This is a genomic window from Ruegeria sp. CL6, assembly GCF_056536465.1.
Genome location: NZ_JBQFPR010000007.1, coordinates 1 through 57,671, shown reverse-complemented (window position 1 = coordinate 57,671; position 57,671 = coordinate 1). Strand labels below are relative to the sequence as shown.

Below are 57,671 nucleotides of genomic sequence, written 5' to 3'. Positions count from 1 at the left end.
TCGGTAGCTTGCAGATCGATGCGTCGGGTCGTTGGACTTACAGGCTCGAAAACGCCTCTCCCTCGGTTCAGGCGCTGGTTTCCGGGCAGACCGAGCGCGAAACATTCACAATACACAGCGTTGATGGAACGAGCCACCAACTGGTCGTAAACGTAATGGGCACCGACGATCGAGCAATCATCGCCGGAGCCTCTCAGGGCGCGGTGACCGAGGACAAGCTGACCTCGACCGGCGGCAAGCTGGATGTGACCGACCCGGATGCGGGCCAGGCGAGCTTCGTGCCGCAGACCGGCGCGGCCGGCGCCCATGGCAGTTTCACCGTCCAGCCCGATGGCACCTGGAGCTACACGCTCGACAATGGCCAGCCGGCGGTACAGGCGCTGAAGACCGGCGAGCAGCTGACCGACACGCTGACCGTCTCCACCGTCGACGGCACCACCAAGCAGATCACCGTCACCATCAACGGCACCGACGACAAGGCCGCGATCTCCGGCACCGCGGTGGGCGCGGTGACCGAGGACAAGCTGACCTCGACCGGCGGCAAGCTGGATGTGACCGACCCCGATGCAGGCCAGGCGAGCTTCGTGCCGCAGACCGGCGCGGCCGGCGCCCAAGGCAGTTTCACCGTGCAGCCCGATGGCACCTGGAGCTACACGCTCGACAATGGCCAGCCGGCGGTGCAGGCGCTGAAGACCGGCGAGCAGCTGACCGACACGCTGACCGTCTCCACCGTCGACGGCACCACCAAGCAGATCACCGTCACCATCAACGGCACCGACGACAAGGCCATCATTGGCGGTGTGGATACGGGGAGTGTCGCAGAGAACACTGCAGGCGTGGACAAGTCCCCTGATCAGCACCAGCCGGGCATCGGAGTGCTGGGAACGGAAACACTGAATGCAAGCGGCCAGCTTACGATTCTTGATCCGGACGCGGGTGAAGCTGTCTTCGACACGCATGGGCTCGGGTTCACCTATCATGGCACCTACGGCGACCTAAATCTTCGAGCGGATGGCACATGGTTCTATTCTGCCGATGCCGGGAACGCGCGCTTCTTTGACGGTCGCCCGACCACGCGCGGTAGTGCGATTGACCAGCTGGGCGAAGGGCAAACGCTTACTGACACGATCACCGTCTATTCCAAGGACGGCACAGCGCATGACATCACGATCACTATCCACGGCAGTAACGATGCCCCCTATTGTGCGTCCGAGGTCACGCTTGCGCCCGGCACCGAGGACACCGCACAAACACTGACCAAGGCGCAATTGCTTGCAAACACGGTCGAGGTGGATGCCAATGATGCAGGCAAACTGTCCATCGCAGGGCTGCGAGCCGATCACGGCTCGATCCGGGACAATGGCGACGGCACCTTTACGTTCACGCCCGCCCGCGATTACAACGGCGCGGTCCACTTCACCTACGACGTAACGGATGCCCATGGCGGGGTGACCCATACCGGAGCAACCACAACGCTCGCTGCGGTCGGCGATCCTGCGACAATTACCGATGCTAGTATTCCTTCGGTGACCGAGGACAGGGGCTACATCAACACACATTACGAACTTCAGGTGTACGGGAAGCTTGACATTTCTGACCCGGATCCGGGCGAGGCGCGGTTTGATGGCAACATAGGACCGCAGACATCTGCGGGTGTTGGCTATGATACACAGCTTGGCGGTCACGTTCTATTGCAGCCGGATGGCAATTTCATCTACTACCTCGACAATCGGCTGGCGGTCGTACAACAGCTTGGTGCTGGACAGACCGTCAAGGACACTGTGACGATCCGTTCGGTAGACGGAACCACCCATCAGATTGAGATTACGGTTCATGGCACCAATGACGCGCCTGTTTTGACGGCCGCGACGGCGTCAGCCACCGAGGACGGGTCCTCGGTCACGGGTCAGATGTCGGCGACAGATGTGGATACAGGAGACACGCTGACCTATTCTCTGGGCCACCAGGCACCCGCCGGGTTCTCGCTGAACCCCGATGGGAGTTGGAGTTTTGATCCAACCGACGCGGCCTATCAGCACCTTGCCGCAGGCGCGACCGAGCAGGTCACCATCCCCGTCAAGGTCACTGACGGCACCGCCACAGACACGCAAGACCTGACCATCACCGTCACCGGAACAAACGACGGACCGGCGGTCACCGGCCCGGTCACACTGCCCGGCGGGACCGAGGACAAACCGGTACAGATCACAGCGGCCCAGCTGCTGGCACATGCCACGGATATCGACACCGGCGACCAGCTCTCGGTGACCGGGCTGAGCGCCAGCCACGGAACCATCACCGGCGACGCGGCCCACGGCTTCACCTTCACGCCGGACGCCAATTACAATGGCCCAGTGACACTGAGCTACACCGTCACCGACGGTCATGGTGGAAACACCGCGCAAACCGCCAACCTGACATTGGCGGCAGTCGGAGACGCTGCCATTATTGGCGGCGTTGATACCGGCGATGTGACGGAAAACACAGCTGGAGTGGACATGTCGCCCGACCAGCATCAGCTGGGTATGTCGACGCTCGATCAGGAAACTATCAAGGCTTCTGGGACATTGACGATTATCGATGCCGATGCTGGCGAGGCGTCCTTCGATACCCATGGGCCGGGATACACATATCACGGCACGTACGGAGACCTGATGCTCCGCGAGAATGGCGAATGGTTCTACAGCGCTGACGTCGGAAAGTCGCGGTTCTTTGACGGGCGGCCCACCACCCGCGGCACGGCGATTGATCAGCTGGGCGAGAATCAGACGCTCACCGACACGATCACTGTGCATTCCAAGGATGGCACGCCGCATGACATCGTGATCACCATCCATGGCAGCAATGACCGGCCTTATTGCTCTTCTGAAGTCGTTCTACGGGCTGGTACCGAGGACACGGCGCAGACGCTCACCAAGGCGCAGCTTCTCGCCAACACGGTCGATGTGGACGCCAATGATGCGGGCAAACTCACCATCGACGCGCTGCGGGTCGATCACGGCTCGGTCCGCGCCAACCCTGACGGCACCTACACCTTCACCCCAGAAAAGGATTACAACGGCAACGTTCACTTCACCTATGACGTGAAGGATGCCCATGGCGGTGTGACCCATACTGGAGCCACGACGACCCTCGTACCAGTAGGCGATGCCGCGGTTGTTTCCGGCACGGATACGGGCGATTTGACCGAAGACAAGAATGTCGGACCGTCTTCGGCGCATCCGATTGTCGCCGACGGAACCTTGAGCGTCTCGGATCCCGACGGAACCGCATGGAACCACTTCCATTACTCCATGTGGGGAGAACATGCGGTCTCTGATCCTTTTGGCGGAAGCCTCCATATCGATCGCTATGGAAACTGGCATTACGCAGTGGATAACTCGCATGCTGCGGTCCAGAGCCTCGCAGCAGGTGAGGAGGGCTATGCTACCTATCGGGTGAGCACGGCCGATGGAACAACCCATCAAATCAAGATCACGATCCACGGGACGAACGACGCGCCTGTTCTGTCTGCCGCGACGGCCTCGGCGACGGAGGATGGCAAGGCGGTCTCCGGGCAGATGTCGGCGACCGATGTGGATACGGGCGACACGCAGACCTATTCGCTGGGCGGCGCTGCGCCGGCCGGCTTCACGTTGAATGCGGACGGCAGCTGGAACTTTGATCCGACCGACGCGGCCTACCAGCATCTTGCGGCGGGTCAGCCGCAACAGATCACCATCCCGGTCACGGTCACCGACAAGACCGGCGCCACCGACACCGAGAACCTCGTCATCACCGTGACAGGCACCAATGACGGCCCCAGCGTCAGCGGCCCGGTCGCCCTGCCCGGCGGCACCGAGGACAAGACGGTACAGATCACGGCGGCGCAGTTGCTGGAGCATGCGACGGATGTCGACACCGGCGATCAGCTGTCGGTCACGGGGCTGACGGCGAGCCACGGCACGATCACGTCCAACCTGGACGGGTCGTTCACCTTCACGCCGGACAAGGACTATAACGGCCCCGTCAGCCTGAGCTATCAGGTGACCGACGGTCACGGCGGAAACACCGCACAGAAAGCGTCTCTCACGCTTGGCGCAACGCCCGATGCTTCGATCATCACGGGAACAGATTCCGGGCATGTCAAGGAGGACAACGCTCCGTCCACATCCGGCAAGCTGAACATCTCGGATCCGGATGGTGGCGTCGCGGCTTTTGTACCTGTGACAAATGCTCAGGCACCGCACAACGCTGGAACCTATTCAATCGACGCCGCCGGAAACTGGACCTTCACCCTGCCTCCTTCGCGGCAGTCCCTGCACGAAGGCGAGCTCATCTACGACTACTTTGAGGTGCGTGGTGTCGACGGCACGACTCATCGCGTCAACATTACAGTTGAGGGCACCGCGGATGTTCCCAAGATCACGGGCGATACATCTGGGACCGTGGTCGAGGACACCAGGACTGTGGCCCGCGGAACCCTCAACGTACACGATCCGGATTGGGGACAGAGCGGCACCGATCGTACGAACTATGGGCAGCCCAGACCTTCGGACGGTGGTTTTGGCGCTTATGAGATCGACAGCCGCGGTCACTGGACCTATCGGGTCGATCAGACAGACGGCAGGGTTCAAGCGCTTGGTGAGGGAGAAACCCTCACCGACTCATTCACCGTCACAACGCTGGATGGCACAAAGCAGTCGGTCCAGATCATCATAACCGGGACGAATGATGCGCCGATTGTAACGCCGGGAGATCTTGGCGCCACACAACCAGGTGCGGGTAAAACCATCTCGACCGCAGATTTGCTGGCGGCTGTTCATGCAACCGATGTGGACCGAGGCGATCAGCTGTCTATCTCAAATGTTCAGGTCGACCCGCAATATGGAAGCTTCCACCAATCTGGCGGCAATTGGGTGTTTACCCCCGCAGCTGGCGCCAGCCATACCGATGTCCCAGTAACGATTTCCGTCACGGACGGACATGCAACACGCAGTGCAACGGCGACGTTGGATGTGACCGCGGCGCCGACACCGCCCACTGCAACTCAGGTACATGGTACGGGCACGACCCATCTTTCCGGCACACTGACCGGCGGATCAGGTGGCTGGTCGATCGACAACGGGCACGGACACGGCGTGTTGTCGCTCCAGGGCCAATACGGGACATTGACCATCAACCCGCAAACTGGACACTTTGATTATCACTACCAAGCGCAATCTGCAGTGATCAAACACGGCGGCGGCGGAGCAGCATCGAGGCGTCACACCGACACTTTCCACATCCTCCAGCATGGCGCGCACACGTCCGATGCAGATGTGCAGGTCAATATCAACGTCCAGAGCGTGCATGGAGCGAGCGGCCACCACGTCGATCAAACGACCCTGATCGGTATCGATATTGTTCCGGTAACACCACAGCAACACGACTCCCCGAGTGACGATGGGCCAGTTTTCGAAGTGACGCTTGGCGACGATACTAAGGACCCGTCTGCTGCCGCGCTCGGACTGACCGACGACATGGATGTATCTCTCGCCGCGAGGGCAGGCAGCGAGAACGATCCCGCTATTCAGGATAGCAGAGGCTTCGATACCCCAGACGAGCACCACGGGCAGGACGGCTCATCTCTCCATCAAGGCGACCCGGTGAACGCCTATCTTGATGCAGTTGGGGCGGGCCCGCATTCCGACGTTCCGACACAGCTACAGGATTCCGAGCCGGCCAATCCCTACACTGCGGCGCTCGGTGTTGATGCGGATATGCTGACCGACGCACCGACGCTGGATCCAACCATGCTGGATGATCCCGCGGCGGCCGAGGATCTGAGTTCGGACAGAGTGACCAGTGATGAAGGGATCGACCTCCCGCATGATGAACCGCTTGTTCCATTGCCGGAGGAGGACGACCCTTCAGCCAACTCAGGTTGATCCTGATCAGGTCTATCCGGCCTGCTGGGTGACGAAGGGGGCGGAGAACCGATCAACTGCCGGGGACAGTTCGGGCAGCGCATCGCGCCGCTGGAAACCGTCGATAGGCGCTGCCAGACGAATGCGAACGGGGCTCCGAATGGACAGCGAGCCTGCCTCCGATATCGCGCAAATTCCACCCACGCGACGAGAGCGGGGTAATGGTTCAATTTCTTGGCCCGTCTAAGAGTACGGGAAGCAATCGCGTTTCGTAATCATCGGACGCGACTCAACTTCTTGTCTCGAGGCAGCTGAACTTACCCTTGCATCGCCTACCAAAAGGTTATTTTTCCACATCCGTCGAAAAGAAAAAGGTGCCACAAATGCCCTCTTCGGCGACCCCAGTCGGTATTTCCGCTCCGGTGAACATGGCAATGCCCAGGTACGCATACCCTGAGCTTTCTTCATCCCAAGCTGCCATAAAGGTTACTGGCTGGTCCCCACAAAGCGTGTTTTGTTGCCGAAGTTGTCCGGCGTCTCCTGAGACCCTGAAGACTTGTGCGACGGGTACATTGCCAGATGCTCCCCATCTACCCGAAGCTGCATCGTCGACCACATTCAGATCGAGAAACCCACCAGTCTCAAAGACCATGCGCTTTTTCGACAGGATCACCGGTCCGGTGATCGCAACAGCTGTTTCGCTATAAGGACGAAGGGCTTTGGCGTCCGCCAGAACAGGTTGAGATGTTGCGGGGTCGCCGATGGCTCCGATCAAGAGCAATGCCAAATATGTCCAACGAGCCATACTTTTCCTCTGATTCATGTGGCCGAGCGATATCGCTGGCATGAACAATAGGCAGGATCCGAGTTGAACTCTACCTACCGCTGAGGTTGCCCTCGCCATACAGGTGCACGCGTTCGGAATGCGCATACTGGCGAGATCGCCCGTGGGGTGCGAGCTCATTCGTGACGCACCGAAGTTCAACTCAACCTCACAGCAGCTGTCCATTTAAGGCTTGTTGAACGGCGACACCGTGCCCAATGGAAAGGAGTTCTGTTCATCAATCGAATGGCCGGTGCGTACCGTTGCCGGATTTGTCTTCCCGAGACGCCTCCATCTCCTGAAGGGCGTCGGTGACGAAATCGATCGGAGATCGGGTGAAGGCGCAGTAAAGCTTGAAGTGCTGGGTTGCTTCCAATGTCGTTTTGGTAATCCCGTGTCGCGTGATTTCAAGCAAGCTAGCGTTCGGTAGGGCCATGAGGATCGGTGAATGGGTGGCCACGATGACCTGCGAGATTGCCGTTCGCTGAATACGATCAAGAATTGCGAGAAGCTCCAACTGACGCTTCGGCGACAGAGCACTTTCAGGTTCATCCATGAAATAGATACCCTGTTGCGACATGCGTTCTTTGAAAAATCTCACGAAGCCCTCGCCATGACTCCATGACAAGAAGTCCGGGGGCGCATTGCCACTGTCTTCCGCAGCGATATCAAGGTATCGGGCCACTGAGAAGAAGGTTTCCGCCTTTATGAACCAGCCACTTGTAACTTTGGGCAGCCAACTCGCGCGAAACACGTCGGCCAACCCAGCACCGCTCTGGTCTATCGCGCGGGCGTGATCGACGGGACGATAGCCCTTGCCGCCACCGGCCTCGTCGTAGCCACTGAGTGCCGCTATGGCCTCTACCAATGTTGATTTCCCGGTACCGTTCTCACCGACCAGAATGGTCACTGGGGTTGTGAAGCGCAACTCGAAGCCCTCACGGTCCAGCCAGGGAAGGTCATAGGGGTAGCCCGACTTGCCTTCGATCACATCATCTCTCAAGACAATACGCTGCAAGAACGGAGCAGGGAGTTTTGTGATCGGCCTGCGACGGCTCACAAAAGCCTCCTTTTGAACGCTAGGTAGTGCCCAGGAGACGATTGCAGCCTTATTTGCACTTGTTGGCTCATTTTTGCGGCACCCAGCCGCAATAAGTCAGCACCTGAAACGACGACGAGTCCTCGGCCACCTGATTGATAACCAAAACTCTGTTTGAGTCCAGCGGGCTCAAGAGTTGTCGATAGGTGTATGATTTGCCGTCAAAGGTGCACTTCAAGTCGACTATTTGTACTGCAGTCCCACGCAATGCTTGCACTTGATCGTATTCACAGGAGCTATCGTCTGACTTCCGACCTTCATCGTCGTAAATCACGTAACCGGCCCTCAAATCACCGTACTCTTCAGAAATGCGCGCGCCGTCCGAGCATGAAAGGCCCTCAGGGACATAAAGACCAGAGAAATGGACGGCCTCAGCCCACAACTTGCTTGAGGACCATATGAAAGCGGCTAACAACAGGCACAATGATCTTGTCTGGTTCATTGAAACACGCTCACCCTTCGTTCCAGCATCACACGAAGAGTCTGAAAACGATGCCGCAGTGTCAACGGCGCGACACGGAGTAGAGGGTGTAACTATTGGTCTGGGTAACAATCGAGGCCGATGTTTCGGAAACCAATGTTGCCGCCGCAGAGCTCCCCGTCGGGCAAGTGACGAGGTCTGCGGCATCATCCAAGAACTCGACCGTGAAGGCTGACTCGCCGGTTAGTTTGCAGTCGTCATAAGCGGAACGGTGGCCTCGCACGAAAACCAGTTCTGGATCCGGTTCGCTGATTGCTACATTCGGCGCAGAGCCAGTGCACCCAGCGAGCATACCGAGGCAGAGCAACAAGCAGCAAGCGGTCAGGGAGCTTGCGCGCGTCGCTATGGACGTAAGCGGCACGAAACGAACCGCGGAGTAAACGCTTTGCATGAGCTGGGTCTTCATTTGGCCCGGCCCCAGTTCTTGATGATCCGGGCAACAAGTGCGGCCATCAGCGCAACGCCACCGATCAGGACAAAAAACCAACCGAGGGCCAGCAAATGGAAAGGCTCCTGCAGGATGCCGTCCTCATCGACATGCGATCCCTGAACCGCGTATCCTGTCCAAAACGCAAGGCCCAGGCCCAGCAAGACAAGGGAGATGAGCGTCAGCTTTCTCACGTGCATTTACTCCGTTGGCCATAGCGCCGGACGGTGCAAGACGCTTCTGGGCGGTCGATCGGCCTTCCCATGCGGGTCACTCCCATTCCGCGCCTGTCGTGCGCCATTCCTTCGCGTCGCTGTCCCATGTGCTGGCCGTCACGCATGGCGTCGGACTGATACCGCCGCATTGCGAGCCGTGTACATCCGCTAGAAGAACCTTGTTCGGCCCGAGATCCGCCAGGCCCCACCCCTGGTTAAACAGGGAATGAAGGACGTCCTCCACGAGGAAATGCGACATGCACCCCCCCGTACCGCAGTACAGAGAGGCCGCCGTTGAACAGGAGAAACCGCGCTCGTTCAGCACCCAGTCGAGGTACAGGTCGCCATCCAGATCGACCCGGTCGACGGCCTCCCATTCGAGGTAAAAGGTGCCATTGTTGAACTCGGCGCAAGCCTGCCGGGCCGTCTCGACTTTTTTCTGCAGCTGTTTGGGAAGATCGGAAACATCGGCGGATGACGCCGACGTAACAAAAGTAAGCCAGGACGCGGCCCAAAACCCAAGAAACCTCAGGGGCTTGGCCGTTCCAATCTGCGGTTCTGTTTCACGCCAGAGCATCAATTGCACTTATCATACTGGTAATCCCCATATTCCAGCCAATCTTTGCCACCATCGCTGAACACTAGCGTTTCCGATCTATCCTCGCCAAGGAGTGCGACGACGAACCCCTTCGGAGCTGCCGCATTGCCAAAGAAACTGTAGGCCGTCATGGCCCGTGTCACCTTACCATTAACGGTCAGCAGGGCATCCCATTCGCCATCCGGAGTGTCGAGGATCACGTATTCGATCTGACGTTTGACGTCACCGCCGCCACAATAAACCACGCCCTCCGGGGCCTCGGTGCTTGCTATCTCCTGTGCCGCTCCGCCGCAGGCAGACCTGAGTGACTTGATGGCTGCACTGGACCCCGCGAGGTCGAAGATTCCATAGGTGATGTCCTGTTCGACCATGGAAAGGTTGACCGAGGCATTTGCCGCCAACTGATCCAGGACGAAACCGTAATCCTGCGCATCATTGAACGCGATCTCGACCGGGTAGTTGTCAACGATTTGAATGCTGGCGTTGTCCTGCCCGACCTGGAAAGCACCAGCTTCGGTCGTTCCGTCCTGCATGAAACGGATCGACAGTCCCCGCTTGGCCACTATGTCCTCGCTGTCTTCGTAGCCCGCGGGCGCAAAGCGAATTCGGTCGCATTGGAGCTCCAGCGTGGAGTCGTTGGATTGGATGAAAGCATTTGCTGTCGGTCCGGCAACGAAATTCCACTCTGCAAGGACTGGCGTAGCGATGGCGCAGGCCATCGCAAAGCCTAAAGGCATTTTTCGTTTCATTCTGGCTCCCCTCAAATCTCAACAGCTAATCTGGCAAGTTAGTCACGCTGCCGGTGGCCCGTAGGGGTTGGCCCCTTCCTCGGACGGCCGGGTCAGCCACCAGATCATCATGACCGTCAAGACCAATTGCAGCACCCAGACTACGATCATCCCGGTTACTCCGAGGAACGCTGCTGGGCCGCGCAGAACTTCCGGATCGTCTACGCCGCCCTCCAGTACGGAGAAGACCGCAACACCGCTCAGAATCGCAACCATGGTCGCAAACCCCAACGCCATTGGTAGAAGAAGGTACCATCCCGGGCGTCCGGTGTCGTGCAGTCGGCGCCACCCAGCAGCAAGCATCGGTAAGAAAACCGCGACTTGAAATAAGGGGTTAAGGACACTCGTGCCTTCGCCGGTTTCGGGGTTTGCGCCGAACATCGCCCTGTCTAGGACCGAAAAAACGATGTTGCACAAGATGACGAAAAGCACGAACCACCAGTATTCCGAACGTGTTGCCCGCCCTGAAAAGACGACGTATTTCGAAAGGCAGACTTTGATCGATTGCACAAACCCCATTCCAAGCTTACCTTTCTGTGGTTTTGCATTTGAAACTCCGTCATGGCATAGGATTTTGCGTTGCTAGTCAAGCCGCAAGACACGGCCTTTACCGTCGCCTGAAGCGGCTAAACAGACAGAGGATCCCGATGCCTTCAAAGCGAATTTTAGTAGTAGGCACTGCACTTGTTGCTGTTTGCGCCGCGTTCTGGGCTGGTTCAGTGATCCAGAAAGCCGCCTATCTTGACCGATGCCTCGATCTGGGCGGAGGCCGGGTCCCCGGCAACTACCCGATATGCGTGATCGATGGCACAACGGCACCCCTTCAACTTGGACCGATCGTAGTAACGGCGCGGGAGATTGTCGGTGGCGAAATACGCGAGGATCCAAATGGCCAGCCTCTTGTCGAGTTACGCCTAGTCCCTGACATTGCCGCTGCCCTTTCGGCATTCACCAAGGCATCTGTGGGTGGTTCGCTTGACATCAAGGTAGATGGAAGCCTGCTTCGCTCGGTCAACATCGTTGAAGGCGTTGAGGGAGACCGATTGATTCTTCCCATGCCCAAATCAGATGCGCATACACTCTCTCAAAGGCTCGAGCTGGACGGCCTTTGAGCCAGGATTTACACCTGAGTGGCGACTGGCTAGTGGTCGAAATCCGCTTCGACACAACTCGATGCCGCCGAATCCCGGGCCAGAGTCCGTGCCCGTGTGACGTTCTGGTTCGTTCATACGGATAGGTCAGAGGCCTGCACAGTTTGCACCTCGGACATCTCTGCAGTTGGTTTCCCTGTGAGTGGATTCAAAGTCTGCTCTTCTATCTGCGGCGCTGCTAACAATTTTGAGTTTCGAATTGCCACACTTGCGAGCGTCAGCACGGGACCACTTCCGGAATGGGCTCGAAGCAGACATTCGCTGCAACTTGCTTGAACGTCTCCTTCGCGGAAAATTTTACTGAAGCGGGAGATGCGTCTTCTTGCTTCAGTTCGTACAAGTGTTGCTAATAACGCTTTTCTCCTAGGTGCGCGATACCCGAAGCCAGTAGTCGTCTTGCCTCGTAGAGTTCACGCTGACCAGACATTAGGTTTGGAGGTAGAGCACCTATCTTTTCAGAATGCCGAATTGATATCTCTAACCTATCAGCCGCTTCGATTGCGGCTTTTAGTGCAGCCTTGATGGCGGTGCTATCAGAAATGGGCAGGCGAGTTCCAGCCATTCCTCCGTTGTCTGTCCATGACCCTCTCTTCATTTTTGTTCCTCGCTCAGGCGGCCCCATTTTGGTAGTAGTGACTTATCAATTGCGGCGGTCGTTCTATCCGTACGTCGCATTTCCTCGACCTCCGCACGGAGTGCGGACAGTTCTTCAAGCCCTTTGAGCTGGGCGTGACGACCCAGAACATCCTGAAGAAGCCTTGCCTGTTGCAAGCTGATTTCGCCCCGCGATGCTGCAGTTGTGGTCCGCTCTGAAGCGACGAGGATATCTTCAATTGAGCTCAATTTGTTCCTGTCAGCCAAGTGAACGAAGTCAGAGCGTGTAGGAGGCCGAACCCGATCAACGAGCCATTGGGCTACGGTTGGATTGCCGTTATCAAGCTCGTCGGAAATTACATCAGTGGCGCGCCCGAGCATCTCTTCAAGCCGTTCGCCCGCAAGCCGTGCTGCGCGTGCTTTAATGCCATTTGCGCCCCGCGGTCGGCCGGTTGACTTTGGCGGTTTGTGCCCGGGCAGGAACTTGCCATCCGGGCCGCGTTTAGCTTGTTGCTCGTCATGCGGCATAGAACCGTCAATCTCGTCATTTATACGTCAATAATACTGACATAATAGCTTAACTTTGCGTTCTTGTCACTGTCTTCTGATTGACCCGTGGGTTACGGAGTTCGAGAGCGAGGTGTTCCGCTCCTTTAAGTGAAAAACCAAATCGGCTGTTGCATTCTCACAAAGAAATCAAGACGTGAGGATGCCTCCAAGGCCATCTGGCATCACATGCTCAACGCTCAATTCCTTAGTTACAAGACATGCAAACCACCTAGGATGCTCCCACTCAATTCTCAATTTCCATTCCTCAATGTTGAACGCACGTTGGCCAAGTTGTCTGGATGAAGGTGATAGCACCGCGCGACATCAAGGTTTTGGACTGCCAAATTGGTTTCATTAGCCCAATTGACAGCAGTTGAAGTCAGGAGAATTCAGTAATATGTGGGGTTTTATGTGGGGGCGAGATGTCCCAGCTGGCGGAAAACGCAGCGTTTTCAATGAGGGTATGGTGGCCCTAGGCTCCACCAAAATCCCTGCAATTTCCATTAGCCGCGAATTCAGTCCGGTTGGCGTTTGCCTGTCCGTTCTGAACACCGCGAACAACCGTACCCCTTCTATTGCCATAAGGGGTTTTGCTGGCGGCGTTGGGACGGCCGCCACTGGACCGGACCCCAGAAGGCTATTCCGCGTCACCCAAATAAGCCCTGAGTGCGCGGCGGCTGCCTCCACTCCAGATACGGGTGAGCCAATTTGAGAACGCATCCGAGAAACGGGCGACCGTCGCCGCATCGCCGTAGAGCTTGCGATTTTCGATCCAAACGCGCGGATTTTCCCTTGCAGCAAGGGCACGCGATTGCAACTGCCCCCAAATCGGGTCGTTCGCCTCGATTTCCGTCCCATCTTCGCGCGTCCCTGCACACATCCGGCACCAGAACGCCTCGGCCAGGGCGAGCCCACTCAACGACGCGTCCGCCTCTATCGCATCGCGCAACGTTGGCAGCAAAAATCCAGGGTGACGGGACGAGCCGTCAAAGGCCACGCGGCGCGTTGTGTCGTGGATGGCCTGGTTCGCGAAACGCCTCTCGATCAGGTCCAGATATCCCAATGGGCTCAGGCCGGGTACAGGTTTTACATGTTCGACAATGTCATCGACCTGAACCTTTCTGAAAAAGGCGGAAATGTCCTTGTCCTGCATGCATTCAGCTATGGTTGGGACATGTAGAACCTCACCCACATTGGCAAGGATCTGATGGCCCCCGTTCAGAATGCGCAGTTTCATCGCTTCGTAGGAGTGAACGTCGGCCGTCATTGTAACCCCAACGTCCTCCAGCTGAGGACGGCCAGCGCAGAAATTGTCCTCGATCACCCATTGGCGAAAGTTCTCGTGTGTCACAGGCGCGCGGTCATCCAGACCCAAGGCGCGGCATTGGGAAATAACCTGCTCGGTCGTTGCCGGAGCGATGCAGTCTACCATCGAGTTCGGAAATGCCCCGTTCTCGTCGATCCAGTCGGCCAGAGCGGGGTCGGACAAGCGAGCGAGATCGACGACGCACTCTCGAAGAATCCTGCCGTTGCCCTGTAGGTTGTCACAGCTCAGGGCTGTGAACGGCCGCGCCCCGGCGATCATACGCTGTTTCAACGCCGCGACGATTGCTCCGAATACCGTGACAGGGCTGTCCGGGTGCTGCGCGTCATGGCGGATGTCATCGTGCGACGTGTCAAAATCGCCCGTATTGGCGTCAAGGTAGTACCCGCCTTCGGTCACTGTAAGCGAGACGATACGTATGGCAGGGTCCGCCATTTCCTGGATCAACGGGGCGTTTCCCTCCTCGATCGGCAGATAATCCACCATCGGCCCGATCACCTCGGCGGACACGCCTGAAGGGTCCAATTCGATCAGCGTTGTGAGACAGTCCTGCTCCATCAGCTTGCGGCGCATGTCCGCGTCATAGGCGCGAACCCCGGCTCCGACAATGGCCCAGTCCAGCGCGGCTCCTGTCTGCATCAACTGATGAATGTACCACGCCTGATGTGCACGATGAAAATTGCCCAACCCAATGTGAACAATGCCGGGCGTCAGGTCGTCCCTTTGGTAACGTGGCCGACCTATGTCGGGGCGCAGATCAGCGAGTGCGCCGCGCCCGAGCCGTACCGGTGGAGTGGTCAGAGGGTTCATCAGCTCATCCAGTTTCCGCCATCGACATTGTATGTCTGGGCCACGATGTATTCGGCGTCGTCCGAGGCCAGAAAAACCGCCATGCCTGTCAGATCCTCGGCTGACCCCATGCGTCCGAATGGTACTGCAGCAGCAACTTCCCGCTTTTTTTGACCCGGCTCTTTTCCTTCGTATTTGGCAAAGAATGCGTCTACACCGTCCCAATGCTCGCCATCGACAACACCGGGTGCGATGGCATTCACGTTGATCCCCTGCGAGATCAGGTTCAGACCCGCTGATTGGGTCAGAGAGATAACGGCCGCTTTGCTGGCGCAGTAAACAGCGACCAGTGGCTCACCGCGCCGCCCGGCCTGAGACGCCATGTTTATGATGCGGCCCTTCACCTTGTGCTGAATCATGTGCCGCGCCACGGCCTGCAACGTGAACAGCGTTCCGGCAACATTGATGTCGAAGACGCGCTGATAATCGACGCGGTCGATTTCGGTGATCGGCGCTGCGGTAAAGATCGCGGCGTTGTTGATCAGGATGTCGATGGGTCCGAACTGCGCAGCGGTTTCGGCAACGGCAGCGTCGATGCTGTTTTGATCGCAAACGTCCATCTCGACTGCGACCGCAGCAGAGCCAATTTCATCCGCTGCAAGCCGTGCCCGGCCTATATCGATATCGGCAATGGAAACGCGCGCGCCTTCCGTTACATACGCCTTGGCGAATGCCAGACCGATCCCCCGCGCGGCACCTGTAATGAGTGCAGTTTTCCCTTCCAGCCGTCTCATTCAATCCTTAGCCCCTGCGCATCAAAACGATGAATGACATCCGCGCGCGGTGTCAGGTGGATGCGATCCCCGTGGCGGAATCCGACCTCGCCATCGGCACGGACAGTGATTGTTTCGGCCAATCCCGTCTCATGCACATGGAAGAACGTGTCCGAGCCGAGATGCTCGGATACGCTGACAACGCCCGACCACTCTCCGCTGCTGTCAGACACAGCGATATGTTCGGGGCGAATTCCGATCGTGTGCGCGTCATGTTTCGCGGCTTCTTCGCCAGAGATGAAGTTCATCTTGGGCGAGCCGATGAACCCGGCCACAAACAGGTTTCGCGGTGTTCGGTACAGTTCGAGCGGGCTGCCAACCTGTTCGATAATCCCGGCTTGAAGGACAACGATCTTGTCGGCCATCGTCATCGCTTCTACCTGATCGTGGGTGACGTAAATCATGGTGGTTTCAAGCCGCTCATGAAGTTCACTGATTTCAAGCCTCATGCCGACCCGCAACGCGGCGTCGAGGTTGGAGAGAGGTTCGTCAAAGAGAAAAGCTGCGGGTTCGCGAACGATGGCACGCCCGATGGCCACGCGCTGGCGCTGACCGCCCGACAATTGTCCGGGACGGCGGTCGAGGTAGTCGGTCAGGTTCAAAACCTGTGCAGCCCCCTCTACGCGGCGGTCAATTTCAGCCTGATCCAGCTTGGCCATGCGCAATGGGAAGGCAATGTTTTTGCGAACGGACATGTGCGGATAAAGCGCGTAGGACTGGAAAACCATCGCCAATCCGCGTTTGGCGGGCGGCACATCCGTGGCATCTGCCCCATCGATATCGATGGATCCCGACGTTATATCCTCCAGACCCGCAATCAGGCGCAAAAGGGTGGACTTTCCGCAACCCGATGGGCCGACGAAGACGGTGAACTCGCCATCCTCGATGGTCAGATCCAGCGGTGGGATAACCTGCACGTCGCCGAAGCTCTTGGTCACGGACTTGAGTTGTATGCGTCCCATAAATCGTCTTCCTTATTTCACAGCGCCGAAGGTCAGGCCGCGGACAAGTTGTTTTTGGCTGAACCAGCCAAGGATCAGGATTGGTGCAATCGCCATCGTCGAAGCCGCGCTGAGTTTGGCAAAGAACAAACCCTCGGGGCTGGAATAGCTGGCGATAAACGCCGTGAGCGGGGCCGCATCGACAGCGGTTAGATTGAGCGTCCAGAACGCCTCGTTCCAGGCAAGGATGAAGTTCAAAAGCACGGTCGACGCAATGCCGGGAATGGCCATCGGAGTCAGAACGTAGAGGATTTCCTCTTTCAGCGAAGCGCCGTCCATTCGCGCGGCTTCCAGAATTTCTCCGGGAATTTCGCGGAAATAGGTGTAGAGCATCCAGACGATGATCGGAAGGTTGATCAGCATCAGCACGACCACCAACCCCCCGCGTGTATCCAGCAAACCCAGCCGGATAAACAGCAGATAAATCGGGTACAGCACACCGACGGCTGGTAGCATCTTGGTGGACAGCATCCAAAGCAGAATATCTTTGGTGCGCTTTGAGGGCACAAAGGCCATCGCCCACGCCGCAGGCACCGCGATGATAACCCCCAACAGGGTCGAGCCCCCTGCGAGGATGACTGAATTCCACAGGAACCGCATATAGTCCGAGCGCTCCTGCACAACGGCATAGTTCTCGAGCGTCCAGTCAAAATTCAGGAACAGCGGTGGGCTGGCGATGGCCTGGGCTTCTGTCTTAAAGCTGGTCAGGATCGTCCAGAGGATCGGGAAAAAGATCAGCAGACCGACAGCCCAGGCAAGGGCGGTGTTCAGCGATTTGCGGCGGGGTGTGACGGCGCGGGCCATGACTTGTTACCTCCTCACGCGTCCAGATTTTTGCCGACGATGCGCATCAGGAAGAACGCAACAATATTGGCAAGGATGATGGCATAGACCCCTCCGGCTGATCCGAGGCCGACATTCTGGCTTTCCAGCACACGCTGGAAAATCAGGTAGGTCAGGGTACGGGTGCCGAAAGCACCGCCAGTGGTCACGAAGATTTCCGCAAAGATCGACAACAGAAAGATGGTCTGGATCAGGATCACGATGGTTATCGCGCGGCCGAGATGCGGCAGGATGATATGATAAAACCGCTTTAGTGGCGGCGCTCCATCCATTTCAGCGGCCTCCAGTTGTTCACTGTCCAACGACTGGATCGCAGTCAGCAGGATCAGGGTCGCGAAGGGTAGCCACTGCCACGAAACGATCATGATGATCGAAGTCATCGACGCTTGGGACAGCCAGGAAATCGGCTCGGCCCCGAAAAAGCGCCACAGATGTGCCAGCAACCCATTCACCGGATCCATGAACATGTTTTTCCAAACCAACGCGGACACAGTCGGCATGACAAAAAACGGAGCGATTACAAGGATGCGGACAACGCCTTGGCCCCACATTGGCTGGTCCAGCAACATCGCCAGAAGAACACCCAGAATGACCGTTATCACCAAGACACCGCCAACGATCACAAGCGTCGCCTGCACGGCCGGCCAGAACGAACTGGAAGAAACGAAGCGGATGTAGTTGTCCAACCCGACCCAGCCCAGATCACCGCCACGAAGGGGAAGGTATTTCTTGAAGGAAAAATACAGTGTCATCGTCAGCGGAACGAGCATCCAGCCAAGCAGCAAAACCACGGCAGGTGCCATCATCAGGCGAGCGACGGATCGGGAATGTTGAGTTGCCATGGCGCAAACCCTCTCTGTTCAGGCGTAGCACAAGCCTGCGAGAAAAACGCGAGTTGTGAAAGTGAGAGCGGGGGGCAACATGTGCCCACCCGCCGGGGAGAAGACCTCAGTACCCTGCGGCTTCCATTTCTTCAGCGGTGAATGCCTGAGCTTTTTCAAGCGCTTCGTCCACTGATTGCTGTCCGGCGTAAACTGCCGAAAACTCCTGACTTACCTGCGTGGCGATGCCCGCAAATTCCGGGATCGCAACGAATTGGATACCGGTATAGGGCGTCGGCTGGGCGCAGCAGTTCTGCGGGTCAGCCGCCAGGATCGACTTGAGCGTCATCTGTGCGAAGGGGATATCCTTGTATTCCGGGTTTTCGTACAACGAGGTTCGCGCACCCGGAGGCACATTGGCCCACCCTTCATTCTCGGCAACCAGTTCGATGTATTCCTTCGAGGTTGCCCACTCGATGAACTGCTTGGCCGCGTCCTCTTGCTGTGTGCCTGCCGGAATTGCCAAGGCCCATGCCCACAACCAGTTCGCGCGTTTGTCGACACCTTCCGCGTTCGGAGCCAGCGCAAAGCCGACTTTGTCAGCCACGGTTGAATCGGTGGGATTTGTCACGAAGGACGCGGCGACAGTGGCATCAATCCACATTCCGCATTTGCCTTGCTGGAACAGTGACAGGTTTTCGTTGAAACCGTTGGTGGCATAGCCTGCCGGACCGGATTCACCCATCATGTCGACAAAGAAGGTCAGCGCCTCTTTCCACTCGGGCTGGTCGAACTGAGGTTTCCAGTCCTCGTCAAACCAGCGCGCGCCAAACGAATTGCCGGTTACGGTGATAAAGGCACCGCCCTCACCCCAACCAGCCTTGCCGCGCAAACAGATTCCGTTGATGTCGTTGTCGCGGTCCGTCATGGCGGCCGCCGCTTCGCGGATGAACTGCCAGGTCGGGGCTTCGGGCATCTCCAAGCCCGCCTTCTCCATCAGGTCCATGCGATACATGATCATCGAGCTTTCGCCGTAGAATGGCGCCGCATAGAGCGTACCTTCATGGCTCAGACCACCGGCCATAGCTGGCAGAAGGTCGCCGACGTCGTATTCCTCGGACAGACCATCCAGCGGCACCAGCCAACCATTCGAGCCCCAGATCGGGGTTTCGTACATCCCGATGGTCATGATGTCGAACTGGCCGCCCTTGGTCGTTATGTCCGTGGTGACGCGCTGGCGCAGAACGTTTTCTTCCAGCGTCACCCACTCTACGTCGATGCCCGTCGCTTCGGTGAACTTGTCCGTATAGCCTTGCATCCGGATCATGTCGCCGTTGTTCACTGTTGCGATTGTGATGGATTGCGCGTGGGCTGCTGCCGTTGCGACGAATGTCAGTGCAGTCGCCGCACGAAGTGCGTTCTTCAGATACATCCCTGTCCTCCCTGAGCTTGGATGTCGTGCAGAGAGGGTAGTTTGTAAATTATCGCGGCGTCAATAAAAACTTTACGCGCGTTAATTTTTGAACATCACGCGGACTCCCTCAACACCAACCTGGCCGGAAACAGGGTCTCTGTCCGCGCATCAAATTTCCCACCACTTTCAATAAGTTCAAACAACGTCTCGACACTGCGCGCGGCAACGTTGTCATAGTCATGAGCCGCTGTAGTCAACGAGGGGCACGTGAATTTTGCGAAGGGATGATCATCATTAGAGGCCACCCGCAGAGCGCAATCCTCTCTGCGACCGACCCGAATCCCCTGCTCGTAACAGGCTGCGAGAAAGCCGATGGCAAGCCGGTCATTGCTGCACAGGACCGAATCTGTTCTCAGCTCACCCTCCTCCAGAACCTTGAGCGCTCCGCGACGGCCGATATCCTCGAAGGCCCAGCCTTTACCCTCGACCTTGATGACATGAGGCTCAAACCCCAGACGCTTCATCACCTCGTTATACGCCTTGCGCCGCTTGTTCGCGTTCGGGTTGGCCGGGGTGCGCATTTCAAAGAAAGACGGAGGTTCGCCCGTGCGGGTCATGTATTCCACGGTCTGTGAAACAAAGCTGAAGTTGTCCGAGCCGATGAAGGCCGCACCCAGCCCCTCCAGGTTACTGTCGAAAAGAACCGTCGGGACGTCGGCGCAGAATTTTTCGATCGCCGACTTGTCGGACGCCCGCCCCAGCGGTGCAAGCAGCACGCCCGCAGGTTTCAGAGAGCGCAGGCTATCGAGTATCTCGTTCTCAAGCTTTTGTTCGCCGTGAGAACTGAACAAGGTTGGCCGATACCCTGCCGCAATGCAGCTTTGCTCGAGGTAGCGGGCGATTTCGGCAAAGAACGGGTCGGCCAGATAGGGCACCACGATACCGACGTTCTTTGTCAGCTTTCGGTTCTGATTGATGGCATAGATATTCGGGCGATAGTCAAACCGCTCAAGGGCTTCTTCTATCTTAGCGCGTGTGCTGGCACGCACACTGTCGGGGTCGTGAAAGTACTTTGAAACCGTCGGTCGTGAGATCCCACTTACTGCGGCAAACTCCTCCATGTTCTTTATCTTGGTCATCTGTCGGCCTGCACGTATTGATCCATTGCGATCTTGTCGCAACTTTACATATTCTTTGCGCGCGCCAAAAAATCAATACCGCGTCTCTTGCCGCCCAATCCAAGCAGGACTACAGATTCAACATGTTCATCGGGATTGATATCGGAACCTCGGCGGTCAAGGTCGTCTGCACGAGTGCGGCGGACATTCTGGCTTCGGCTTCTGTTGACATCCAAACATCTTCTCCTCAGCCCGGATGGTCAGAGCAAGCGCCCGATATCTGGTGGCGCGCGACAATCACGGCACTCAAACAGTTGAGCCGTCAAATCAGCCTGGCCGATGCGCAGGCCGTGGGGCTGTCCGGTCAAATGCACGGGGCCGTGCTTTTGGACGCGGAACTGCACCCGGTCAGACCCGCGATACTTTGGAATGACAACCGAGCCGCCCTACAATGCGAGCAACTGCGCGCGGCCGTTTCGCAGATCGGTCAAATCGCCGGTGTTCTTCCCCTTCCGGGCTTCACGGCACCCAAGGTCATGTGGCTTGAACAATCCGAACCTGAAAGTTACGGGCGGATCGCGCATATTCTGTTGCCAAAGGACTATGTCGGCCTGCGCCTCCACGGTGAGATCGTGACAGATGTGTCAGACGCAGCCGGTACGCTTTGGCTGGATCAGTCCCACCGGGAATGGAGTGCCCGGATCGCCGAGGCCACCTGCACCCAGCCGGATTGGTTGCCTCCGGTCAAACATGGGCATTGCGTTGCTGGCCAGATCACACCACAGGGCGCGCAGAAAACCGGGCTTCCGCAGGGTATCCCCGTCGTTGCAGGCGGAGGCGATGCAGCAACGGGCGCGGTCTCACTGGGTGCCACCGAAGCGGGTCGCGGCTTCATATCGCTTGGCACATCGGGTCAGCTTTTTGTTGCAGACCAACGCTATCGCCCTAATCCCGAAAGATACGTTCACGCATTTGCTCACACGGTGCCGGATCGCTGGTATCAAATGGCTGCGATGCTGAACGGCGCAAGGCCAATCGCGTGGATAGGAGGTCAGCTGGGTCTTTCCGCAGCCGAAGTCGTGGCGCTTGCTGAAACCGCAAACCGCACGCGAGCGCCCATTTTCCTGCCTTACCTCACCGGCGAGCGCAGCCCGCATGGAAACCCCCACATCCGCGCCTGCTTTCTTGGCCTGGAAGACGCCACAGGACGGGCCGAGATTTGCTATTCGGTTGTTGAGGCCATCGCCTTTAGTTTTGCCGACGCAATCGAAAGCTTTGGCAACACATTGGGCGAACTCTCGGCGATCGGCGGCGGCAGCCGGTCGGACCTGTTGCTTAGGCTGATCGCCTCAGCGACAGGCACACCGATCCTGAGACCCCAAGGCGCAGACAGCGGCCCGGCATTCGGTGCCGCACGCCTTGCCGCCTGTGGAGTCGGCGCACTTGGCATCAGCGACCTGGCCCAGCAACCACCGACCTTGCGCAAGTTTGAACCCGAAATCTTCGCAAGCCTACCCGACCGCTTGTCCGCATTTCGGGCAATCTACAAGTCTATCGAAAATGTTCAGTTGCCCATTGGTCTGAACTAAAAAGACCGCCACCTACACCGTTTGAGACACCAACGAGTTGCAAGTCACCATGTGTTTAGCATGACGCGTGGCAGAGCAGAATCTAGTGGCAAGTCGAGAGTGATGAGGTAATGCAGCTGATTTTTCTGGCCGTTTGCAAGCTATTGCGTTTCAATGAGTTGCGAAGAATCAAATGGCACAACTTTTATGAAATTGGCGGCTGGAGACATATAGTGCGCACTATTTGCATCGAAAATGCACGCAATCATCTTCGGCACTTGGGCACGCCAATCGACCTACATTCCACCAAAGTGACATCGGAGCAGTTCTCGCCCGTTGTCTTGCGTTCACATAATCTGAAAATGGCTAGATAAATACCAATGAGTGCGAAAAAATCGAATGCATCCCGTGTCGCAAAAAGAGTTCGCGACTCACTTAGGGTCCTACGCGGAAAGTACGTTTCCGTTCCTTGTACCGATTCCAAAACGGCAAATGGAAGCGGGCCCGACACCGCAAGTTTAGCTCCCTCATTCCTGGCGAAACTAGACGTTGGAGAGATTATGGCGCCCCGTCCGGCAGGATTGTTGGGCAAGAGATACAGGCCGGTTGACCGCATTTGGTGGCAATATTTGTCGAGAAGTAAGTCAAAAGACATGTTTCCAGAAATTGACGACATGTCGGCGCGCGCAGTGGAAAACATAAGAAGCTTTTATGGTTCAAACGTCGAAAAACACGGGATCACATCCAGCAACTTTTTTGGCGGCAGCATAAAGAATGACGAAGCGTATATGTTGCATCGGCTAATTGTTGAAACAAAGCCGAAGTGTGTTATCCAGATTGGTACTTTCATCGGATACTCAGCCGCGATTATCTGCGATGCCTTGCGAAGTAACGGGGAAGGTCACCTGATTTGCATTGATCCAGAAATTCCTCATCGATCCGAAGGCAATCCAGTGGACATTGCCAGACTGTTTTTCCACCAACTTGGTTTAGATGATTTTGTCACCTTCCGGAGGGGTTGGAGTACGGCGAGAGGCTGCCATTACTTGGGCCCACAAAAGAGACGACAGATACCTGTTATCGGTAGGACTCTGATCGACGATTTACCAGATGGGATTGATTTCGCATTTATCGACGGCGACCATTCTACGGCCTACACCTTAATGGATTTTCACTTGATACAAGAAAACTTGAACGTAGGCGGAACTGCACTCTTTCACGACGTCTACTCTTGGCCAACCGTTGCTCAAGCAATTTCTGTTATTTGGAACGATATTGTTTATTTCGAAAAAGGCACATCTGCCTATTTCGATCTAGATGTACGGCAAGGCATCGACGGCCTCGCAATCCTTCGCAGAAAACTGGACGATTGAGCTTTGCACCTATTGTTTTGGGCGGAATGGCGATTGGACCACATCAACGGTCTCCTACTTAGAGCTTGGAGCCCGAAAGTCGGACCGACGCAATGCCCAGAACGACAAGTTGGTTTTCTTCGGGATCACTGTTTCTGACTTCACACAATTGGATTGCCGAAGATTAATCGCTGTTGAATGGAGTGTTTTGTGTGCTGGCAGGTCAAAACGACCGGATGGTTGACGTGAGCATCTAGTGATCTTCTACGCAGTTGCGTTAGCAACCGTGTCTTTAAACATTAAAGGAGCCTTACATTGAAGTTACCTTCAATTCGACGCGCTTTACGAAGCCTAAGGTCACCCGATTTATGGCTTCACATTGGCCTTCCCAAGTGTGGATCGACATCAATACAACACTACTTAGCTGCAACTGATACTAAGAATCGGAAATACGGCGTAATATACCCGGCCTCCTATCGAGAAACTGAAGGATACCTGAGCCATCTACCCCTAGCGTTAGCCGCGCGCAGCGGAAATCTAGAAGATGCAATCTCTGATATACTAGCAGAGGCAGCCGGAAGCAGGTCTACGGTTTTGTCTTGCGAAGAGTTATCGGACGCTCTGCCAGGGGGTGGTGCAGGCGCTCTTGTTGAAGCGCTCAATGAAGCATTTGATCCACAAAATGTTCACATCGTTTCCTATTTTCGAAATATGTACGAGTTCATCGAGTCAAGCTTTGCACAGTTCCTAACAGGTGGTCTTTTTTATATCGATAAAGCTGAGTTTTTTTCGACTGGCTGTTCATCAATTGGCGATTTCATGAATTGCTTTCATGCAGAAAAAGGGTTTCCAATCCATTCGCCGTCTGGATTTGTTAGATGCATCCAGATCTCCGCCCTACCCCAAACGACCCCAACGCAAAGTTTGATCCGCTGGCCTATTTTGAATTTGGTTCAGTAAATCCAGCTAGTCCATTGGCTTCGGCGATTGCGGAACGAGACAAGGCTCTTCAAGAGCGTGACGCAGCACTGGTTGAGCTTGCGCGTGCGAAGAGATACCCGTGGAAGTATTTGAAATATGCCGCGAAGCTGCGAATGCAACGCGGTCGGAAGCACTACTAACGTGAATTTCGACAAATACCACCGAATTGACCCGAGCACGGATAAATCTGCTAAAAATGTCCACTGCTCGGGAATTGACCGAGGTGGGCGTCTGCGCGCTGGTCTATGGGTGACACCAAAGGCAGCAAAAGTTCAGAGAGTATTCAAGGGTCTGTGGCCCCAACGACATTCCCTATTGCCCCATCCGCCTTGTGCCCGACAAAGACATACCGCGCCGTTATGTGGAAATGAAAGAGGCCAGTTCAGGCATTGATTGCGTCGGAAGTTTCGGAATCTACGGGTATCTTGATATGGATGACACGATCGCCGAAACACTGAAAGCCGGACGCCAGATGGCCAAAAGCCTGCTAAACGGCGAAGCCCCGCAACCGTTTTGCGAAAAAGTTCTGTAAATTGCGCGCAAAGGTCAACTTGAGATATTAAAGTCGCCCTAGAAGTATGAACTGACGCATGACGATTTGCGAAAAACTCACAGGTAAATTGGGAGCCACCGGTGGACGAATACTCTTTACAACGAATAATTTTTCCGGACGAAAGCAGGATCGAAGACGCCGAACTTTTCTTTCGATGCTCAGGTTCCGCGCGTAGGGCTGCCATAAAAAACGGTTGCATTGAATTGGAACCGGGCCAGACTTTGGATCTGTGCACTTTTTTTAACGCTTTCAGTTTCAGGAAATGGACCAACGCGGCAAATATCGGGCGCATCGGCATTCAACTTAGAGGTGAGGGCAGGATCACCGCAGTAATTTCTGGATACTCTGTCCGAAATGACCGTTTCGAACTTCAAAGTTCTGAATTGGATCTCAAAACAGCAGACACCATATGGTTAGAGAACTTAACACAGCACGAAGAGCTGGCGACGTTGGAAGTCGATATTATTGCAGGTTCCACAGCACGTCTGGAACCCTCACAATGGGTAACCGATGCGGCACCCCAAAGAAATGTCTCCATCGCCGCCGTAGTCACGACATTTAAAAGAGAGAAAATGGCCGAACGGGCGATTAGGAAATTCGAGACCTCGATTTTGCCCGATCCCGCCAGTCACACCGGCCATCTGTTCGTCATCGACAATGGGCAGTCGCTCCAAACTGATACCACCGATGCCGTATCTGTTATTCCTAACAAGAACCTCGGCGGAGCCGGCGGGTTCACGCGAGGGTTGCTAAAAGCACAAGATCTAAGCGGATTTACCCACGTGCTGTTCATGGATGATGATGCAGACTGCCATCCTGAGTCAGTCCGACGAACAGCGGCATTACTGTCATATGCAAAAAACGAAAACGCCGCGGTTTCAGGAGCCATGTTTTTGTCTGATCGAAGGACAATTCAGCACGAGAAATCAGCGGTCTTCGCGCTTTCTGGTCGGAAAGGAAAGGCGATCACACAAGTTGGACACAAGTCCAACCTATCCCAACCGGCAGAAGTTGTTCAAAACGACTTGGCCGACATCGGTAACTTTGGTGGTTGGTGGTTCTTTTGTTTTCCAATAGACAAAGTTGAAACTTTACCTTTCCCGTTTTTTGTACGGGGAGACGACATCGAGTTTTCGCTCGCCAATAATTTTGACATTCTCACTCTCAATGGTATCGCAAGTTGGTGCGAAGACTTTGCTCAGAAATGGAAACCCTCAACGACGTATTTGGCACATCGTGCTGAACTGGCAATTTCCGCTTTGCATGCAAGCGAAGAACGGATGCAAAGACACGCTGAGCAAATTCTCAAAATGGCTCTTCGTGCAGGGCGAGTGTTCGATTACCAAGACATGGAGGCACTGATTGCTGCCATGACAGACTTCTTAGAAGGTCCTCGCTTCTTCTCAGAAAACAAAGCGACGATGGACCGCCTTGCGGAATTTAGTACTTCCGACAATACCAGTATTATCGAAGCCGATGAATCAGAACTTCTAGACAAGCAGCCGCCTCGCTATCGCGGAACACTTTCCGGAGTGATTAGGCAAGCTTGGACCCTTGATGGACACAGAAGAACGCGCGCGTACAAAGAAAACATTGCATGGACGGACAAACCTCATGAAGCAGCGAGTCTAGACACATCGCGGTATAAGAAGGTTGCCATAGAAACAGAATATGGGCTTCGTGTCTTCGAGCGCGACAACGATCGCTTTCTAAAAAACTGGTCCAAGATCAAAGACCTGAGGAAACTGATCCGCAAACGCGCTCCGTTATTGATTTCCTTGTACCGAGACAATCAACACGAAGTGAGGTCTGACGATTTCTGGCGCAGGTCGTTGGGCATCGCTGCTTCCAAGACGAACCTAGAGTAGTAATCTCGCGTTTTGCCAAGTTGGAGCTGAGACGGTGCGTTCAAACTTGTGCGATGTATCTCTGCGTTTCCAGAACGCCCTCAAGCGCATCGAAAACGGCTTTTCTCAAACGATTGCGTTCCGCCGCTTCAACCTCTTCTTTGACAAGTTCCGATAACTGCTTTTGCGCTGCGGCGTAGGCCTCGAAAAAGTCTTTGGAGTCCGGTGCGTTCAGTGTGTCGACATCAGGTAGAGCAAGATGAGGGTCGAATAGGTTTTTCCAACTTTCTTGTGGTAAACCAAATTCATGCAAACGATGGTCCGGGGAGGCGAAATAGAGCGGACGGCTGCCGCAAGCAAAGGCGTCAAAGATCTTTTCGGTGATGTAATCCGGTTGATGAGTGTTCTCAAACGCCGCAATGTTGCGCGCACGACCATCGAGTTGAATAATCTTATCTTCGTGCCAGTTTCTTAGTTCAAACCTGCTTTTTCCAACACCCCAACTAGCGCCCAAGCGCTCCACTTTGCGAACATACTGCAGTTCAGCCAAGCGAGTGCGCCAAGCACAAAGCCCGTAAACATCGCCTTCTGCCAAAAAGACGTCGTGGTAAGTTTCAGGGCGTCTTTCGAACATGAAAGATATGTCTATTGGCCGTGACACAAAATGGTCCCGCCATTCGGCTTGAGAACGCGAGGCATTGCGCGTGAACAAACGCCGGTACGTTGAGAGGAAACGGGGATTTGTGAGCAGATAATACGGTAAGCGATCAAAATGAAAAATCTCACAAGTCTGATGATTGAGTTGTACAACTGGCAAGGCTCCATGCTCGGTATCGACAATGATCTGCTCCGACATGGGGTTTCGGCCCCATATTGTGTCCCAGAATGGCTCCTCGGACAGCCAGACAATCGGCAGACCGCGAAGACGCCATTCTTCAACTACTTCAACTGGAGCGTCCGCAACATCAAGACAATGGGCAAAAACGCAAATATCCGCGTCGACCGGTTTGTCAACCTTTTGGATCCGTCCTTCCCAGAGAGGTGACAACCAAGTGTAACTAAGAGGCGTGCGCTGCGAGTGTCGGCCAGAAAGATATATGCGGATCATGAGACTGTATCTGCCTCTGCTATCCAGCGTTCCGCTCTCGCTAGAGCGACTGGTGTCATGCGAAAGCCTGTCTCTCCGTAGAGCCAGTCGTGTCGAGGTGCTAGAAAGGCACCGACCCGCCGATCAAGCGCCGTGTGATACTCAGGAATGAGATTAAGGCGTATCCATCCGGCTAGATGCAGCGCGAAAGAAACAAGAGGCGGGCCGAATCTCACAAGTCCGGTCGCCTCAATCTCTGCTGCAATCGCCTCAAGCAAATCAAAGGCTTCAAGCCGCTCGGAACCGCGACGGTTGCTTTCGCGTTGCCCAGCAACATCTACATAGTGAGTAGCGCAGATCCGGTCGCTGGTCAGCACAGAGCCTGCACAAATGAAACTGCGCCAGTGCATTGTGATGTCTTCGTGGACTTGCACCTCGGCGCAGCCAATGTTGTGCTGTCTAAGAAAGCTTGTCCGGTAAATCTTGTTCCACGGATAATTTGCGGTTTGGACCAACCAGTTCGCGCCATCTGTGGAAAGAGTGTCGAGCGCGCCCCAAGTTCCAGCGCGTGCCCAGAGTTCGGCATCCCAAGGCAGTACTCCCCATCCGCCCTCGGCGGAAGTAGCCGTCTCGTTGTGCCGGAACTGGCAGAAATCGAAGGCGGTATCCTTTAAATCCTGCCACAAAACCGGCAGGTCATTTGTAATCTCGTCATCAGAGTCAAAGAATAAAACGTGCTCTGTGTTCACCCGCTCCAAACCAGCATTTCGTGCAGCGCCCGCTCCGCGACTTTGTTCATGACGCAAGACATCCAAGGTTTCTGCTGCCAACTTTGTCGTTTTGGAGAGAGCTACAGCATCCAAGGGAACTGCGGATCCGTCGTCAACAATAATGATTTGGTCGAAGCAACCTAATTTTCTCACACTTTTGAGAAGCTGAAGAAGGCGTTGGTGATCATCTCGAACAGGGATTACAAGACCGAAGGTCATACAACAAAAACTCTGAAATCAAGCAGCGATAGCCGAAACGAACTCGAAGGCAAAAAGACAACTAATTCCCGATTCTTACAGGTATCCGGAACATGTTGACGCACTTGCAGACACATAGCGTCCACATGCATGTCATCACGTTCATTCAGCAGGACATGCTTGTGAAAAAAACTGTCCACAAATGTTTCAGCAAAACAAGAACGCAAACACACGCGCAAGGTGCAGGGCTCGGGCGCATATCCGCGGCACGTAAAACCGAGCGCCCCATACTTGTGAAAGCCAATTTTTCGCAAGGGAAAATGCAATGCAATCCAACTACCAGGATGATGTATCGACGCCTCAAGTTCCAAGACACGGCCTTGCGGCGAATTATAACGGCCAGTGAGCTCCATTTTTGGGTCTGCTCTTAGTGAAGCACCACCAAAAAACTCAACAAACTGGCTTAAATCTCCCTGTACCTTGGAGTCTCGAAGACAAATTAGGCTGTGATTCAGCTTGGCATTTACCGGCCCAAGTCGCTTTGAAATCCCCGTCGTTCGATATGCGGCCTCTAGCCATCGCTGCATGCAAATTTCTCCATCTCGCATTCGCGGGCATGATGGCTAATTCTAAAGCGGTTCATGCCACTAATGACAAAGGTGCGCGAAAATCAGCTCAGCGATTTTCACCACGCTTGTACCTTCCCGCTAGAACTCTGTCACTCATATTTGCAGAGGTATCACTGCTTTTGATGTGATATGGTGAACCTTTGAACTGGGAGCGGCATTGTCCGGCATCGTTTATCCAACACAATAAGTAGGCAAGATGATGAAATGCCACCTGTCTGCCAGTGCAACTTAAGTTCAAGATATGCGCCAAGTAACCGAGAACTTTTAAAAGCCGAACCGCTGACTACTCTTGGTATTATTTCATCGATCGCCGCGTGTTGTCTAAGAAATCAACCCGTCAGAGGTGGAGAACGTGGCGCCCATTCCGAGGGCATGATCAGGAACTTGTGCGAGCAGTTTCACCTGCCAGAAACGCTCACGCGCGACTTGTCCACCATGCTGGGTCGCTGCCTTAACAACGAAGATGACATTGCGTTCAGATCGAGTTTGAGGGTGCGCTGGCAGCAATGATTGGTTTGGCCAAAAGGAACAAGGCCGCCCTGCGGCGGCTTGTTCGGCACTTTGTTCGACCCAAGTGGTTGCGGGAAGGCCCGGGAAAAAGCGTGAATTCGTGCACCTTACGCAAGGCATTTGACGACGCAAAACGCAGTAGGTTTCCCGGTCGAATGCGATGAGAGAATTAGATAATGCGGGGTACCTAAGCGTACTATCCCTGTAGTCCGTGTTTCTTGATTTTATTATATAGCGTGCGGGTGGTCATCCCCAGTTCCTGAGCGGTCTGCGCGCGGCGATATCCGTTGCGGGCAAGCGCCTCTGCGATCCAGTCGCGCTCAGAGATTGCAGCCCGAGCCGAAGTTTCATCCTCTTGCACCTTTGGAACGACCGCCGGTTTTCGGCGCAAGAAGTCGACAGTCTTGAGATCAATCGTAGCCCCATTAGACTTGCGAACGGCACGCTGAACGGCGTGGTGCAGCTCTCTCACATTGCCGGGCCAATCGTGTTCCAACATCAGCCGCAAGGCGGCGTTTGAGAATTTCGGAGCGTCGCCGCTTACCTTTTTCCCCAAATACATAGCCAACTCGGGGATATCATCCACCCTTTCGCGCAACGGCGGCAGTGTGATTTCGTGACCGGATATTCGGTAGTACAAGTCCTGACGAAACGCTTTCATCTCGACCTGGCCGAACAGGTCCTGAGTTGTGGTCGAAATGATCCGGGCATCGGCTCGTTTAAGCGTGTGATCACCGATCCGCTGCACCGTCTTTTCATCCGTGAACTTTAAGATTCGCCCCTGATGCTCGGGCTGCAACGCCGCGATTTCATCAAAGATGACGGAGCTGCCAGAGGCTTGCTCCAACGCGCCACGTTGGGCACCTGCCCCGCCATATGCGCCGGACGCCCTGCCCAGCAGATGCACGCCGCCTTCCTCGCCCCCCAAGGCGGGACAGTCCACGACTACAGGCTGCCGCCGGGCTGCCGGGCCTGCCTCGTGCAGCCTGAGCGCCGCTCGGCTTTTGCCGGTTCCGGTCTCGCCAACCAGCAGAACAGGGATGTCTTCATAGGCCAGATCATCCAATTCTTCGCGGATCATCTGCATGGCGACGGAGGAGCCAACCAAGTCGTTCTCAATATTGGAAAGGCCAGATTGAATGCGCGACAGACTTGGAATGGCGGTAAAGCCCTTTGTGACCTCGCTGAGAGTTTGCTCGACAGGCAAGCGGTCCAGAGTTGAGCCTGCAACAAACCCCTGCACACCACAGATGCGGGTAATCGCCAACGCTTCCTCTGGCGAGGTGATGGGGCCGCCATGACACAGTTTGTCGACCGATGCAGGCACGCCCTCCAGCACACGTTCGATCTGTGCTGCGGCAGTTTCCAGCGTCAGGTGCGTGCTGACGCCAGTTCCACCGCTTGTGAAGCCCACGTTGACGCAGATGGCCGTTGCGCCTGCATCGACCATCTTTCGTGCCTGAGCATTTGTGAGAACATAAACGAAGGTGCCCAGACCGGCCCGAGTTGCCTCTTGAACCAATTCTATCTCGCGGTCGAACCCCAGCCCCTCGCGCTCCATCAAAGCGCCAAGCCGCCCGTCTATCAGAGTTGTTGAAGGAAAGTTGCATATGCCCGAAAAGCCAAGACGTTTGGTTCTTTGTACCAGCTCGCCAATGTCCAGATCGGGATCACTAACCGAAAACCCCGCATAGATCGGCGCAGAGCAACGCCCCAGCATTTCGCGTTCGGCAAATTCGATAACCCAGTCATTGGCGGCCCGGACAGGCAGAAAGCTCGTCAAGGACGAGGCACCTTGCACCCGAAAACGCCCTGCATTCAATGCCAGCAGATAATCGGCCCCAGCTTTGTCTGCGGCCTTTGCCGTCAGGCCCGATCCAACGACGGCAGCAAACAGAAAGTTTCGGTCACGAATGGTCATGATGCGCCCTCACACCAAATCAGTCCATCTACCTCGAGGCTGCTGAGTGGGACCATGCGTTCGTGCCATACCGATGTATAGGCCAGCACGCGGACGTGTTTCGCCTCATCCCGGATCGTCTCGATCAGCCTTTGAAGCGAGCCCAGAACCAACGAGCCGCTGTCCGGGCTTTCCACGTCCAATAGTCCGGGATGCAGAACGAGATGATCCAACCCGGCCTTCACAGCGGCGCGGGCCTGCGTCAACGAGATGAAGAATGCAAGCGTCTGGAACCCGGCGTCCTTGGCGCGGGCCAGAAACGCATACTCAAATTCCGGTGACGCCGGAATAGTGGACATGGACTGCCGCAAGCTGCCGTCCAACAGGATAGAGGACGGCCAGTTCGCCACACCGCGATACCCCATCTCAAAGAGTTGCGAGAACATGGTCGCCTCGGACCCGAACGGATCGCTGGCCAATATCGCGGCCCAATCGCCTTGTCGCGGCTTTTCGCGCAGCACACGGTTGTGGTCGAGCCGGGGCATCACAAAGGCCAGATCCGATTGGGAAACCGTCAGCCCAGCCAGAGCCGGACAGTAAATACGGTCGCCCAAGTCAGGGTTAGCCGAGAGCGACCCAGTCAGTGTCAGGTTTTTCATGATTATGTATAGGAAAATTTTTCTGCAGTTGAGAAGTAATTTCTCATTTTTTCCTATTTCCCAAGCAAAGCACCAAACGAAACAAGATCAACAATCTGATTATAAACAATAATATTTTCAACCTCGATTCGCACTAATGCTGTGTCACCCCCGAAAACTCGGACATGATTTCCTCAACGGGAGGAATCATGACTTTATTTCTAATCGTCACCCTGAACGGGCTGACGCTTGCAGCACTCTACTTTTTGGCCGCCAGCGGGTTCAGCCTGATCTTTGGCCTGATGCGGACGGTGAATATGGCCCATGGCGCGCTGCTGCTTTTGGGTGGTTATGTCGGCTATAGCATTGTCGAAACAACCGGTTCATGGGGATTGGGCGTTGTGGGTGGAGGCTTGGCCGCTGCCTTGGCCGGAGCGATAGTGCAGGCCGGGATTCTTGGCTGGATGCAGGGTGATGAGCTTCGCCAAACCCTCGCTTCGATTGCGATATCGATTATCATGGCGGATCTCATGCTTTGGCACTGGGGCGGGCTGACCTATCAGGTGCAACTGCCCGAAGCTCTGGCCGGTGGGCAGCGCTTGCATGTCCTGGGCGTCGGATATGCCAATATACGCCTCGCGCTGATGGGGTTTGCGTTGGCCACGGGCGTCGCTCTTTGGTTCCTGATCCAGCGTACTCGGTTCGGAGCCGTGATCCGCGCTGGCGTAGACGATCAGGACATGTTGCGCGCACTTGGCTATCCGATCAACCGCATCTTTGTCTTGGTTTTTGCCTTGGGCGGCATGCTCGCCGGCATGGCAGGTGTGGTCGCGGCAAGTGCGTTGTCTATCGCGCCGGGAACAGACCTTCAGTTTCTGCTGTCTTCGTTGGTCGTCGTGATCGTTGGTGGCATGGGCTCGATCGGAGGGGCCGCATTGGGCGCCCTGCTGGTTGGCCTGGCCGAGCAATACGGGCTGGCCTACGCACCCACCTACGGCGTCGTGTTCACATTTGCGATCATGGTTCTCGTCCTGGCGGTTCGTCCGCAAGGCTTGATGGGAAAAGCGGAACAATGAAACAGTCTCTTATCCTCGTTCCCCTTCTGGCCCTGCCGTTTGCCTTGAACGATTTCTGGCTGACACAAGTCGCAACGCGGTCCCTGATCCTTGGAACAATGGCGCTGAGCCTCAGCTTTCTGGCCACCTACCTGGGTGTCGTGTCTTTCGCACAGGCGACAATGGCCGGGATTGCGGGCTATACCATCGCCTATTTCGGACCCAACACCGTCGGGATCGGAGTACCGCTGTCTTTCTGGATCTCGATCCCGCTGGCGCTGATCCTTGCGACGGCATCCGGCGCCCTGGTTGGCCTGATCGCGCGCCGATCCCGTGGAATCTACGCCATTATGATCACATTAGCGATTGGCGTGGCCTTCTTCTATTTCACCCGTCAGAATTACACCCTTTTCAACGGCTGGACCGGGTTCTCTGGCGTTCGCGCGCCTGAGATTGGCGGCATAAGCCTGCGAAACCCTGTGCCACTTTACCTGCTTTCGCTTGGAGTGGCAGCGCTGGCGTTGGCTTTGGTCAGTGGCTTTGTCCGCTCGCCTCTGGGCCTGACCATTCAAGCGGTACGGGATGCGCCCGGGCGTGTTCTTGCGCTGGGAATTTCTGTCACGACACCAATCATAGCTGCCTTTGCCTTTTCAGGTCTGCTGGCAGGAACCGGTGGCATCCTGAACGTCTGGTATCAAGAGCGTATCTCGTCCTTCTCGGTCGGCCTTGGACCCATCATCGACATCCTGATCATTTCGGTAATCGGCGGTCTACGCCACCCCGGTGGAGCCTTCGTCGGAGCAGTGGTCTTTGTCCTTCTGGACACTTTCGCCGTCGATCTGATCGACCGCGAGCGGTTTAACACGCTGATCGGCGCTGTCCTGCTGCTGATCGTCATCGTCGCTCCGGGCGGATTGCAACAACTGGCCGGCGACTGGCTTGCCCGCCTGCGCACCCCGGAAACTAAAGAAAAATCAACTATCTGAGCAAACTCATAGGGAGGAACCTAAGAAATGAACAAGCTCAAAATGGCTGCATCCGCGCTTGCCTTGTGCGCAGTGGCGGTCCCGGCATCTGCCGAAGACGTCAAGGTCGGTGTGATCTCGATCCTGGAAGGCGCGTTTGCCGCGCTGGGTCAGGACGGAATTCGCGGCGCGGAACTTGCGGTGCTTGAAACTGGAGGAGAGGTTGACGGCAACAAGATCGAAGTCATCACCATGTCGTCCGACGCCAGCCCCGACAGTGCCGTGAACGCGGCGCGAAAGCTGATCGAACAGGACGGCGTCGATATCATCGTCGGCCCGCTGTCAGGTTCTGAAGGTCTGGCGCTGCGCGACCTTTCCAAATCCTATCCCGGCGTGACCTTCCTGAACGGTTCTTCGGCGGCACAGGACACGACGCTGCGCGACGGTTCCGAGAACTTCTACCGTTTCGGCGGCGATGGCGCACAGTGGATGGTCGGTGTGGGCGACTACGCCTTTAACGACATGGGCTACAAATCCGTAGCCGTAATCGCCGAGGACTATTCCTTCCCCTACACGCAGGTTCTGGGCTTCATGACCGAATTCTGCGAGGCAGGCGGCACGGTGCCCGAGAAGTTCTGGACCCCGATCGGCAACAAGGACTATTCCTCGGTTGTTTACTCGATCCCGGATGATGTTGATGCGTTGTTCGTGGCGCTGGGTGGCGCGGATGCCGTGAACTTCCTGACCCAGTATAGCCAGGCTGGAGGCGAAAAGCCGATCATTGGTGGCTCGATCACCATCGACCAGTCGATCCTGGACAGCAAAGGCCCGTTCAAGAAACTTTTGGTGGGCGCACCTGCTGGCACTCCGACCGTTGGCGACTATGACGGCGACGAGTGGAAGGCCTTCACCGCCAGCTACACCGAAGCCTTCCCGGATGGCTTCTCGGCCCCGTCGATCTTTGCGCATCACTACTACATGAGCGCGAAGGCCGCGATGCTGGCGTTGGACGAAGTGGACGGCGATCTTTCGGATGACCAAGCGGCCTTCCGCGCTGCGCTGAATGACCTGACCTTCACCACGCCCACCGGTGGCACTATGCGTCTGGACAAGAACCGCAATGGCGTGATCGACAACTTTGTGACCGAAGTTTACGAACGTGAAGACGGCTCGCTGGGTAATCGCGTCGTTAAGGTTGTACGCGATGTGGATCAGCTGCTGGGGCAGGACGAAGACGTCTTCCTGGCGTCGGGTCCGGTTAGCCGGGACAACCCCTCGTGCCCGTAAGCCTTTCAGATAACACCGCCAATGCCCTGGAGGTCCGGGGCATTGGTAAACGCTTTGGCGGGTTTTGGGCGGTTCAGGATATCGACCTGACCGTCCGCCCCGGCGAGCGTCGCGCGATCCTTGGACCGAACGGAGCGGGCAAGACCAGCCTGTTCAACGTGCTGACCGGGGATATCAGCGCCACGACCGGCTCGATCACCTTGTTTGGCGACAGCGTGACGCGCGAGCCGATCAACAAGAGAATTCAACGTGGGCTGCGCCGCACGTATCAGCACGCCCACCTGTTCAACGGCCTGACCGTGCGCGACACGCTGTTTCTTGCTGTAGCCGGGGTACGCGGTGGCTGGCTGCAGGTTTTGCCCCTAAGGACCGGCGATGACCGGCTGGCCGAGGCCGAACGACTGGCCGAGGTTGCAGGCGTCACCGACGTACTGGACCGCGAAACCTCGGAACTCAGCCACGGTCAGCGGCGGCAGCTTGAGATCGGGATCGCGCTGGCCGAGAACCCGAAAATTCTGTTGCTCGACGAACCGGCGGCAGGGTTGTCACCTGCCGAACGTCCTAAACTCAGCGCGTTGCTTATGTCTTTGCCCAAGGACGTGACAGTCGTGTTGATCGAACACGATATGGATATTGCCTTGCAGACCTCGGAAAGTGTCTCGGTTCTCTATAACGGGCGGATGCTGGCCGAAGGCTCGCCCGACGAGATCATGCGCAACGAAGACGTACACCGCGTATATATCGGAGGTGCTCATGGCCACTGATGATCTGCTTGAGATCCGCGGAGTGGACTTGCGCTATGGCTCGAGCCACGTTCTACACGGGGTCGATCTGAGCCTCGACGCGCACCCATTGGGTATTCTTGGCCGCAACGGGATGGGAAAAACCAGTCTCTGCAACGCGATCATGGGGCTGCACCCACATTCCGCCGGGGAAATTCGGTTTGATGGCGTGGATATGACCGGCCTGCCCCCTGAGAAACGTGCGCAAATGGGGATCGGCTATGTGCCGCAGGGGCGGCGAGTCTTCCGGTCTCTGACGGTTGAGGAACATCTGAAGATCGTCGAACGCAAGGGGGGAGCCTGGTCGATTGACCGCGTGTACGAGACGTTCCCGCGCCTTAAGGAACGCCGCCGCAATCTAGGCAACAGACTGTCCGGTGGCGAGCAGCAGATGCTGGCGATTGGGCGCGCCTTGTTGCTGAATCCGCGCCTGATGGTGTTGGACGAACCCACCGAAGGACTGGCCCCGGCGATTGTCTCTGACGTGATTGACCTGATCGAATTGATTGCACGCGAAGGTATCGCGGTGCTGCTGGTCGAGCAGAACATGCACGCAGCGCTGGCGGCCGTACAGGACGTGGCCATCATGGTTGGTGGAGAAGTCGTCGAGCGGATGACAGCAGAAGCTCTGGAAAACGATCCGGCGATGCAGAAAAGCCATCTTGGGCTTGAACCCGGTCAGTCGGGCTAAGGGAGGGAGAAAGGATGCCAAAAAGAGCTTACGTGATCGGCACCGCCGACACCAAAGGGCCGGAATTGCGATATGTGCGCGATCTGATCGACGCGGCAGGGGTGGAAACCGTTCTCGTCAATGTCGGCACCAAGGGCGGCGAGACCGGCGTGGATGTCACGGCCGCCAGCGTCGCCGCCAGCCACCCCGACGGCCCGGCCGCAGTGTTCGTCAACGATCGCGGACAGGCCGTAACCGAGATGTCGCGCGCCCTGTCTGCCTTCGTTCTGGGCCGCGACGATCTGGGCGGCATCATTGGATTGGGCGGTTCGGGTGGTTCAGGGATAATTGCCCCTGCTATGCAGGCTTTGCCGATCGGGGTGCCCAAGGTGTTGGTATCGACCTTAGCCTCGGGCGATGTCTCGGCCTATGTTGGCGCGTCGGATGTGAACATGTTCCATCCGGTGACGGACGTGTCCGGTCTGAACCGGGTTTCACGTCGATTGCTGGGCAATGCGGCCCACGCACTTGCAGGCATGATGACAAACGATGTTCCCGAAAACTCCGACGACCGCCCCGCATTGGTTCTGTCGATGTTCGGCGTGACGACCCCTGCGGTACAAGCCATCACTGTTGGGCTAGCCAGCGACTATGATTGCCTGGTGTTCCACGCCACCGGCAGCGGAGGCCGGTCGATGGAACAATTGGTCGATCAGGGCGATGTGGCCGGCGTGCTCGACATCACCACGACCGAGATTTGCGACCTGATCGTGGGTGGAATGCTCAGCGCTGGCGAAGAACGGCTGGACAGTATCGCGCGTACAAAACTGCCTTATGTGGGATCGTGCGGGGCGCTCGACATGGCTAATTTCTGGGCGCCGGAATCCGTTCCTGCCCAGTTCAAAGGGCGCAATTTTTATCACCACAATGCTCAGGTCACCCTAATGCGCTCCACGTCCGAGGAGTGCGCACAGATCGGCACATGGATCGGCAACAAGCTGAACGCCTGCGACGGTCCGGTCCGTTTTCTGTTGCCGCTTCGCGGTGTCTCGGCGCTGGATATCGAAGGCGGCGCCTTTCATGACCCGGCCGCGAATGACGCACTTTTTCAGGCGCTGCGCGACACGGTGATCCAGACCCCGGACCGACAACTTGTCGAACTGGACATGCACATCAACGATCCCGCCTTTTCCGAGGCTGCGATCAGCAATTTCAATGAAATCTACATCGGGAAGGATACCTGAAATGGCCGTCACGGGACGCACGGAAATCCTCAACCGCCTGAAGGCGAAAATCGCGGCTGACAAGGTCATCGTGGGCGGAGGCGCAGGCACCGGACTATCCGCAAAATGCGAAGAGGCAGGTGGCATCGACCTGATCGTCATCTACAACTCTGGCCGGTATCGCATGGCAGGCCGGGGATCATTGGCCGGTTACATGTCTTACGGCAACGCCAATGAAATCGTCGTCGACATGGGGCGCGAGGTTCTGCCTGTTGTAAAGAATGTGCCCGTTCTGGCTGGGGTAAACGCCACCGACCCGTTCTGTATCATGGACAAATTTCTGGACGACCTAAGCGCGATGGGTTTCGCCGGAGTTCAGAATTTTCCCACCGTCGGGATCATCGACGGACGCTTTCGCCGCGAGCTTGAGGCGACTGGCATGTCCTACGACATGGAGGTCGAAATGATCGCCAAAGCCCGCGAACGCGACTTGCTGACCACACCTTACGTGTTCAGTGCCGATAACGCCGCAGAAATGGCCAAGGCGGGTGCGGACGTGATCGTGGCGCACTTTGGCCTGACAACCGGCGGATCGATCGGAGCCGGTGACAGCGCACCGGATATCGCCGAATGCGCGCGGCTCTACGATGAATGGGCCGCCGCCGCGCGCGCCTATCGCGACGACCTGATCTTTATCTGTCACGGCGGTCCACTGGCCGAGCCTGAGGACGCGCAGAAATTCCTTGATCTCTGCCCTGATTGCCATGGCTTCTATGGTGCGTCCTCAATGGAACGCCTGCCCACCGAGCGGGCAATAACGGCCCAAACTGCCGAATTTGGCAAACTGCGTCGCGGCGCGCGTGTAACAGAAGGAGTGTCCCAATGATCCGAGCTTATTCCTCAACCATCATCGCTGTGCCGGTCGATCAGGTCTGGGAGCGCGTGCGTGATTTCAACGGTCTCCCCAACTGGCACCCGGCAGCCACCGACAGCCGGATCGAGGAAGGTCGCGCCAACGGCGAGATCGGCTGCGTTCGCAATTTCGCACTGACTGACGGATCGGGACGTATTCGGGAAACTCTGTTGTCGCTCTCACATACAGACCGCGAACTGACGTATGACATGCTGCCGAATGGTCCACTGCCGTTCGTAGACTACGTCGCCAGAATGAAATTCTCGCCTATCACAGATCGCGGTGAAACCTTCGCCGAATGGTGGGCTGAATTCGAGGCTGGCGACGGGCAAACCGACCACTGGCACCGCTTTGTCGAGAACGATGTCTTCCTGGGAGGGTTCCGCGCCCTCGAAAACAGCTTTCAGGGTTAAAGCCGCACCGCTTCAAACAAACATGTCATCCGTGGCATGTTTGACGTGAGGTGACGTCGCAATTGCGATCGCGTACATTCGTGATATCCAGCGCGCCAACAGAGTAGACCGAGGGCAGCACCATGAAGAAGATCGCAATACTTGCACTCATTGCTGTGCTTCCCAGCGGCGTACTGGCGCATTCCAAGATCGAAGAAACAACCCCAGCCGATGGGACTACAGTCCCCTCTGTGCCTGCTGAGATCGCGCTCAATTTCTCCAAGGACATCCGGCTGACACGGATAGAAATGGCCCATGATGAGAACTCGGCCATACCCTTGGATCTGGGTGGCCAGACAAGTTTTGGTCAGGCGTTCACGATCCCATTGCCGGCCAGCGGAACTGGCACATATGTCATCGAATGGCGTGGCTTAGGTGAAGACGGCCACGCGATGCAGGGCGAGTTCTCCTTTACCGTGGAATGAGCATGCCAGACATCTGGGGAATTGCTGCAATCCTCGCAAAGCTAATGCTCTACATCGGATTTGCCGGGTCTACCGGGATTGTCATCGTAAATAGCCTCTATTCGGGTTTGGTAACTCCAATAAGCCTTGCGCTGAAACGCCAAGCCATGGTGTTGGCATGGCTTTCTCTCGTGGCAACGGTAGTTGGTTTCCTGCTTCGTGGCGCTGCCCTGACAGGCGGCTTGGATGGAATGTTCGACCCGGCGATGCTTGGTCTACTTCGGCAGACTTCCGTAGGCGACGTACTAGTTTACCGAGTTGTCGGCGCAGCATTGATCCTTGTGGGATTGTCCCTTCCTCGCTTTGGTCACTGGGTCGCACTGGTGGGTGGTGCGTTGGCTCTGTGGTCCTTTGCGCAGATCGGGCACGTGCCCGAATTAGAGAGTGTTGGTGTCCAACTCTTGCTCGTGCTGCACCTGCTATGTGCGGCCTTCTGGCTGGGTATCTTTAGCCCGTTACGGAGGTTGGCCCTGATGCCTGAGCACCTGAAGAATGCTGCTGAACTGGGGCAAAGGTTTGGGCAAGCTGCCGCAATGGTCGTACCAACTTTGATCGTGGCAGGTCTCTGGATGGCTTGGTTGCTTGTTGGCAATCTCCAAGGGCTTTTGTTCACCGGCTACGGGCGGGCACTGTTGTTCAAAGTGTTCCTTGTAGGGCTGCTGTTGATCCTCGCCGCCGCAAACAAGTTCCGGTTTGTTCCGGCCATGCAAGCCGGAGACGCAAAAGCAGCGCAACATCTCGCCCGATCCATCGAAATTGAAGCGCTAGTCGTTTTCGTGGTTCTGGCGACAACGGCGACACTCACGACCGTACTAACGCTTCCGCATTGAGGTATTCTGAGATGAACAAAAACCTGTGTGCACGGGCTATATGCAGCATTAGCACGAACGTCACTGCAGATCATGAATTGCGAAACTGAGACCTGGCGACCTGACGGGGCCACTACACAGAACACTGCGTCTCATGCCACGGGGTCAGTCTGAAAGGACTGTCTAGGCGACGGTTGCCACTGTCACAACAGCGGGAATTGGCACATCCCATTCAGGTCCGGCGCCGTGTTTCTCGAGCACCTTTGACACTACCGCTGCTCGGATGGCCGCTGCACACTCCGGGGGTTGCGGGCGCAAAAGGGCACCGCCGCGGGCTGTCCCCTCAAGAAAGAAATCATAGGGCGCGCCGGGATCACCAACGCGCCACTTGGATGCAACAGTGGACTGATGGCAATCGGTAAACCCGACCCTCTCCAACACTGGAAAGGCGATTGCCGGATCCGCATAGTCATTGGCTCCGGGGCCAGGTGGTAAGGATATTTCCGGAGACCCATGTTGGCCAATGGCGCCAAAGACATACCCAAGAGCCGTGTCAACGTCCGGCCCGCACCAGACTGAAAACGCCACACGCCCACCGGGCCGGAGAACGCGGCGAGCCTCGGCCAAAACTCGCGGCGGGTCCGGCACATGCGGCATCCCAAACCCAATCGTCACGGCGTCAAATGTCTGATCCTCAAAGTCGAGAGACATGGCATCGCCCTCGACGAACTGGGCGTCAGGCACGGCAGATCGGGCCATTTCGAGCATAGCCGGCGAGAAATCCAACCCCGTCACACGCGCACCTGCCTTGTACAAACCCGCCGTAACATTGCCCTGACCACAACATAGGTCGAGGGCAGCGATGTCTGGTCCAGCCCGAACCGCCGCTACCAAGGTCGGGACAACCATGTCTGCGGCCTTGGCAAACACTGTCGCATAGGACTGTGCTACTTCGGGTTTCGCCCACTCGCGCCTTTCGAGTGCAGCGAAAGTATCCGGCTTCTGGATGTCTGACATCCCTTCCCCTTTCCCTCTGCGCCCCCTCAATGAACAGTTGGATAAGGATCAATGTCAACGATCAAGCCAAGCAGACATTCGGCAAACCCCGCTTAACAATTAGGAAGCAAGTTTAGCCAAAACGGAGGAGGATTAATCCTCAGTGTCAAAAAATGACAAGCAATTGGCTCGACGTCGCAATGGTTTAGACTTATTCAGAATACATACAGAAATAATCTTGCTGTTCAGTCTTGGGGTGGTCCGGGCAGTAAGGGGGAGGTTCAGCAGGATCAGAGTGAATGCCTGCTGCTATTTCCCAATTTCATGTGTGGTAGCTTCCCCCCACTTAACTTGTGCCCAAAGAGTAAGGGATCTCGGTAATGAATGCTGAACAGTTCTTTAACCAAAAAACAATTTTGGATCTAAGTTTCTTCAACTTCAGAAACGCAATAACAGCAGCATACTTCGCCAATCGAGAGCTCGAAATACAAAGGGTCAACGACAACTTTCGGAATTTCTTTCCCATTCTGGGCAACGTCACGAATGCTTCGATGCCGGACGTATTGGAACAACTTGGGATACCCGGAACTCAAATTGATAAGTACATTGAGGATCTGAACGAAAAAGGATCAGTCCTGCTGCCAAAAGTCGAGATTGCAGTGAACGGCGAAAATCGTTTCTTTTCGCTGCTCTCGGCGCATACATCCGATAGCGACTTTTCCTATCTAAACGGTGTACAGGGCCAGTTCGTCGACCGCACGGACGAGTGGAATTTGCGGCGCGAGCGTGAAGAACTTTTGAGCCAAAAGATCAAAGACCGAGAGCTTATAGAAGAAAAAAGCAGACAACTTGAAAATCTGGCCAACAGGTTGGCAAAGTATCTGTCTCCGCAAATTTACAACAGCATATTCTCGGAAACTGAAGATACGTCCCTGACGCACAAAAGAAAAAACCTCACAATTTTCTTCTCGGATATCGTTCACTTTACAGATTTGAGCGACACCCTTGAACCTGAGCGACTGGCAATCGTCATCAACTCGTACCTTTCGGAAATGACAAATGTTGCGCTTGAGTATGGGGGGACCATAGACAAATTTATCGGCGACGCGGTGTTGGTGTTTTTCGGTGACCCCGAAACACAGGGGGATGTGGAAGACGCCCTACGATGCGTAGAAATGGCATTGAAGATGCAAGAGCGCATTTCCTCCCTACAGGGATATTGGAAGAAAAACGGAGTCCCGAGCGATCTGAAAATTCGCATGGGCATTGCAACTGGATACTGTACTGTCGGAAACTTCGGATCCGAGCAGCGGTTGGATTACACAGTGCTGGGCAGCCCGGTAAACCTTGCGGCGCGCTTACAGGAAATGGCAGAACCCGACACCATACTTGTTGATCAGAATACGCTTTCGCTGATTGAGGACCATGTAGACAGCAAGTTGAAAGGCGAAATTACACCAAAAGGTTTCGCCAGATCGGTCAGATATTTTGAGGTTGGTGGCCTGACTGAAGAAGCGCGTTTCAGTGAAAGCCGGAAATTGTCTCACATCGGCGAGCACGTAGAAGTCAATGTTCTGGACAGCTCTGACATCCGCGCAGCGATCGAAGAACTGGCCGAAATTCAAAAACGTTTTGAACAACAACTTAATCGCCCTTCGAGCGAGGGAAGTGATCGCTGAACCGATTCTGCTGCAGTGGCGGAAATTCGGTTGCTCTATTTCAGCAGCACGACCCGAGACGGCTCGTCATGGGCAGATTGCCAGTTGAAACGATTGACCAAGCGACTTCAACCGGCCCGTGGTGCGAACTCCGGGAGAGTGTAGACCTGCGTTGATTGCGACATGCCTGCCAATTGATGCCGTCCCAAAGGCTCAAGCCGCGTCGTAACGTCGGCTGCAAATTCCGAGGACATTACCAAAGGTGTTTTCAGAGGCTTGCACAAACCTTCAAGCCGGTTGACCTGGTTAACTGCCGGACCAATCGTGGTGAAATCCAGCCGGCGTTCCGTACCAACGTTTCCATACATTACGGAACCTCTATGCAAGGCAATTCCAAACTCGATTTTGCCGCCGTGCTTTTGCCAGACGATGTTCTTTTCCTTGGCGCGGGCGAGGCACTCCAACACAGAAGACAATGCGGCGCGGCACATGTCGACCGCTGGCCTCGACTTTTTGTCAACCGGGAAGATCGCCATAACCGCGTCGCCGATAAACTTGAGGATTTCACCGCCGTGGTCTTCGACGGCCCCTGCGGTGCAGTCAAAATAGTCGTTAATCAACGCAAGATATTGGTCCATTGGCATGTCTTCGGCCAATCGGCTGGAGTTTCTAAGATCACAATAAAACAAAATGCAATCGATCGCCCCTCCGTCACCGCGCTCGATGACGCCATCCAGCACACGGTTTCCTGAATAGCTTCCGAGGTAGGCGTCCATCAAACCCTGCGCAAGAATTCGCGATTGCGCGTTCTTTATGACCAAGGCCAAGGCAGGCATAAGCGCCCGAATGTAGTTGATTTCGGAATCGCTGAAACCGCCGATACGACGTGTGGTAATCGACATCATGACACCCTCCATTCCCGGTGGAAAATCCGACCAACGACTGGTGTCATCGCGATGATAGCTCTCAAATTGAACGAGGTAGTCAGTCACGCCGTCTGATCTTAGGTCTTCAAGGATCGGAAAGCTGGGCTTGGTCAGTCCATCTTCCAGCTTGTAGCGGCGAAATGACTCTCCGCTATGCGCCAAGTCAAAAAAAGGAGAATTGCGGAACCCAGGCGTCGCAAGCTGATCTCTTGGCGTCAGGTCCGCCTTTGCTTGGTCGTCACGAACCGTCCAAATTACATTCAGCGCACCGAAATTTGGATGCAGGACCATACCTCCGATGTTGATCCTGACGACGGGTATACCCGCAGAAACCAAAAGATTGCCAAAACCTTGTACGACGTCTTCGGCCTTGGTATCGCGAAGGCCGCTTTTCATCAGCCAAGTGGCAACACTATCCAAAAGTGGTGACCTGCTGAATTCAATCATACCGAGACACTTTCTTGTTTAAAAAAGCGATCTGAAGCAACTCGGGCCTGAAATCTGGGGCAGCTTGTTTTCAATAGGCACAGGAAACCTTGCGCCGAGCGTTCCACCTCCTTTTAGCACAACACTGTTATTCGGTCCTAGCTAGGCGGGCACGGTTGGGCTTGCTAAGAGTCACTCTCTCAGCTTTTCATGACAATTCGGTCGTCGATTGAATTGGAACGCATGTTGCAACCAAGTATAAATATCACTCTCTTCGTATAACAAAACGTGGAAGATCAGGCAGGGTTTGGGTGATGATGAGGCGCGCGAATTGGAATGACTGGATGTCTGCCTTGCGGACAAAGCAGCCCACTGTTTCTCACAACGGATCAACAGAAATTGCTTCCATCTGATACCCAATATCGAGGGGCGAAACGCCATCGGAGAATCCAACAGATCGTATTCCGTCACCTCTGGTCAGTTTCCCGGAGATCACGACAGCTTCAAACAATCCATCTATCGAAAAACCTTCCGGGTAGTTGACCACTATCATTTGGTTTCTGGGCGGAGGCGGCGTATGCACGCAAGCGCCCGCAAATGGAACCAAAACAAACTCGGTGATCCTTCTGCCATCGAAGTCCAGCGGCAACACGAACCCCGGAATTTCTATTGACTGGTTCAAAAGGCCTTCATTGAGTTCGGTGCGGCTAGCTTTCAATTTCTCACCAAACGCCGCTAAATCGGCGACTTTGGCCGGACCGTCTATTCCGACACTTTCCAAAGCTGAGATCGCAAGGTTTTCTCCTTGCAGCGCCCTGGGAGAGAGTACTTTGCCTGCCGTCCGTGCGGTCTGGGTATGCACAAGAACGCCGACCAACCTGGCTTCATCCGCGGTCAACCCGTAGTACGGGTTGTCTTTGGACGACAATTCGACGCCGAGGTCGCTCCAATCTACAGGTCGGGCAGACTCTGCGTAGCCAGCCGAGGGCAGGAACATGAAAACCAGCAGTATTGCTGCAATACGCATGTGCCGAGCGTCAGTTGGCAAATGGATTGGGTATCGTGATGTCTTCGGTCATCGGCCACTCACGGACTAGCTCAGGTTTTTTTCCGGGTGGATACCAGAGTTCCGGATCGATCTCATTGGCTTCGATCGTCTCATTTATCACATCATAAACTTGGTGTTTTGGAGCAGGGAACGTGATCTCGTCATCTGTATATAGAGGCCGCGGAACCTGATTGGATTCACCTGTAACCCCCTCGCGCCACCATACTTTTCCGTCACCGTGCAAGTTGAAAACGACGAGGTCAGGCGCACCGAACGCAAACGCACCTTTGTAGTGGTAGCGCACTTCAGCGACCGTTTCGTTGTTAAAGACATCGTCATAGCTGTAGTGCGATGCGACGCAGACCTTAGGCTGTGTTTGCTCACAAATATAACCCAGTCCATAAGCCGGCGTGTGCGATGTGTCGATCGTGTATGCTGCCATTGCAGCCGGCATTCCAAGCGCGCGTGAGGTCACAGAAACAGTAGCTGTTTGGACTTCGCTGATCAGCATATCCACACCTTCGCAATACTTTATGGTCAGGCTGTTCGGGCGATTGTCACCGGTGTAGCAAAGGCTTTTGCCATTCCAATCCAATCTGTAGCTCGTCGCGCCATCCTTGGTGTGTGATGTTGGCCAATGGGTAATTTTAACGCCGTTGGCTTCGTAGACTGTTCCACCCTCATCCATGTAGTCGAATTCCACTACGTTGGGGCTATAGCCTTCGCCGACTGGCCAGGCATTAAAGCTATCCTGGTGCCATGCTGTCATAGCCATCATGCTATCGACGAAATGCTGCGTTCCATATTGAGGTTCAGATCCGCTCGGGCCGTATATATTTAGTGGAGTGTAGCCGCCTTGAATAGGCCGGAACATCGTGAAGTAAGGCAGGTCGCTCACATGATCCATATGGAGATGGGAAATGAAGACGTGATTGATCGTATTGAAGGGAACGGAGAAGCTGTTGTAGTTCCGCAGTGAACCAATCCCCATGTCAAAAACGAAACGATCACCATTTCCGAGTTCAACATATATGCTCATCCCGGATTGATCCTGTGATGGGTAATATGTCGAACCCATAAAGCTCACGCGGATTTCGTTGTCCTGTAGTTCCTCGGTCCCGGGATAATAGAGCATGGCGGCATTGAAGTGGGATGCCGCTTCAACGTGCGGCACCATCGTTTCGCCTTCAATCCATCGTCCTTCAGGATTTCCTGCTTGACCGAAGAACTCGATTGCCTTCTGCATCTCGGGAGTTGGTTGATCCTGCGCAAGCACTTCGATTGGTTGAGAAAAAATCAGATACCCTGCGGCGCAAACTCCCTTGAAACAGTTCATGATGAGTGTCCCTCCAATCCCTTGCGAATTTTTGCGAGGTTAACCGAGGACAACGAGATTTCAAAATGAGTTTCAGCTTCTGCGACTTCCGCAGAAACTGCGTGCTGACAAGAACCGAAAGACCGCTTTACGCTCAATGCGGAGCTCCTTGCAACATGAACACCCAGTTACAAATGTTTGCCGGGGGTATCGTATGTTGTGACCATTTCCACCTCTTCGCGAGGACACAACACTTGTCAGCATCTTTCAGACAAGATTTCACTCCAGCGCCAATATGAGCGCCTTTTGATCCGAGGAGAAAGTGAACGTTCCGCCTCCGAACATGAGCAAAACGCTTCCTATGTCTTAGGGTATAATACCTGCTCTTATTGTCACGAAGCGCATGCTGTGTTTGCCCTTGTTAACAGGATTAAGAAAAATCGAGTTGAATCACTTGTGAACAACCTTGATTCAACGCGCGTTGATCAACGGATCAAACCCATACTTGATTACGTCAAGCACCTCACCCTGACGCCTTCTCGTATGGTTGAGGCCGACGCACAGGTGGACGATGAAACAGAGCAGACAGAAACTGTGGGTTGGTTTTTTCATATGCCGGAAGAAACGCCCTGATGACGGTGGGTTTTGCTTCACCTCAGATTGCTTAGTGACAGCAGTTTTCCAGGTCGCGACACGATAAAAAGGCCGCGAACGAAGAACGCGCCTCTTTTGGCGCTAAGTGTTTGATATTTGTCTGAGAGTATTGGTTTCGGAAGCAGGATTTGGCCATTGTCGAACGTCCGCAAAATTGACGTCCTAACGATACTGCTGTGCGCAGTTCTTAACTTAGTCATGATAAGTTGAAAAGTTTGGACGTGTGCATCACCGGCACTATTGGGGCCGGTGGTTTAATCCTCGCGAAACGCACGCTGAAAATACACAGTGAGCGGTTGCGTCAGATAACTTAGCGGAGTCCGGTTCTCGGTCTTGAGGAAGGCTTCGGCCGGCATGCCTGGAACAAGTGAGACATTTTCCAGAGCCTCGAGCGCTGCCGCGTCGGGCATGAGGATCGCCTCGTAGAACGTTGCGCCTGTGGCTTCATCTCGCGCAGCATCAGCGGCAACGCGAACGACTTTCCCTGCAACTTCCGGAGTCGTGCGTCGATTGAACGTGGTGAACATCAGCGAAACGTCCTGACCGGTGTAGACCTGCTCGATATCTGTCGGTGAGATCCGTGCGGACACGTGAAGCGGCTGATCTCCGGGCACGATATACATCATTGGATCGGCTGCCCGGACTACAGACTGTTCCGCAAAGACGCTTGATCCAAAGGTAATGCCGGCGACAGGCGCCCGGACATCGAGTCGGGACAACCTTTCGATAAGCCCAAGGCGCTTCTCGACCAATTCGAGTTCGTTGTAACCTAAGTCCCTTAGTCGGCTTATTGCTTCTTCGCGACGTTGGTCAAAAAGAGCAAGTCGCTGGATTTCCAAGCCAGATATCTGTGCGCGCGCCTCGGCGACGCGCGCCGTCAGACTGCCGATTTCTCCTTCGAGCCTAGCTTGGGCGCGTTGCAATTCGAGGAGGCGCGACGCTTTCGTCAGTCCCTGATCAAAGAGGGTTTGTACATCAGCCAGTTCCTGCTCGATGAGCTTGAGCTGGCGATCAAGTGCCCTGCGCTGCGCCTCTACGCCTTCAATTTGTTGTGCAACTTGAGTCTTCTGTTCAGAAATTTGCCGGGCGTTTTGCGCGAGCGATTTGCGACGCGCTTCAAAAAGACGTTTCTGCCCTTCCAGTTGCTCCGTGATTTTGTCATCAGGCACCAACATCAGGTCTGGAGGAGTGTCGAATGTCACGTTCTCAGTGTCGTCACGCTCGGCTTCGAAGCGCGCCATGCGCGCGAAGATTTCCAAGAGCTGACCTTCGACGATCGCGAGTTCATTTTTGAGAAATGTATCGTCGAACCGCACTAGTACATCGCCGGCAGCCACCAAATCGCCATCGCGCGCGAAAATAGCCCCAACCACCCCACCGTCTGGGTGCTGGATCACCTGCCGCTCGCTTTCAACCTCAATCACCCCGGAGGCAACCACGGCACCGGCAATCTGCGTCTTGACGCTCCAAACCCCAAGGACGCCCAACATCACGATAATCGCTGTTGCACCAATCGTGGTTGGTACGACGGCGCTCCAGCTCTCCTTCTGTTCTGACATCAGCTTGTCTTTCCGCTGACGACGCTTTGAACCTGATTGGCATTCTTCAACGTCGACTTAATAACTTCGTCTCGCGGACCCTGTGCGGCGACCTTACCCTGGTCGAGAATAACCAGGTTGTTACACTCTGAGATCGCCGTCGGTCGATGGGTCATAATAACAACGGCTCTTTTGTCCGCCTTCATTTTCCGCACGACCGAGTTTAGGGCCTCTGATCCATCAGCATCCAGTGCCGAGTTCGGCTCGTCGAGGACCAAAAGCACAGGATCGCGATAAAGCGCGCGAGCCAGTGCAAGCCGTTGCTTTTGTCCTCCCGACAGTTGCGCGTCGTGGGTTCCGATCCGAGTATTGTACCCGTCAGGGAGTTTCTGAATGATGTCGTGCACCCGCGCTTTTTTGGCGGCCTTTATGACAAGTTCAGAATCCGGGTTTAAGTCCATTTGCGCTATGTTTTCGGCGACACTACCTTCAAAAAGCACAACGTCCTGTGGAAGATAGCCAATGTGCCGACCCAATTGATCCGGGCCATAATGTCCCAGCTTAGCCCCATTTAGACGCACCTCACCGGCGACGGGTGTCACAAGACCTACGACCACGCGGGCAAGAGTGGTTTTGCCGGAACCGCTCTTTCCGATTACACCGAGCGCTTCTCCTGGCGAAACCTCGATCTTCACGTATTTCAGGATCGGTTTATCGCCACGGCGGGCAACAACAGACACATTATTGACAAGGAGTTTGGCCTCGGGTCGCGGTAACTCAAGAGGTGGCTCACGCTCGTGGTTGTCGGCGAGGAAGGTATTCAGACGCTTCCTGCCAGATAGCGCTCTCTGCACGATTTGCCAGCTTGCAAGACTCTGCTCGACCGGTGCGAGAGCGCGGCCCATCAGAATAGAGGCTGCAATCATGGCTCCTGCGCTAATTTCATTTTCCAGAACGAGCCAGGCGCCAACCGCCAGGATTGCAGATTGAAGGAAGAGCCTGAAGGCTTTGCTACTGGCTGTGAAAGAGCCCGTCCAATCGGTGGCAGCGATCGTGCGTTTAACACCTTCCGCTCGCATGTCTTGCCAGCGGTTTACCATTGCTTGCGACATGCCCTGTGCCCAGATGAGTTCGCCCCCTTCTTCGGCTTGATCCGCGAAGCGATCTGCCCGATGTGAGAGCCCGTTGGCTTCCGTAACCCTTTTAAAAGTTACGAATTGGTTAATGAAAGCGACGGTGATCAGAGCCATGCCGCCTGCGCTGGCCATCCATCCCAGATAGGGATGGAAGATAAAAATGCAGCCGATAAAGATAGGGGTCCATGGAAGATCAAGTAGCGATAGGAAAACCGGAGCGGTGAAGAAAGTTCGAATTGAGGCCAGCGCGTCGAGCGGGGCGGACTGCTTGTGTTGCCCACCTCGTACGGCAGTGTCTTCAAGTACGGCTCGGAAAACGGACTCGTCGAAGGCCGTCTGAAACCGGGCACCGGCACGCGCCGCGATGCGTCCGCGGGCATACTCGATGAGGCCGTAAAACAGGTAAAGAACCGCGACGAGACCGAACAGGGCAACCAGGGTTTCCTCTGATCGCGAGGCAAGCACCCGATCATAGACCTGAAGCATGAAGAGAGGCCCTGTCAGCATCAATAGATTGGTGAAAATGCTGAAAACGATGACCGTTGCGACAAGCCGGCGAATATGCGGTCGGATCTTCTTAGGTTTGTCGCCACCGGTAGTCGAAACCATAAGAGATGCCCGCCAATACATTCAGTAAACGACAGTGGTTTTAACACCGGCTCCATCTCAGCACAAAATAGGTAGGGTTCTCAAGGAAATTCCCCTAATGGAGTCGCGAGGGTGTCATTGCAAATTTGTCTGCTTCGCCCTGAAGTTGGCAACCTGCTGATATCGGTCTCGTTTATCCCGATTATTCTGCAGAAGTTTTACCAACCAAAGCCCTCCCTCGTCCCAAACCTGTTCGTTCGGACAGAGCCAGCAGCGCTTACAGTGCTAAAATTGCAGATTATGCGACCCCGAAGACTACATCGTCGCTTGTCAGGTACAGAACGTTATCAAGATGGATTGATCCACCGGAATACTCTACCAAAACCCCAGACTCCTGCGTAGTCACTACTAGGTCATCGATCGACGTCTCTGGACCGCTGAACGCAAGTACATCTTGTCCGTTCGTGAAATCAGAAATCTGGTCATTTCCGCTGGAGCCATCGAAGCCGAAATCGAAATAGTCATCTCCGTCGCCGCCGAACAAGACATCATTTCCGCCGCCGCCGAAAATGTAATTGTCGCCATCATTGCCCACTATCGTATCATCGAAAGAAGAGCCAATGGCGTCTTCGATCTCTGTCCCGTGAGCGATTGCAATGTTGTTGCTGCCTGACTGGCTAACGGTACTAAATGAACCCTCGCGCAAATCGATTTCAACGCCATGCGTTGAAGCTGAAAGGTCCATGGCATCACGCCCACCCGCATCCCAGATTATTTCCACAGTCCCGGACAATGCGTCGAAGTCATATACGTCGTCGGATGTTCTTGTGGTCTCGTTGGCTCCGTATAAATGTTGGATAGCCGCAACGTCATACAATAACATCGAACTTGCCTCGCCGTCGAAGGACGGATGCACGTAATCCGACATCACAGTATATTGCCGGTTCAGCTCATCAAGCGGTAGGTTTTCTGGGTGCTGAAGCCCCAATACATGCCCGATTTCATGAATCAGCGTTTTATATTCCTCAGTCCCAGGCTCAAAAGAAAGCCCTGACAATGATGAATCGATCCAGACATCCCCAGCAGGTGCTCCAACGGTATATTCATTTGGATAATAGGCCAACCCGCGGGCGGACCCGCCGATATCCGCGATCCCGAATACTATGCTGGCTTCTTCAAGTGGGGCTTCGACGAACGTAATGTTCGCGAATTCCGAAATACTGGAAAGCGCGCTACGCGTAATCGCCTGCATTTCTGCCGTGAAAGCTTCGAAGTCCGTCCAGGCAAAATGGTCGTCGTGGTAGTAATCCGGTGTCGCAGTAGCGAACGAATAAGTTACAGTGATGCTCGTCCCGACCGGATCGTTGGGGTTCAGCCGATACTCGTCTCCTGCAATCAGCCCTGTAACATAGTAAGGGACATCCGGCTCCGAGGCACCTTCGACCTCTATTGTCACAACGGCGGAAGAACTACCTCCGTGACCGTCTTCAATTGTATAGCTGAAGGTGTCAGTTCCGACGAAACCCGTGGCGGCGGTATAGCTGAACGTCCCATCGGCGTTCACAACGACCGATCCATTGTTGGCGCTGACAGCATCGTATTGCGCAATGGTCAGCGTATCACCATCGCCGTCGCTGTCATTGTCGAGAATACTGGCCGAACTCTCGAGAGTTTCACCCTCAGTGGCCCCAAAGGTATCGTTGACAGCAACTGGGGCCGAGTTGTCGTCAACAATCTCCATCGTCACCTGCGCTGTCGAGGTGCGCCCTTGGTCGTCAACAACGGTATAGCTGAAAGTGTCCGCGCCAGAGACCCCTTCATAAGGAACATAAGTGAGGGTCCCGTCTTCGTTAATCGTTACTGCACCGGACACACCTTCCGTTACAGAAGCTATTCGCAACCCCGCACCAAGGTCATTCGTCAGAACAGCTAGGATCACCACACCATCCATCTGCACCGACCCATAATCGTCAAGCGCGTGCGGCGAATCAGCGTTGGGATCGTCAGGCGTTTCCAAGTCTACGACCAACAAATCCGTATCAGAAAAGGACAGCACCTCTACATCTATCAGGTGGTCCCGCTCGCCAGAAGAAGAGGTGACATAAATACTTTCACCCACTATTTCGAAAGAGTAGTCTTCCAACTGCCCTTCGAAGCGAACAGTGTCATACCCCTCGCCACCGTCGATCAGGTCAGATCCCTCACCGCCCAGCAAGACATCGTCACCACCAAACCCCAGGATCGTGTCGTCGCCATCCAAGCCAGAAAAAATGTTGTCCCCGTCATTGCCTTCGAGAACATTATCAAGCTCGTTGCCGGTTCCATTAAGATCGTCGACGCCGTCCAGGAAAAGGTTTTCCACATTATCATCAAGCGCATAGTCCACGCTCGAAACAACGGTATCGATACCGCCATTCTTCCGTTCGCTAATGGAAATTCCAGATGCATGTACAAAATAGGTGTCGTCTCCGCGCCCACCTTTTAGCACGGTATTGCCGCCGTGACCGGCGCTGCCCTTGCCCTTAGCCATCTCTTATCCTCAAGCTTCCCGCTTTTGTAAATTTTGCGGTTGGATTGTTGATAAATGCCGAACAATGGCAGTCGCAAGAGCTGCCGAAATTTTGGCTTTTTTTAGGCGGGACTTTGCTTGGAGGGCAGGAAAACAATTACCTTGCAGCACCTACCTTTGCGAGAAACGGCTCCGGAGCACTCGCCTGAACTGCTGAAAAGATTGAGAAATTTTTATTATTGTGGTAGCGTGCCGACACAATTTGGAGGAGAACCCATTGTCTGGCATGGGGGTGCCAATGTCGCGGTTCCTAACTCTCTAAGTCAAAAAATCGAAATTTTCGGAACCTCATCCGTGCGAGCGCGTTTGCGCGCTGCATGTTTAATTGCGACTTCTTACTTCATCATCTGCCCCCAACAAAGCCGTCTCCTTCTGAGCATATTATTGCGTCTGGATTGACTGCTGGAATCTGAAGTTATCCGAGACATAGAATTTGAGCGGTGCATCTCGGTGTCTTCATTGCTTCCAGTGTAAACCATTGGGGGAAGTATTATGGCACTTTCGATTAATATTGATGGCATTACTGGTATCGACGAATCCCTGGGTGATCAGTTTGGTAGCGGCAAGCATGATGTTTCCAGTTTTCCGACTGATGTAGAGTCTGTTTTCAACACCGCATTGGCTGCCTATAGCGCGACGGTCACAGGCTATAGTGTGGCAGTCGGCGATGCGATTGAACTGGCCGGCGATCCGACCGACGGCACCGGTGGCAACGATGTACAGATCACCGCCGATCCCCCGATCACTGGGCTGAGCCTGACCGATGACAGCGGCTTTGTATTCGACGGTACATTCGATTCTGGCCTCGACTCGCTTGCGGGTAACAACATCAACCTCTTGTCGGCTGCAAACGACAACGTCGTTTTGGGCATTGATGCGCTTACCCAGGAAGTCATCTTTGCGATTTACCTGGAAGAAGTCACCGATCCGGTCAGCGGCAATATCATCGGCGGTGACTTCTGGATCGCCTTGTTCGAGCCAATTAAACATCCGGATGGGAGCAACCCCGACGATGTTGTGGATTTAGCCAACAAGGTCTTTGTCTCGGCCGAGCAAGTCATCGACTTTTCCTTCGCAGGCGCTCCGTCCGGCCAGAATGAGTTCATGGCCTTCAGTTCGGGGAACGTCACGATTGTGGCCTCCGGTCAAATGAATGGCGATTCAGTGAACAGTGGCCAGGGTGCCAATCTGGGCGACGGTTCGGATAAAACCGCGCTTGGCACCAACTCACAGGACATCGGCGCTGGAGAGATTTTGAACTTCAATTTCACCACTGGGTTTGACTCTGAATATATTGTACCCGGGCTGACCCCCACCGAGGCCAGTGACCAGAACAACATTCTATTCACGGACGTGTTCCAGACGACCGGTGCGGCGTTCAATGTTGTGAAGGTCACTGGAGGTGGCCCAACCACAAACCCCTTGGTCCATCTGTCTGCGTGGAATACCGAAGGAGCCGGCCCAGAACTTGAGACTGGAACAGCATTCATTGACGGCCACAACGACGACGAGATGGTGAGCATTACCGCAGTCTTCGTGAACGGCGTCGACGTCACCGGCGACCCAACGATGGTTCAGGATAACGGCGACGGCACATTTACCGTAATCGGCGCGGTTGAAAATGACCGGATCAGTATCGTGGCCCCGTCCTTCAACCGGATAGCGATCAAAAACGGCGGCGATGATCAGGTCGCGTTCAGTATTCAGGCCTTCAGCCTGGAAAGCACCGCCACCGAACGGGCCGAGGCGGGATCGAAACTCGACTTTTACGATGATGGCCCCTCCCAAGGCGCGCAGGATGTCAATCTGACGGTTTATGAGGACGCCTTGACCGGCGGCAACCTTGACGGCACGGGTGACGTGCTGGTCGCGACTGACAACCTGAGCGGCATATTCCAATCTGGCCAGGACGCACCAGGCCTAGGTTTTGGCGCGGATGCGACGAAAGACGGCACCACGCTCACCAGCGACGATGGTCAGTCATTTAACGTTGAGGTGAACAAAGGTGTTGACGTCGACGTGGGCGGCACGACCTATAACGACGAAGTCATCCTGTCGATCAGCAGCACTGATCACCTGCGAATACTTGTGAACACCAACGGAGATATCCGGCTGGAACTACTCGCCGCTGTCGAGCACGGCGCGGTGACTACGGGCAACCCCGACGACGACATCCTTGGGATTGGTCTTGGGGAACTCTTCGAAGCCTTTGACGAGGATGGTGACAAGCAGAACTTCTCAGCGAATGATGTCCGCGGCCTTATTGAGGACGACGCACCTCTCTTTGACATTGAGCTTGGAACAGGTGGATTGCAGACAGACGACGCAGATCTGGCAGGCGGTCCCGATACCGACACCAAGGGCGTCGGCGAATTGTTTACGGTCGAAACCAATTCACCGGGTGCCGACGGCAATGGTGGCCTTGTCTACTCTTTGGCATTGAGCGCCGCCTCAGTTACAACAACTTTGAAGGACACCGCCACCGGCAACACGGTGTTCCTGTTTGACGAACTCGGCGACATCGTCGGTCGTGAAGGTACGGATGCCGTGAACGCCGCAACCGGCGACGTCGTGTTCTCGGTCTCGGTTAACAGCAGCACCGGCGCGGTGACGCTGACCCAGGAACGGGCGGTCGAGCATAGTACGACCGACACTCAAGCGCCATATAACGGCGACACTGTCGGGCTGGGTCTTGGTGCCGGGGACTACATTAACTTGGTCGGCACTCTCAGCGATACTGAGACACCACCGGACCAAGCCACCGATGCCGTCAACATTGCGCCTTCCATTTCGTTCACCGATGACGGGCCGGCCTTTGCCATGACCCTTGGCACCGCGGACCTGCAGACGGATGATGCCGATCTGACAGGAGGTCCGGATACGGACACCGAAGGTGTGGGCGATCTGTTCAACGTGACCACGAATGATCCGGGTGAAGATGGTCTGGGCGCGCTGGTCTACAGTCTTGAACTGGGCACCAATGCCGGATCGGTGACCCTGAAAGACACCGCCACCGGAGACACCGTGGTTCTCAGCAACAATGCTGGCGTCATCGAGGGCAAAACCTCGGGCGGACAGGTTGTGTTCTCGGTCTCGGTCGTCAGCAGCACCGGCGCGGTGACGCTGACCCAGAACCGGGCGGTCGAGCACAGTTCGGCAGATACCTCGGGCTATGCCTCGGATATCACCGGGTTGGGCGCGGCCCTGACCGATGCGATCCGTCTGGTCGGCACCCTCAGCGACGCCGAGACCGCCGCAGACACCGCGACGGACTATGTCGACCTCACCCAAAAAATCTCGTTCACCGATGACGGGCCGGCCTTTGCCATGACCCTTGGCACCGCGGACCTGCAGACGGATGATGCCGATCTGACAGGAGGTCCGGATACGGACACCGAAGGTGTGGGC

General features: G+C 55.4%; 44 protein-coding genes (1 of these 44 running past the window's edge). 18 read left to right on the top strand and 26 right to left on the bottom strand.

Features of this window, described 5'->3' with window-relative positions:
* Positions 1–5,909, top strand: the 3' portion of a protein-coding gene (locus ACR0LH_RS17500) for a VCBS domain-containing protein (protein ID WP_480721892.1). The gene continues 961 nt to the left of window position 1, outside the view; the window shows 5,909 of its 6,870 coding nt (coding positions 962–6,870); its start codon lies beyond the left edge, outside the window; the stop codon is at positions 5,907–5,909.
* A 322-nt stretch (positions 5,910–6,231) separates the two neighbouring features.
* Here ACR0LH_RS17500 and ACR0LH_RS17495 read toward each other — a convergent pair whose 3' ends face one another.
* From ACR0LH_RS17495 to ACR0LH_RS17470, 6 genes are all read right to left on the bottom strand, one after another.
* A complete protein-coding gene (locus ACR0LH_RS17495; protein WP_170560363.1) occupies positions 6,232–6,693 on the bottom strand; it encodes a hypothetical protein in 462 nt (153 codons plus the stop codon).
* 256 nt (positions 6,694–6,949) lie between these two features.
* Positions 6,950–7,771 carry an AAA family ATPase gene (locus ACR0LH_RS17490; RefSeq protein ID WP_480721890.1) on the bottom strand — a complete coding sequence of 274 codons (822 nt, stop codon included), beginning with the start codon at positions 7,769–7,771 and terminating at the stop codon, positions 6,950–6,952.
* 922 nt (positions 7,772–8,693) lie between these two features.
* Positions 8,694–8,912, bottom strand: coding sequence for a DUF3955 domain-containing protein (locus ACR0LH_RS17485; RefSeq protein WP_217358912.1), 219 nt, complete (start codon positions 8,910–8,912; stop codon positions 8,694–8,696).
* Between the two features lie 76 nt (positions 8,913–8,988).
* A complete protein-coding gene (locus tag ACR0LH_RS17480) occupies positions 8,989–9,510 on the bottom strand; it encodes a hypothetical protein (protein WP_480721888.1) in 522 nt (173 codons plus the stop codon).
* Entirely contained in the window at positions 9,510–10,280 is a 771-nt protein-coding gene (locus ACR0LH_RS17475) for a hypothetical protein (RefSeq protein ID WP_170386722.1), read from the bottom strand. Before ACR0LH_RS17475 ends, ACR0LH_RS17480 begins: the two co-directional genes overlap by 1 nt.
* A gap of 42 nt (positions 10,281–10,322) precedes the next feature.
* On the bottom strand, positions 10,323–10,838 hold the full coding sequence (locus ACR0LH_RS17470; protein ID WP_170386721.1) for a DUF805 domain-containing protein: 516 nt from the start codon (positions 10,836–10,838) through the stop codon (positions 10,323–10,325).
* 200 nt (positions 10,839–11,038) lie between these two features.
* On the opposite strand from ACR0LH_RS17470, the gene ACR0LH_RS17465 reads away from it, so the two are divergent.
* Complete coding sequence (locus tag ACR0LH_RS17465; protein ID WP_170385925.1) at positions 11,039–11,431, top strand: hypothetical protein; 393 nt, start codon at positions 11,039–11,041, stop codon at positions 11,429–11,431.
* Positions 11,432–12,061: 630 nt separating this feature from the next.
* Here the strand turns inward: ACR0LH_RS17465 and ACR0LH_RS17460 are convergent.
* The 8 genes from ACR0LH_RS17460 to ACR0LH_RS17425 all read right to left on the bottom strand — a co-directional run bounded on the left by ACR0LH_RS17460 (position 12,062) and on the right by ACR0LH_RS17425 (position 20,777).
* Complete coding sequence (locus tag ACR0LH_RS17460; RefSeq protein WP_480721887.1) at positions 12,062–12,592, bottom strand: hypothetical protein; 531 nt, start codon at positions 12,590–12,592, stop codon at positions 12,062–12,064.
* A gap of 658 nt (positions 12,593–13,250) precedes the next feature.
* Positions 13,251–14,747, bottom strand: coding sequence for a mannitol dehydrogenase family protein (locus ACR0LH_RS17455; protein WP_480721886.1), 1,497 nt, complete (start codon positions 14,745–14,747; stop codon positions 13,251–13,253).
* Positions 14,747–15,520 carry an L-iditol 2-dehydrogenase gene (locus tag ACR0LH_RS17450; protein WP_480721884.1) on the bottom strand — a complete coding sequence of 258 codons (774 nt, stop codon included), beginning with the start codon at positions 15,518–15,520 and terminating at the stop codon, positions 14,747–14,749. Before ACR0LH_RS17450 ends, ACR0LH_RS17455 begins: the two co-directional genes overlap by 1 nt.
* Positions 15,517–16,521, bottom strand: coding sequence for an ABC transporter ATP-binding protein (locus ACR0LH_RS17445; protein ID WP_170418472.1), 1,005 nt, complete (start codon positions 16,519–16,521; stop codon positions 15,517–15,519). The genes ACR0LH_RS17450 and ACR0LH_RS17445 overlap by 4 nt, the downstream gene beginning before the upstream one ends.
* Before the next feature lie 12 nt (positions 16,522–16,533).
* Positions 16,534–17,364, bottom strand: a complete 831-nt coding sequence (locus ACR0LH_RS17440; RefSeq protein ID WP_170388048.1) for a carbohydrate ABC transporter permease — start codon at positions 17,362–17,364, stop codon at positions 16,534–16,536.
* 14 nt (positions 17,365–17,378) lie between these two features.
* A complete protein-coding gene (locus ACR0LH_RS17435; protein ID WP_170388045.1) occupies positions 17,379–18,245 on the bottom strand; it encodes a carbohydrate ABC transporter permease in 867 nt (288 codons plus the stop codon).
* A gap of 106 nt (positions 18,246–18,351) precedes the next feature.
* Positions 18,352–19,656 (bottom strand): ABC transporter substrate-binding protein, encoded by a 1,305-nt coding sequence (locus ACR0LH_RS17430; RefSeq protein ID WP_170388043.1) that lies wholly within the window; start codon positions 19,654–19,656, stop codon positions 18,352–18,354.
* A 95-nt stretch (positions 19,657–19,751) separates the two neighbouring features.
* Positions 19,752–20,777 carry a LacI family DNA-binding transcriptional regulator gene (locus ACR0LH_RS17425; RefSeq protein ID WP_170645217.1) on the bottom strand — a complete coding sequence of 342 codons (1,026 nt, stop codon included), beginning with the start codon at positions 20,775–20,777 and terminating at the stop codon, positions 19,752–19,754.
* A 122-nt stretch (positions 20,778–20,899) separates the two neighbouring features.
* Here ACR0LH_RS17425 and xylB point away from each other — a divergent pair, with 122 nt between their 5' ends.
* From xylB to ACR0LH_RS17410, 3 genes are all read left to right on the top strand, one after another.
* A complete protein-coding gene (gene xylB, locus ACR0LH_RS17420) occupies positions 20,900–22,345 on the top strand; it encodes a xylulokinase (RefSeq protein WP_480721883.1) in 1,446 nt (481 codons plus the stop codon).
* Positions 22,346–22,884: 539 nt separating this feature from the next.
* Positions 22,885–23,697, top strand: a complete 813-nt coding sequence (locus ACR0LH_RS17415) for an O-methyltransferase (protein WP_480721882.1) — start codon at positions 22,885–22,887, stop codon at positions 23,695–23,697.
* A gap of 1,593 nt (positions 23,698–25,290) precedes the next feature.
* The gene (locus tag ACR0LH_RS17410) at positions 25,291–27,078 is read left to right on the top strand and encodes a glycosyltransferase family protein (protein WP_480721881.1); all 1,788 of its coding nucleotides are present in this window, start codon (positions 25,291–25,293) and stop codon (positions 27,076–27,078) included.
* Positions 27,079–27,118: 40 nt separating this feature from the next.
* Here the strand turns inward: ACR0LH_RS17410 and ACR0LH_RS17405 are convergent, their stop codons facing one another.
* From ACR0LH_RS17405 to ACR0LH_RS17385, 5 genes are all read right to left on the bottom strand, one after another.
* Positions 27,119–28,165, bottom strand: a complete 1,047-nt coding sequence (locus ACR0LH_RS17405; protein WP_480721879.1) for a hypothetical protein — start codon at positions 28,163–28,165, stop codon at positions 27,119–27,121.
* On the bottom strand, positions 28,162–29,133 hold the full coding sequence (locus tag ACR0LH_RS17400; RefSeq protein ID WP_480721878.1) for a glycosyltransferase family 2 protein: 972 nt from the start codon (positions 29,131–29,133) through the stop codon (positions 28,162–28,164). Before ACR0LH_RS17400 ends, ACR0LH_RS17405 begins: the two co-directional genes overlap by 4 nt.
* Positions 29,130–29,699 carry a hypothetical protein gene (locus ACR0LH_RS17395; protein WP_480721877.1) on the bottom strand — a complete coding sequence of 190 codons (570 nt, stop codon included), beginning with the start codon at positions 29,697–29,699 and terminating at the stop codon, positions 29,130–29,132. Before ACR0LH_RS17395 ends, ACR0LH_RS17400 begins: the two co-directional genes overlap by 4 nt.
* A 748-nt stretch (positions 29,700–30,447) precedes the next feature.
* On the bottom strand, positions 30,448–32,172 hold the full coding sequence (locus tag ACR0LH_RS17390; RefSeq protein WP_480721875.1) for a phosphoenolpyruvate hydrolase family protein: 1,725 nt from the start codon (positions 32,170–32,172) through the stop codon (positions 30,448–30,450).
* Positions 32,169–32,810 carry a phosphoenolpyruvate hydrolase family protein gene (locus ACR0LH_RS17385; protein WP_480721873.1) on the bottom strand — a complete coding sequence of 214 codons (642 nt, stop codon included), beginning with the start codon at positions 32,808–32,810 and terminating at the stop codon, positions 32,169–32,171. Before ACR0LH_RS17385 ends, ACR0LH_RS17390 begins: the two co-directional genes overlap by 4 nt.
* 188 nt (positions 32,811–32,998) lie before the next feature.
* Between ACR0LH_RS17385 and ACR0LH_RS17380 the strand changes: the two genes are divergently transcribed.
* The 10 genes from ACR0LH_RS17380 (at position 32,999) to ACR0LH_RS17335 (ending at position 41,430) form a co-directional block, all read left to right on the top strand.
* Positions 32,999–33,865 (top strand): branched-chain amino acid ABC transporter permease, encoded by an 867-nt coding sequence (locus ACR0LH_RS17380; RefSeq protein ID WP_480721872.1) that lies wholly within the window; start codon positions 32,999–33,001, stop codon positions 33,863–33,865.
* A complete protein-coding gene (locus tag ACR0LH_RS17375) occupies positions 33,862–34,830 on the top strand; it encodes a branched-chain amino acid ABC transporter permease (protein ID WP_480721871.1) in 969 nt (322 codons plus the stop codon). Before ACR0LH_RS17380 ends, ACR0LH_RS17375 begins: the two co-directional genes overlap by 4 nt.
* 27 nt (positions 34,831–34,857) lie before the next feature.
* Positions 34,858–36,096 (top strand): ABC transporter substrate-binding protein, encoded by a 1,239-nt coding sequence (locus ACR0LH_RS17370; protein ID WP_170486057.1) that lies wholly within the window; start codon positions 34,858–34,860, stop codon positions 36,094–36,096.
* A complete protein-coding gene (locus ACR0LH_RS17365; RefSeq protein WP_480721870.1) occupies positions 36,087–36,860 on the top strand; it encodes an ABC transporter ATP-binding protein in 774 nt (257 codons plus the stop codon). Before ACR0LH_RS17370 ends, ACR0LH_RS17365 begins: the two co-directional genes overlap by 10 nt.
* Positions 36,850–37,569, top strand: a complete 720-nt coding sequence (locus tag ACR0LH_RS17360; protein ID WP_480721869.1) for an ABC transporter ATP-binding protein — start codon at positions 36,850–36,852, stop codon at positions 37,567–37,569. Before ACR0LH_RS17365 ends, ACR0LH_RS17360 begins: the two co-directional genes overlap by 11 nt.
* A gap of 14 nt (positions 37,570–37,583) precedes the next feature.
* Positions 37,584–38,792 (top strand): Tm-1-like ATP-binding domain-containing protein, encoded by a 1,209-nt coding sequence (locus tag ACR0LH_RS17355; protein ID WP_480721868.1) that lies wholly within the window; start codon positions 37,584–37,586, stop codon positions 38,790–38,792.
* A 1-nt stretch (position 38,793) separates the two neighbouring features.
* Complete coding sequence (locus ACR0LH_RS17350) at positions 38,794–39,657, top strand: phosphoenolpyruvate hydrolase family protein (protein ID WP_170390203.1); 864 nt, start codon at positions 38,794–38,796, stop codon at positions 39,655–39,657.
* The gene (locus tag ACR0LH_RS17345; RefSeq protein WP_170699296.1) at positions 39,654–40,097 is read left to right on the top strand and encodes an SRPBCC family protein; all 444 of its coding nucleotides are present in this window, start codon (positions 39,654–39,656) and stop codon (positions 40,095–40,097) included. The genes ACR0LH_RS17350 and ACR0LH_RS17345 overlap by 4 nt, the downstream gene beginning before the upstream one ends.
* 122 nt (positions 40,098–40,219) lie before the next feature.
* Positions 40,220–40,561 (top strand): copper resistance CopC family protein, encoded by a 342-nt coding sequence (locus ACR0LH_RS17340; RefSeq protein WP_480721866.1) that lies wholly within the window; start codon positions 40,220–40,222, stop codon positions 40,559–40,561.
* A gap of 2 nt (positions 40,562–40,563) precedes the next feature.
* Positions 40,564–41,430, top strand: coding sequence for a CopD family protein (locus ACR0LH_RS17335; RefSeq protein ID WP_480721865.1), 867 nt, complete (start codon positions 40,564–40,566; stop codon positions 41,428–41,430).
* A 162-nt stretch (positions 41,431–41,592) separates the two neighbouring features.
* Here the strand turns inward: ACR0LH_RS17335 and ACR0LH_RS17330 are convergent, their stop codons facing one another.
* Entirely contained in the window at positions 41,593–42,426 is an 834-nt protein-coding gene (locus ACR0LH_RS17330; RefSeq protein WP_480721863.1) for a methyltransferase domain-containing protein, read from the bottom strand.
* Between the two features lie 359 nt (positions 42,427–42,785).
* Here ACR0LH_RS17330 and ACR0LH_RS17325 point away from each other — a divergent pair, with 359 nt between their 5' ends.
* Complete coding sequence (locus ACR0LH_RS17325; protein ID WP_480721862.1) at positions 42,786–44,084, top strand: adenylate/guanylate cyclase domain-containing protein; 1,299 nt, start codon at positions 42,786–42,788, stop codon at positions 44,082–44,084.
* Positions 44,085–44,191: 107 nt separating this feature from the next.
* On the opposite strand, the gene ACR0LH_RS17320 is transcribed toward ACR0LH_RS17325, so the two are convergent.
* From ACR0LH_RS17320 to gntH, 3 genes are all read right to left on the bottom strand, one after another.
* Entirely contained in the window at positions 44,192–45,436 is a 1,245-nt protein-coding gene (locus tag ACR0LH_RS17320) for an adenylate/guanylate cyclase domain-containing protein (RefSeq protein WP_170555250.1), read from the bottom strand.
* Positions 45,437–45,794: 358 nt separating this feature from the next.
* Positions 45,795–46,442, bottom strand: a complete 648-nt coding sequence (locus tag ACR0LH_RS17315; RefSeq protein WP_480721860.1) for a DUF3299 domain-containing protein — start codon at positions 46,440–46,442, stop codon at positions 45,795–45,797.
* Between the two features lie 10 nt (positions 46,443–46,452).
* Entirely contained in the window at positions 46,453–47,799 is a 1,347-nt protein-coding gene (gntH, locus tag ACR0LH_RS17310) for a guanitoxin biosynthesis MBL fold metallo-hydrolase GntH (RefSeq protein WP_480721858.1), read from the bottom strand.
* A gap of 198 nt (positions 47,800–47,997) precedes the next feature.
* On the opposite strand from gntH, the gene ACR0LH_RS17305 reads away from it, so the two are divergent.
* A complete protein-coding gene (locus ACR0LH_RS17305; RefSeq protein ID WP_480721857.1) occupies positions 47,998–48,411 on the top strand; it encodes a carboxymuconolactone decarboxylase family protein in 414 nt (137 codons plus the stop codon).
* 275 nt (positions 48,412–48,686) lie between these two features.
* Here ACR0LH_RS17305 and ACR0LH_RS17300 read toward each other — a convergent pair whose 3' ends face one another.
* The 3 genes from ACR0LH_RS17300 to ACR0LH_RS17290 form a co-directional block, all read right to left on the bottom strand.
* Positions 48,687–49,991 (bottom strand): HlyD family type I secretion periplasmic adaptor subunit, encoded by a 1,305-nt coding sequence (locus ACR0LH_RS17300; RefSeq protein WP_480721856.1) that lies wholly within the window; start codon positions 49,989–49,991, stop codon positions 48,687–48,689.
* Positions 49,991–51,715 carry a type I secretion system permease/ATPase gene (locus ACR0LH_RS17295; protein ID WP_480721855.1) on the bottom strand — a complete coding sequence of 575 codons (1,725 nt, stop codon included), beginning with the start codon at positions 51,713–51,715 and terminating at the stop codon, positions 49,991–49,993. The genes ACR0LH_RS17300 and ACR0LH_RS17295 overlap by 1 nt, the downstream gene beginning before the upstream one ends.
* A gap of 277 nt (positions 51,716–51,992) precedes the next feature.
* A complete protein-coding gene (locus ACR0LH_RS17290; RefSeq protein WP_480721853.1) occupies positions 51,993–54,224 on the bottom strand; it encodes an Ig-like domain-containing protein in 2,232 nt (743 codons plus the stop codon).
* A 531-nt stretch (positions 54,225–54,755) separates the two neighbouring features.
* Here ACR0LH_RS17290 and ACR0LH_RS17285 point away from each other — a divergent pair.
* The coding region (locus tag ACR0LH_RS17285) for a DUF5801 repeats-in-toxin domain-containing protein (protein ID WP_480721852.1) at positions 54,756–57,671 on the top strand (2,916 nt) is incomplete at its 3' end.

Bases quoted from the DNA above. Each gene is read 5' to 3' on its own strand.
- ACR0LH_RS17435 (WP_170388045.1), bottom strand. From the start codon at position 18,245: ATGGCAACTCAACATTCCCGATCCGTCGCTCGCCTGATGATGGCACCT.
- ACR0LH_RS17495 (WP_170560363.1), bottom strand. From the start codon at position 6,693: ATGGCTCGTTGGACATATTTGGCATTGCTCTTGATCGGAGCCATCGGC.
- ACR0LH_RS17355 (WP_480721868.1), top strand. From the start codon at position 37,584: ATGCCAAAAAGAGCTTACGTGATCGGCACCGCCGACACCAAAGGGCCG.
- ACR0LH_RS17370 (WP_170486057.1), top strand. From the start codon at position 34,858: ATGAACAAGCTCAAAATGGCTGCATCCGCGCTTGCCTTGTGCGCAGTG.
- ACR0LH_RS17375 (WP_480721871.1), top strand. From the start codon at position 33,862: ATGAAACAGTCTCTTATCCTCGTTCCCCTTCTGGCCCTGCCGTTTGCC.
- ACR0LH_RS17415 (WP_480721882.1), top strand. From the start codon at position 22,885: ATGGCGCCCCGTCCGGCAGGATTGTTGGGCAAGAGATACAGGCCGGTT.
- ACR0LH_RS17330 (WP_480721863.1), bottom strand. From the start codon at position 42,426: ATGTCAGACATCCAGAAGCCGGATACTTTCGCTGCACTCGAAAGGCGC.
- ACR0LH_RS17385 (WP_480721873.1), bottom strand. From the start codon at position 32,810: ATGAAAAACCTGACACTGACTGGGTCGCTCTCGGCTAACCCTGACTTG.
- ACR0LH_RS17430 (WP_170388043.1), bottom strand. From the start codon at position 19,656: ATGTATCTGAAGAACGCACTTCGTGCGGCGACTGCACTGACATTCGTC.
- ACR0LH_RS17380 (WP_480721872.1), top strand. From the start codon at position 32,999: ATGACTTTATTTCTAATCGTCACCCTGAACGGGCTGACGCTTGCAGCA.
- ACR0LH_RS17440 (WP_170388048.1), bottom strand. From the start codon at position 17,364: ATGGCCCGCGCCGTCACACCCCGCCGCAAATCGCTGAACACCGCCCTT.
- ACR0LH_RS17295 (WP_480721855.1), bottom strand. From the start codon at position 51,715: ATGGTTTCGACTACCGGTGGCGACAAACCTAAGAAGATCCGACCGCAT.
- ACR0LH_RS17360 (WP_480721869.1), top strand. From the start codon at position 36,850: ATGGCCACTGATGATCTGCTTGAGATCCGCGGAGTGGACTTGCGCTAT.
- ACR0LH_RS17390 (WP_480721875.1), bottom strand. From the start codon at position 32,172: ATGACCATTCGTGACCGAAACTTTCTGTTTGCTGCCGTCGTTGGATCG.
- xylB (WP_480721883.1), top strand. From the start codon at position 20,900: ATGTTCATCGGGATTGATATCGGAACCTCGGCGGTCAAGGTCGTCTGC.
- ACR0LH_RS17460 (WP_480721887.1), bottom strand. From the start codon at position 12,592: ATGCCGCATGACGAGCAACAAGCTAAACGCGGCCCGGATGGCAAGTTC.
- ACR0LH_RS17315 (WP_480721860.1), bottom strand. From the start codon at position 46,442: ATGCGTATTGCAGCAATACTGCTGGTTTTCATGTTCCTGCCCTCGGCT.
- ACR0LH_RS17425 (WP_170645217.1), bottom strand. From the start codon at position 20,777: ATGACCAAGATAAAGAACATGGAGGAGTTTGCCGCAGTAAGTGGGATC.
- ACR0LH_RS17475 (WP_170386722.1), bottom strand. From the start codon at position 10,280: ATGAAACGAAAAATGCCTTTAGGCTTTGCGATGGCCTGCGCCATCGCT.
- ACR0LH_RS17345 (WP_170699296.1), top strand. From the start codon at position 39,654: ATGATCCGAGCTTATTCCTCAACCATCATCGCTGTGCCGGTCGATCAG.
- ACR0LH_RS17350 (WP_170390203.1), top strand. From the start codon at position 38,794: ATGGCCGTCACGGGACGCACGGAAATCCTCAACCGCCTGAAGGCGAAA.
- ACR0LH_RS17445 (WP_170418472.1), bottom strand. From the start codon at position 16,521: ATGGGACGCATACAACTCAAGTCCGTGACCAAGAGCTTCGGCGACGTG.
- ACR0LH_RS17405 (WP_480721879.1), bottom strand. From the start codon at position 28,165: ATGATCCGCATATATCTTTCTGGCCGACACTCGCAGCGCACGCCTCTT.
- ACR0LH_RS17320 (WP_170555250.1), bottom strand. From the start codon at position 45,436: ATGATTGAATTCAGCAGGTCACCACTTTTGGATAGTGTTGCCACTTGG.
- ACR0LH_RS17400 (WP_480721878.1), bottom strand. From the start codon at position 29,133: ATGACCTTCGGTCTTGTAATCCCTGTTCGAGATGATCACCAACGCCTT.
- ACR0LH_RS17290 (WP_480721853.1), bottom strand. From the start codon at position 54,224: ATGGCTAAGGGCAAGGGCAGCGCCGGTCACGGCGGCAATACCGTGCTA.
- ACR0LH_RS17300 (WP_480721856.1), bottom strand. From the start codon at position 49,991: ATGTCAGAACAGAAGGAGAGCTGGAGCGCCGTCGTACCAACCACGATT.
- ACR0LH_RS17335 (WP_480721865.1), top strand. From the start codon at position 40,564: ATGCCAGACATCTGGGGAATTGCTGCAATCCTCGCAAAGCTAATGCTC.
- ACR0LH_RS17470 (WP_170386721.1), bottom strand. From the start codon at position 10,838: ATGGGGTTTGTGCAATCGATCAAAGTCTGCCTTTCGAAATACGTCGTC.
- ACR0LH_RS17450 (WP_480721884.1), bottom strand. From the start codon at position 15,520: ATGAGACGGCTGGAAGGGAAAACTGCACTCATTACAGGTGCCGCGCGG.
- gntH (WP_480721858.1), bottom strand. From the start codon at position 47,799: ATGAACTGTTTCAAGGGAGTTTGCGCCGCAGGGTATCTGATTTTTTCT.
- ACR0LH_RS17480 (WP_480721888.1), bottom strand. From the start codon at position 9,510: ATGCTCTGGCGTGAAACAGAACCGCAGATTGGAACGGCCAAGCCCCTG.
- ACR0LH_RS17455 (WP_480721886.1), bottom strand. From the start codon at position 14,747: ATGAACCCTCTGACCACTCCACCGGTACGGCTCGGGCGCGGCGCACTC.
- ACR0LH_RS17340 (WP_480721866.1), top strand. From the start codon at position 40,220: ATGAAGAAGATCGCAATACTTGCACTCATTGCTGTGCTTCCCAGCGGC.
- ACR0LH_RS17325 (WP_480721862.1), top strand. From the start codon at position 42,786: ATGAATGCTGAACAGTTCTTTAACCAAAAAACAATTTTGGATCTAAGT.
- ACR0LH_RS17395 (WP_480721877.1), bottom strand. From the start codon at position 29,699: ATGCAGCGATGGCTAGAGGCCGCATATCGAACGACGGGGATTTCAAAG.